The organism is Nissabacter sp. SGAir0207 (genome assembly GCF_005491205.1).
In the GTDB taxonomy this organism is placed as follows: Bacteria; Pseudomonadota; Gammaproteobacteria; order Enterobacterales; family Enterobacteriaceae; genus Chimaeribacter.
On record NZ_CP028035.1, the window covers coordinates 1,084,856 to 1,142,011 of the forward strand.

Genomic DNA, 57,156 nt, shown 5'->3' on the forward strand with positions numbered 1-57,156 from the left:
GACCGGGCGCTGGTGCGCTTTGGCTTCCCGGTTGGCCCGCTGATGCTGCTGGATGAGGTGGGGATCGACGTCGGCACCAAAATCGTGCCGGTGCTGGTACGCGAGCTGGGGCCGCGTTTTGCCGCGCCAGAGGCGTTCGACGCGCTACTGAAAGATGAGCGCAAGGGGCGCAAGAACCGCCGGGGCTTCTACCTCTACCCCACGCGCACGCTGCCGTTGGTAAAGCGCAGTAAACAGCCCGACCCGGCGGTCTACCGGCTGCTGGGCGTGACGCCGCAGTCGCGGCTGTCGGAGCAGCAGATCGCTGAGCGCTGCGTGCTGATGATGCTCAATGAGGCGGTACGCTGTCTGGATGAGCAGGTGATCCGTAGCGCACGTGACGGCGACATTGGGGCGGTGTTTGGCATCGGCTTCCCGCCGTTCCTCGGTGGGCCGTTCCGCTATCTCGACCAACGTGGGGCCGGGCCGGTGGTGGCCGACCTGCGGGCGCTGGCGGCGCGCTACGGCGATCGCTTCACGCCCTGTGAGCGGCTGGTGACGATGGCCGAGCAGGCGCAGCGTTTCTACCCAGAGGCGTAACATGCTATGCAACTCTGCGGCCAACCCGGTGATGATTAAAGCATTTAGTGACGGCGATCACTGCTTGCCCTCTTGCCCCCGGCACAGGCTGTACAGCCGGAGAGGGGAGGACTACCGTAAACAGAGAGGCCATCTGGCAAAGAACGTCGTTTTTACAAAACTTTGCGCGGCGCGCAGCCGTGAATAAAATGTTGAATTGGTGGTTAAATAACCAGTACTTGCCGACCCACCCGTGGGTTGCTCTAAAAAACAGCATTTTCTTTGTGTCAACTTTGAGGCAAAATGCCCGGCCGCCATAGAAGAGACGGCGCGTTATCGTTAAAGGGTTGCCCTCTGGAGAGAGGGGAAGACAGCGATACAGCACGCGACGCGTTTCCTGTATGGCGTTATTTTGTCAAACAAAAACGGTGCACTATGCAAGTTTTGATTATGCGTCACGGCGAGGCTGCCCTTGAGGCCGCCAGCGATGCGGTAAGACCGCTTACCCCCTGTGGCCGTGAAGAGTCCCAACAGATGGCGGCCTGGCTGAATGCCAAACCGCTGAACATTGACCGGGTGCTGGTCAGCCCCTATCTGCGTGCTGAACAGACGCTGGCCACCGTGCGCGGCACGCTGACGCTGCCGGAAGATGAGGATGTGCTCTCCGAACTGACCCCCGGCGGCGACGCCGGGCTGGTGGCCTGCTACCTCGAGGCGCTGGCGAAAGAGGGCGTCTCCACGGTGCTGGTGGTGTCGCACCTGCCGCTGGTGGGTTATCTGGTGGCCGAGCTCTGCCCCGGCGAGTGCCCGCCGATGTTCGCTACCTCCGCGATCGCCAGCGTCACCCTGGATGCCGACAGCGGCAAAGGGACGTATGACTGGCAGTTCAGCCCCGCGCAGGTGATGGCGCGCGTCTGATGCCCCCGGCCGGCGTCCGCCGGCCTCCCTCCCGCTACTGCGCCAGCTCCACCAACACCAGCAACGCCGCGTCGCCGCCAAACAGCTTGGGCGCCTGATGGAACGCCATCACATCCGGGTGTTGCGCCAGCCACAGCGGCGTCTGCTGCTTCAAAATATGTTTGCCGTGCCCATGCATCACGCAGGCGCAGTGCACATGCTCGCGGCGGCAGGCGGCGATCAACGCCCCCAGCTCCTGCTTCGCCTCATGCTGCGTCAGGCCGTGCAGGTCGAGGAACAGATCTGGCGTATAGTCGCCGCGCCGCAGCTTCTTCACCTCAAAATGATCGACGCCGGGCCGCACATAGCGCACCGGGCCTTCGCTCTCCAGCAGCGGCTGGAACTCATCCGAGAAGTAGTGGGTGGCATCCACCTGCTCCTGCAACAGCCGTTTCGGCGTCGCGACCTTCACCTTCTGGCGGCTCGGCGGGTGCATGATGGTGTCATTGTGCAGCCGTTTGGTGCCGCTCAGGGCCTCACGGAACAGCTGCTGCTCTTCGCTGGTAAGCGGGTATCGGTTCTTCATGTGGGTCGTGGAAACCGTCGTTGACAGAGAAAGTAACCCGGAGTTTACCTGCTCCGGCGGCAAATGTCTGGCCGGGCGTGGCGGCGTGTTTGCCGCTGTGACTATAGCTGCTGATTTGTCGGCCGCTTCATGGCACACTAGTCGGCATTTTGTAAGGCGGCGGCCAGAACCGCCGCAGCGTGGGAGAACACTTTGGACAAGATTTTCGTCGACGAAGCCGTCAGTGAGCTGCATACCATTCAGGATATGCTGCGCTGGGCCGTCAGCCGCTTCAACGCGGCCAACCTTTACTATGGCCACGGCACCGACAACGCTTGGGACGAGGCGGTGCAGCTGGTGCTGCCAACCCTCTACCTGCCGATGGACATCCCGGAGGACATGCGCGGCGCGCGCCTGACTGCCAGCGAGCGCCACCGCATCGTTGAGCGGGTGATCCGCCGCGTCAATGAGCGGGTGCCGGTCGCCTACCTGACCAACAAGGCTTGGTTCTGCGGGCTGGAATTCTATGTTGACGAGCGCGTGCTGGTGCCGCGTTCGCCGATTGGCGAGCTGATCGACAACCGCTTCAGCGGCCTGCTGAGCGAGCCGCCGCAGTATGTGCTCGACATGTGCACCGGCAGCGGCTGCATCGCCATCGCCTGTAGCTACGCCTTCCCGGAAGCGGAAGTGGACGCGGTGGACATCTCCGAAGATGTACTGGCGGTCACGGAGCGCAATATCCAGGAGCATGGCGTTGAGCAGCAGGTCACGCCGATCCGCTCTGACCTGTTCCGCGCGCTGCCGCCGCTGCGCTACGACCTGATCGTCACCAACCCGCCCTATGTGGACGAGGAGGACATGTCCGACCTGCCTGAGGAGTTCCGCTTTGAGCCGGAGCTGGGGCTGGCGGCCGGTAGCGACGGCCTGAAGCTGGTGCGCCGCATCCTGGCCTGCGCGCCGGACTACCTCAGCGACGAGGGTGTGCTGGTGTGCGAAGTGGGCAACAGCATGGTGCACCTGATGGAGCAGTACCCGGACATCCCCTTCACCTGGCTGGAGTTTGAGAACGGCGGCGACGGCGTCTTCACCCTGACCCGCCAGCAGCTGGTGGATTGCCACGCGCACTTCGCGATGTACCGCTCGTAAGCGCCACGCCGCGCCTCCCCGGCGCGGCAGGGCCAGCGGGCCAACCACAGAACCAAAATCAAAAGTAAGGAGCCGTGATGGCAGGGAACAGTATTGGGCAGTTTTTCCGCGTCACCACTTTTGGGGAGTCCCACGGCGTGGCGCTCGGTTGCATCGTTGATGGCGTGCCGCCGGGCATCCCGCTGACCGAGGCAGATCTCCAGCATGACCTCGACCGCCGCCGTCCGGGCACCTCGCGCTACACCACCCAGCGCCGCGAGCCGGATCAGGTAAAAATCCTCTCCGGGGTATTTGAGGGCGTCACCACCGGCACCAGCATCGGCCTGCTGATTGAGAACACCGACCAGCGTTCGCAGGACTACAGCGCGATCAAGGATGTGTTCCGTCCCGGCCACGCCGACTACACCTATGAGCAGAAGTATGGCCTGCGCGACTACCGTGGTGGCGGCCGCTCCTCGGCACGTGAAACCGCGATGCGCGTCGCGGCCGGTGCCATCGCCAAGAAATATTTGCAGATGAAGCACGGCGTGCAGGTGCGCGGCTTCCTGGCGCAGATGGGCGACGTGCAGTGCGAGCTGAAAGATTGGGCGCAGGTGGAGCAGAACCCCTTCTTCTGCCCGGATCCGGCGAAGATTGAGGCGCTCGACGAGATGATGCGTGCGCTGAAGAAAGAGGGCGACTCCATCGGTGCGAAAGTGACGGTGGTGGCGGAGAATGTGCCGGCTGGCCTCGGCGAGCCGGTGTTTGACCGTCTGGACGCCGATCTGGCCCACGCGCTGATGAGCATCAACGCGGTGAAGGGCGTTGAGGTGGGCGACGGCTTTGCGGTGGTGAACAAGCGCGGCAGCGAAAACCGTGACGAGATCACCCCGGATGGCTTCCAGAGCAACCACGCTGGCGGCGTGCTGGGCGGCATCAGCAGCGGCCAGCCGGTGATCGCCCATCTGGCGTTGAAACCGACCTCCAGCATCATGGTGCCGGGGCGTACCCTCAACCGTCAGGGTGAGGCGGTGGAGATGGTGACGCGCGGCCGCCACGACCCGTGCGTCGGCATCCGTGCGGTGCCGATTGCGGAAGCGATGATGGCCATCGTGCTGATGGACCACCTGCTGCGCCAGCGCGCGCAGTGCGCGGACGTCACGCCCCCACTGCCACGCTGGTAACGCCGATGAGCAGATCACTTTGCGCCGGCCTGATGGCCGGCATGTTGCTGCTGGCAACGCTGCCAGCGCAGGCGCTGACCCCTTGGCAGACCATCGGCCACCCGGTGCCGGGCGCGCCACAGGCGATCGGCAGCTACGCCAATGGCTGCATCGTCGGTGCGCAACCCCTGCCATTGCAGGCCGCCGACTATCAGGTGATGCGCCCTGACCAGCGCCGCTACTTCGGCCACCCGACGCTGCTGGCATTTATCCAGCGCCTCAGCCGCCAGACCAGCCAGCAGTCGCTTGGCTCGGTGCTGGTCGGTGACATGGGCATGGCGGCCGGTGGGCGCTTTAGCAGCGGCCACGCCAGCCACCAGTCCGGGCTGGACGTGGACATCTGGCTGCAACTGCCCACCCGGCGCTGGACGTCCCAACAATTGCTGAAACCGCAGCCGATCGATTTGGTGTCGAAGGATGGCAAGCAGGTGGTGGATCGCCACTGGCAGCCGCAGATTGGGCAGCTGATCAAGCTGGCCGCTGAGGATAGCCAGGTGGCGCGCATCTTCGTCAACCCGGCGATCAAGAAGCGCCTGTGCGAGGATGCTGGCAGTGACCGTGCGTGGCTGAACAAGGTGCGGCCGTGGTTCGCCCACCGCGCCCACATGCACGTACGGCTGGTCTGCCCAGCGGGCAGCCCGGATTGTCAGGATCAGGCACCGCCGCCGCCGGGCGATGGCTGTGGCGCGGAGCTGGCGAGCTGGTTCCTGCCGCCGAAACCGGCCACCACGCCGCCGGGCAAAACTCTGCCACCGCCGTTGCCGCGCGCCTGTCAGGCGCTGCTGGATAACCACTTCGGGGAGTCCTTATGAGTGGCCTGGCGCTGGGGCCGGAGCTGCTCGGCATCCTGTTCGCCGTCGCGCTGGTGGCGGGGTTCATTGACTCCATCGCTGGCGGCGGCGGGCTGTTGACGGTACCGGCGCTGCTGGCGGTGGGTGTGCCACCGGCGCAGGCGCTGGCGACCAACAAGCTGCAATCGGTCGGCGGCTCCTTCTCCGCCAGCCTCTACTTTGTGCGCCGTGGCATGGTGAAACTCAGTGATCAGAAACTCACCATCCTGCTGACCTTTTTGGGCGCGATGAGCGGGGCGATTCTGGTGCAGCACGTGCGCGCCGACCTGCTGCGGCAGATTTTGCCGCTGTTGGTAGTGGGCATTGGCCTCTACTTCCTGCTGACGCCAAAGCTGGGCGAGGAGGAGCGGGCGCAGCGCCTCGGCGGGCTGGCGTTCGGCCTGCTGGCCGGGGGCGGCGTCGGCTTCTATGACGGCTTTTTCGGCCCCGGCGCTGGCTCGTTCTATGCGCTGGCCTTCGTGACGCTCTCTGGCTTCACGCTGGCGAAAGCCACCGCCCACGCCAAGGTGCTGAACTTCACCTCCAACCTTGGCGGCCTGCTGCTGTTTATCCTCGGCGGCAAGGTGGTCTGGGGCGTTGGGTTGGTGATGCTGGCCGGGCAGATTCTGGGCGCGCGCCTCGGTGCGCACATGGTGCTGACGCGCGGCCAGAAACTGATCCGGCCGATGATTGTGCTGGTCTCACTGGTGATGAGCCTCAAATTGCTCTATGACAACCACGGGGTAGAGATCCAGCACTGGCTGACGGCGCACCTGTAGCGGCGTCCACCCTTTTTCGGGCCGCGCGATGGCCGGCCCGTGACCCTGTAAACCGATGACATCATGCAAAACAACACAGAGACTACCCACCACTACCAACAATTGATCGACATCTTCAACGCCTGCTTCAGTGACGAGTTCAACACCCGACTGGTGCGCGGCGAGGGGGAACCCATCTATTTGCCGGCGGACGCAGAGACTCCCTACCACCGTATTGAGTTTGCCCACGGCTACTACGCCAGCGCGCTGCATGAGATCTCCCACTGGTGCATCGCCGGTGAGGCGCGGCGCAAGCTGGTGGATTTCGGCTACTGGTACTGCCCGGATGGCCGCGACGCCCAGACCCAGGCGGAGTTTGAGCAGGTTGAGGTGAAACCGCAGTCGCTGGAGTGGATGTTCTGCGTGGCGGCGAACTTTTCGTTCAATGTCAGTTGCGACAACCTGGAGGGCGACGTAGAGCCGGATCGCATCGCGTTCCAGCGCAAAGTGCGCGCGCAGGTGCTGCACCACCTGACGCAGGGCATCCCGGCGCGTCCGGCGCGCTTTATTAACGCGTTACATTCGTTTTACAATACGCCAACGCTGCGTGCAGAGGATTTCCCTTACCCGGACGATCTCTGAGGACGGCATCCGCCCCCCGACTGATGAATGAGGAAACGTAATGATCGCTGAATTTGAAGCGCGTATTCTGGCGCTGATTGATGACATGGTGGACCGCGCCAGTGACGATGAACTGTTTGCGGGCGGTTACCTGCGCGGTCATTTGACCCTGGCAGTGGCGGAAGCCGAAGAGAATGGCGAGCACACGCCGCAGGCGCTGAAACTGCGCGTCGAGCAGAGCCTCAACAAGGCGATCCACGCTGGCGAGCTGGCCCCGCGTGACCAGGTGCTGGTGCAGGCGATGTGGGACAACCTCTACCTTCAGGCGCAACAAGAAGCCTGACAAAAAAGGCCCCGTCCGGGGCCTTTTTCTTTGGCATTACGCTGGTTGGTCGTCAACCGGCCGCCCCTTTAGCAACTTCCTCACCCAGAAACGGTTCGGGTTCAGCGCCGCCAGCACCTCAGTCGGGCAGGGCAGCGGCTCGCCGTGGATCTGCGCCGCCAGCAACTCGGCCGCCAGCGGGCCAGAGCTGATGCCGCGAGCGCCGAGCGCACCAAACAGGTACAGGCCAGCGTAGGCGGGCGCGGTTAGCGGCGTCTCGCCCGCGGCCAGCTGGCGCGGCAGGTCGCCGTAGGCCGCCAGCGTTGCGTCGAAGTCCGGGGCCGCGCCCACCAGCGGCAGGTGGTCACGGGTGGCGCAGCGCACCCCGGCGCGCGCCTCACCAGCGGAGACATCCACCTCCTGCGGCCACGCCACGTCCGGCAGGCACGCCATCAGTCGGCGGCGGTTCTGCTGCTGCTCCTCCTCACGGTAGCCGGTATCGCTGTCGCCCCGCTGGTAGCTGGCGCCGATGCAGTGCATCCCCTGCGCATCAGCTGGCGTCAGGTAGCCGTCGGCGCACAGCACCTGGCGCAGCGCGCGCAGCGAAGGGGTGGTAGGGATGTGCGACACCTGGCCGCGCACCGGGTAAGCGGGCAGGGAAGCGGTCTGCGGGAAGCCGGTCAGTCGGTGGCCGTTCGCCAGCACCAGCGTGGCGTGGTGCGCGTGCTGGCCATCGGCAAAGCTGAGCTGCCAGCCACCCTCTTCGGCGGCCAGCTGCGTCACCTGATGTCCGGTGCGCAGGGCCACGCCGCGCGTCTCCAGCCACGCCAGCAGGGCGCGAGTGAACATCGCCGGGCAGAGCCAGCCGCCCAGCGGGTAGTTGACGCCGCCGAAGCCGGTGGGCAGGCCGAGCTGCTGGGCCAGTTGCGCCTCATCCTGTGCCTGCGCCAGCGCCTCCGGCCAACCGCTGGCCAGCAGCGCGCCAATCTTGCGCTGGCTGCGCGCGTCAAAGCCCACCTGGCTGACGCCGCACCATTCGCCGTCAAAATCGATGCCCAGCGCCGCCAGTTGCTGGTAGTGGCGGCGGGCGAAGGTAAAGGCCGCGGCGAAGAAGTGCTCGTGCGCGTTCTGCTGGCCGGTCAGCAGCGGATAGACCGCCCCCTGACGGTTGCCGGACGCGCCCTGTGCCGCCTCGTTCTCTGCGCAGTAGAGCGTCACGCGGCTGCCGCGCCGCCACAGCGCCAGCGCCAGCAAGGCCCCGGCGATGCCGCCGCCGACAATCGCCACCTCGTTCGGCTGTGGCGCGGCCGGGCGCGCATACCAAGGCGCGGCAGGGGCGGCGTGCGGCTGCTCGCCCATCTCGCCCACCAGCATCTCGCGCTTCTGGCCGAAACCCTTGACCCGCTGCACCGCAAAGCCCGCCTGTTGCAGGCCGCGGCGCACAAAGCCCGCGGCGGTAAAGGTGGCGAAGGTGCCGCCGGGGCGCGCCAGCCGCGCCATCGCATTGAACAGCGTCTCTGACCACATGTCCGGGTTCTTGGAGGGCGCAAAGCCGTCGAGGAACCAGGCGTCCACCTGTTGCGCCAGACTCTCATCCGCCTCGCCGAGGCACTGGTTGGCGTCGCCAAACCACAGGTCGAGGGTCACGCTGCCCTCCGCCAGCAGCAGGCGGTGGCAGCCAGCGAACGGCAGCGGCCACTGCGCCCGCAGCGCCTCGGCGTAGTGCGCCAGCTCCGGCCAGCGCGCATGGGCGGCGGCCAGATCGTCCACCGACAGCGGGAACTTCTCCACGCTGATAAAGTGCAACTGTTGCAGCGGGGCTTGCGGGTTCTCCTGACGGAAACGGTCAAAGGCCTGCCACAGCGTCAGGAAGTTGAGGCCGGTGCCAAAGCCGGTCTCCGCCACCACGCAGCGGCGGCGCGGGTGGCTGGCAAAGCGCGCCGGGAAGCCATTGCCCTGCAAAAAGACATAGCGGGTCTCTTCCAGCCCATCCTGGTTGGAGAAGTAGACGTCATCAAACTGTTGGGAAACAGGTGTACCCTGTTCGTTCCAGGTCAGGGTAGCGGGGCGGATCGGAGAGTGGTTCACGCGCAATACTCATGGCTCAAGGGTTGCGGGCGATTTTAACGGTGTCACGATCCCGGCGCAAATTTGCGTATAATAGACAAACTATTGCTGATCGGACTTGTTCGGCGTACAACTGTAAGCTAGAGTGCGTGGCAAAATCCCGACTTATAAAAGTGGAAGAGGTATTACATGAAACGTGCAGTGATTACTGGCCTGGGTATCGTCTCGAGCATCGGTAATAACAAGCAGGAAGTGCTGGCATCCTTGCAAGAAGGGCGTTCAGGGATCACTTTCTCGCAAGAACTGAAAGATGCTGGTATGCGTAGTCACGTATGGGGCGATGTCAAGCTGGATACCACTGGCCTGATCGATCGTAAAATCGTGCGTTTTATGAGCGATGCCTCTATCTATGCTTACCTCTCCATGCAGGAAGCGATCAAGGACTCCGGCCTGACCGATGAGATGGTCTCCAACGAGCGCACTGGCCTGATCGCCGGCTCCGGCGGCGGCTCCCCGCGCAACCAGGTGGCGGGTTCCGACGGTATGCGCGCCAAGGGCCTGCGCGGCGTTGGCCCCTACATGGTGACCAAGGCGATGGCCTCTGGCGTCTCCGCTTGCCTCGCGACCCCGTTCAAGATCCGCGGCGTGAACTACTCCATCAGCTCCGCTTGCGCCACCTCCGCGCACTGCATCGGCAACGCGGTCGAGATGATTCAGCTCGGCAAACAGGACGTGGTCTTTGCGGGCGGCGGCGAAGAGCTGTGCTGGGAGATGGCCTGTGAGTTCGACGCAATGGGCGCGCTCTCCACCAGCTACAACGACACCCCAGAAAAAGCCTCCCGTACTTATGACCAGAACCGCGACGGCTTCGTCATCGCAGGCGGCGGCGGCATGGTCGTGGTGGAAGAGCTGGAGCACGCGCTGGCGCGCGGCGCGCACATCTACGCAGAGATCGTCGGCTACGGCGCGACCTCTGACGGCGCTGACATGGTGGCCCCGTCTGGTGAAGGCGCGGTGCGCTGCATGAAGATGGCGATGAACGGCGTGGACACCCCGATCGACTACATCAACGTGCACGGCACCTCCACCCCGGTGGGCGACGTGAAAGAGCTGGGCGCCATCCGTGAAGTGTTCGGCGACACCACCCCGGCCCTCTCCGCCACCAAGGCGATGACCGGCCACTCCCTGGGCGCCGCGGGCGTACAGGAAGCGATCTACAGCCTGCTGATGTTGGAAAACAGCTTCATCGCGCCGAGCATCAACGTTGAGACGCTGGACGAGAAAGCCGAAGGCATGGATATCATCACCCAGCCGACCCAGCGCGCGCTGACCACCGTGATGTCCAACAGCTTTGGCTTCGGCGGCACCAACGCCACCCTGGTGATGCGCAAGTTCGACAAGTAATCACCCGGCAGAAAAAACCCGCTACGGCGGGTTTTTTTTCGCCCGTTGCCCGCCGCAGGCATGGCCGGCGAGAGATCTATCACGTTTTTGAATTCGTTACGTTGATGCGATTCAGCAATGTGATAGGTTGGCGACAGTAGGATTGTGACTGCGGCAGCAGGCAAGACCTGATCGAACGGCATCTGCCGGGCGGTCGGGTTTTTTTGTTTTCAGGGCACGGACATGCAAATCGCCAAAATACTCAATAACAATGTCGTGGTGGTGCTGGATGGCCACGGGCAGGAACAGGTGGTGATGGGCCGCGGCATCGGCTTCCAGAAGCAGGCGGGCGAAGCGGTCAATGCCGCGCTGGTGGAGAAGACCTTTGCGCTGAAGGGCAACGATCTCACCGCCCGACTGGGCGAACTGCTTAGCGAAATCCCGCTGGAGGTGATGGCCACCTGTGACTTGGTGATCACCCAGGCGCGCGCCCGGCTGGGCAACCTGCATGACAGCCTCTATATCTCGCTGGCGGATCACTGCCACCATGCGATTGAGCGGCAGAAGCAGGGCACCCCGCTGCGCAACGGCCTGCTGTGGGAGATTGGCCGGCTCTACCCCAAGGAGTATGCGCTGGGGCGTGACGCGGTGGCGTTGATTGCCCGCCGTTTGCAGGTGCAGTTGCCGGATGATGAGGCGGGCTTTATCGCGCTGCATCTGGTCAACGCCCAGCTCAATGGCCACATGCCGGAGGTGATGCATGTGACGCGGGTGATGCAGGAGATTTTGCAGATCGTCAAATACCACTTCGCGCTGGATTATGACGAAAGCTCCCTGAGCTACCACCGCTTCGTCACCCACCTGAAGTTTTTCGCCCAGCGAATGCACGCGCGCACCGGGGTAGAGAGCGACGATGAGTCACTGCATGATGCCGTGAAGGCCAACTACCCGTTGGCCTACCGCTGCGCGGGCAAGGTGGGGCGGCATATGCAGAGCCACTACCAGCAAGCGCTGACCAAAGAGGAGTTGATGTTCCTGACCATCCACATTGAGCGGGTGCGCAAAGAGGGACACCTGCCCGGCTAACCGGGCACCATAGTCGCGATGTCGCCCAGGCGGCACCGCATCAGGATTGTAACTGCCGCGAGGCGGGCAAAACCTGAATGTTTCCCACGGCCCGCTGGCCGCAGGGGGCATTCAGGTTTTTTTTTGCCCGGCCGGCGGCGTCACTCAGCGAAGAGAGGAAGCAATGGATAATCAGCAGGTGGCGAGCGAGATCCTGGCCGGGGTCGGCGGCCGGGAGAACATAGCGGGCGTGATGCACTGCGCCACCCGGTTGCGCTTCAAGCTGCGCGACCGGACGCGGGCCGATGCCGAAGGGCTGAAGCAACACCCCGGCGTGATCATGGTGGTGGAGAGCGGCGGCCAGTTCCAGGTGGTGATCGGCAACCACGTCAGCGACGTCTATCAGGCACTGGTGCGTCAGGCCGGGCTGGAGGAGGGCGGCGCGCCTGCGCCAACGGAGGGCGAGGCGAAGCCGGGGCTGCTCAGCCGCTTTATCGACATGGTTTCCGGCATCTTCACGCCGGTGGTCGGGCTGATGGCCGCCTCCGGCATCCTGAAAGGACTGCTGGCACTGGCGCTGGTGTTCGGCTGGCTGTCAGACCAGAGCGGCACCTATCAGGTGCTGTTCGTGGCGGGCGATGCGCTGTTCTACTTCCTGCCGCTGGTGCTCGGCTACACCGCTGGCAAAAAGTTCGGCGGCAGCCCCTTCGTCACCATGGCGATTGGCGGCGCGCTGATGCACCCGATGATGCTGGCCGCCTTTCAGGGGGAGATTGACGGCACCGGTGCCCCCTTCACCTTCTTCGGCCTGCCGGTGACGCTGATCAACTACAGCTCCTCGGTGATCCCGATTCTGTTCGCCGCCTGGATCAGCTGCTGGATTGAGCGGCAGGTGCACCCACGGCTGCACAGCAATATCCGTAACTTCTGCACGCCGCTGATCTGTCTGGCGGTGACGGTGCCGCTCACCTTCCTGGTGATTGGCCCGGCGGCCACCTGGCTTAGCCAGCAACTGGCCAGCGGTTTCCAGTCAATCTATGCCTTCGCCCCGTGGCTGGCGGGCGCGGTGCTGGCCGCGCTCTGGCAGGTGTGCGTGATCTTCGGGCTGCACTGGGGGCTGGTGCCGATGATGATCAACAACCTCAGCGTGCTGGGCCATGACACCATGATCCCGCTGTTGATCCCGGCGGTGCTGGGGCAGGCCGGGGCGGCGCTGGGCGTGCTGCTGCGCAGCCGTGACCAGAAGCGCCGTGGGCTGGCTGGATCGGCCTTCACCGCCGCGCTGTTTGGCATCACCGAACCGGCGGTATATGGCGTCACGCTGCCGACCAAGCGCCCCTTTATCTTCGGCTGCCTTGGCGCGGCGCTCGGCGGCGCGCTGATTGGCTTCTTCCAGACCAAGGTCTACTCCTTCGGACTGGTGAGCATCTTTACCCTGGCACAGATCATCCCACCAACTGGCCTTGACGCCACCGTCTGGGCGGGTGCCGCCGGTGCGGTGCTGGCGCTGGTCTTCGCGACACTGATGACGATGGCCTTTGGCGAACCGCGTGCCACCGCCGCACCTGCCGCCCCGGTGGCGGAGCCAGCGGCCCCGGCGGCCACACCGGCCGCGCCGCCGGTTGGGCAGGGCGAAACGCTGCTCAGCCCGATGAGCGGCACGCTGGTGGCGCTGGAGCAGGTGCCGGACAAAACCTTCGCCAGCGGCCTGCTCGGCAAGGGGATCGCCATCGTGCCGCAAGAGGGGCGCGTCACCTCGCCGGTGGATGGGGAGGTCGCCTCGCTGTTCGCCACCCGCCACGCCATCGGCATCGCCTCGCAGGGCGGCAGCGAGATCCTGATCCATGTCGGCATCGACACCGTTAAGCTGGATGGCCAGCACTTCACCGCCCACGTTAAGGCGGGCGACCGGGTGTCCGCTGGCGACCTGCTTTTGACTTTCGACCGTCAGGCGATTGCCGCGGCGGGTTACGACCTCACCACGCCGATGCTGGTGAGCAACAGCGATGAGTTTACGGATGTGCTCTGCGCCCGCAGTGGCGCGATCCAGCAGCAAACGCCGTTGCTGACGGTCATTCATTGATGAACAGTAAGGAGAGAACCATGAAAAATGCATTTCCGCAGGAGTTTCTATGGGGCGGGGCGATTGCCGCCAATCAGGTTGAAGGTGCCTACCTGACCGACGGCAAGGGCCTCTCCACCTCCGATCTGCAGCCGCACGGCATCTTCGGCGAGATTGTTGAGCGCCATGAGGGCGACCACGGCATCAAGGACGTGGCGATCGACTTCTACCACCGCTACCCAGAAGACATCGCGCTGTTCGCCGAAATGGGCTTCACCTGCCTGCGCGTCTCCATTGCCTGGACGCGCATCTTCCCGCAGGGCGATGAGGCGGAGCCAAACGAGGCCGGGCTGGCCTTCTATGATCGCCTGTTCGATGAGCTGGCGACGCACAACATCACCCCGCTGGTGACCCTCTCGCACTACGAGATGCCTTACGGGCTGGTGAAAAACTATGGCGGTTGGGGCAGCCGCAAAACCATCGGCTTCTTCACCCGCTATGCGCGCACGGTGTTTGAGCGCTACCGCCACAAGGTGAAGCTGTGGCTGACCTTCAATGAGATCAACATGGCGCTGCACGAGCCATTCACCGGCGTCGGCCTGCCGAAAGAGAGCAGCAAGGGCGAGATCTATCAGGCGATCCACCACCAGCTGGTGGCCAGCGCCGCCGCGGTGAAGGCGCTGCATGAGATCATCCCGGATGGCCGCATCGGCAACATGCTGCTTGGCGGGCTGCTCTACCCGCTCTCCTGCGCCCCGGCCGACGTCCTGGCGACCCAGCGCCAGAACCGTGACTGGCTCTTCTTCGGCGATGTGCAGGCGCGCGGCTACTACCCCTCCTACATGACCCGCTACCTGCGCGAACAGGGCGTGGCGCTGGAGATCACCGAGGAGGATCGCGAGACGCTGAAATCGACCGTCGATTTCATCTCCTTTAGCTACTACATGTCCGGCTGCGTCACCGCCGACGAGGCGCTGAACCAGCAGATGCGCGGCAACATCCTGAACATGGTGCCGAACCCGCATCTGGCCAGTTCGGAGTGGGGCTGGCAGATTGACCCGGAGGGGCTGCGCATCCTGCTCAACATGCTGTGGGATCGCTACCAGAAGCCGCTGTTCATCGTCGAAAACGGGCTGGGCGCGAAAGACAAACTGGAAGCGGATGGCAGCATCAATGATGACTACCGCATCCAGTACCTCAATGACCACTTGGTGCAGGTGGGCGAGGCGATGGAGGATGGCGTCGAGGTGCTGGGCTACACCAGCTGGGGGCCAATCGATCTGGTCAGCGCCTCCAAGGCGGAGCTGTCCAAGCGCTACGGCTTTATCTACGTGGATCGTGATGACAACGGCGAAGGCACGCTGACGCGGCGTCGCAAGAAGAGCTTCAATTGGTACCAAGAGGTGATTCGCAGCCGGGGTGCCAGCCTGACGCGCAAATAGTCCCTCTCGCCCCGCGATTTTTGCGGGGCGCTTTCCAGCCTTGTACGCCGCACTGGCATCTTTTCCCGGCCCGCGTTACCTTCTCACTCCCGATTCTGGAGCGAAACGTCATGGCCAACTCCCTGTTTAAACGCGTAATCCACGCCCTGTTCCACGACCGCCTGTTGCAGGCGCTGCTGCTGCTGGGCGCGGTGCTGACCGCCTTCCAGCCCGCCGCCGTACGGGCGTTCCCGCGCTACGTGGATTGGCCGACCATTGTCACCCTGCTGGGGCTGCTGCTGTTGACCAAGGGGGTGGAGGTCAGCGGCTGCTTTGACTGGCTCGGACGCGGGCTGATGCGCCGCTTACAGCGTGAACGCACGCTGGCGCTGTTTCTGGTGGCTGCCGCGGCGCTGCTCTCCACCTTCATGACCAACGACGTGGCGCTGTTTATCGTGGTGCCGCTCACCATCACGCTGAAAAAGCTGTCGGCACTGCCGGTGCGGCGGCTGATCATCTTTGAGGCGCTGGCGGTCAACGCTGGCTCACTGCTGACGCCCATCGGCAACCCGCAAAACATCCTGCTGTGGAGCCGCGCCGGTAACTCCTTCGCCGCCTTTACCTGGCAGATGCTGCCGCTGGCGGCCTGCGTGCTGCTGGCGCTGCTGCTGGTGACCTGGTTCAGCTTCCCGGCGCGGCGCATCAAGGATGTGCGCCTGCCGGAGGGGGTGGCCTGCCAGCGCGGGCTACTGGCGGGCTGCGTGCTGCTCTACGGGATGTTTTTGGTCTGCGTGGAGCAGGGCGTGGCGGCGTGGGGATTGCTGGCGGTGGCGGTGGGAATGCTGCTGCTGGCGCGCCAGGTGCTGGCGCAGGTGGACTGGGGGCTGATTCTGGTGTTCATCGCGATGTTCATCGACATCCGCCTGTTGGTGGAACTGGCCCCGCTGCACCCGCTGTTCGCGCAGATCGCCCACCTGCCGGAGGGTGGGCTGTACCTGCTCGGCATTGGCCTGTCACAGGTGATCAGCAATGTGCCGGCCACCATTCTGCTGATGAACTACGTGCCCTCCAGCGCGCTGGTGGCCTACGCCGTCAACGTCGGCGGCTTTGGCGTGGCGATTGGCTCACTGGCGAACCTGATCGCGCTACGGATGGCCAATGACCGCCGCATCTGGTGGCGCTTCCACCTCTACTCCCTGCCGTTCCTGCTGCTCAGCGCGCTGGCCGGCTGGGGGTTGCTGGCGCTACGCGGCTAGGCCACCAGCCAGAGCATCAGCAACAGCACCAGCAGGGCGACGAACAGCAGCGGCGCGCCCGCGGAGCCGCGCAGGCCGGGCGGCAGCAGGGCGATCAGCGGGTTGAGCGGCGGCGGGGCCAGCGGCTGCACCATCGCGTTGGAGGTGGCGCTGCGATCTACGCGCGGGCCAAACAGCTGGCCGAGCAGATCCTGCGCCTGTGCCTGCGTCAGCGGCGTCAGTGGCCCAGCCTGGAACTGCGCCTGCGCATACTCCGCCAGCTGGCGCTGCTCCGTCTCGCTGGCCGGTTGCTTGAGCGCGGCATGGAGGGTGTGCAGGGTGGGGGCAGCCTGCTGGCTGAGGGTCAGCCGCGCCTGCAAATAGTGGGTCGCCAGCTGGAAGTGGCGCGCGGGCATCGGGTCGGTGGTGGCGACGCTGGCCAAAGTAAACAGGTCGTGCCACAGCTTGGCCGGTTTCTCGCCGGTGACGGCGCTCAGGCGCGCCACCAGCTGTTGCAGGCTGTGCTGCTCCGCTGGCAGCATCGGGCGATCGGTGACTGGCGTCTGCTGCGGCGCGGGAATGGTCAGCTCGCCGGACTGGATCAGCGCCAGCACCTGTTGCAACTGGGCGTGGCTCAGCTGGCTCAACACCGTATGGCCGAAACTCTGGCGGATAAAGTCGCTCACCGCCTGACGGTTATTGCCAAGCGGCAATAGCTCGGTCAGCTGTTGCAGCAACTGGCGGCTGGCGTGGCTCTCCTGCGCGCTGCTCAGCCGCGCCTGCAAATTGTGCTCCGCCTGCGGGAACTGGCCAGCGCTGATCTCCTGCTCGTCCGGCACGCGCAGGTCATGGCGCAGGCTGGCCCACAGCTCCGCCGGTTTCATCGGCGTCAGGGCCATAATCTTCACCACCAGCTTCTCCAGGGTGGTGCGCTGTGCAGGGGTGAGCGGCAGGGCATCAGACGAGGGCTGCCCGGTTCTGGCCGTGGGCAAGGGCCGGTCGCTGGCCGGGGGAAGGCCGTGGCCGCTCAGTGGTTGCATAGCGTGGGGATCCTTGTTGCGAATGTAAGCCTGCGGCCGCGCGAGGGGGGAGAACCGGGGCGCGGCAGTGTCAGGGCGAATGATACCAACCTGTACCCATCACGGATAGTGATGAATGTCGATTAAATCATCAATGGCGGCCGATCGCTTACTCCCTCCCCAGTTTGCGCCTGCATCTGGCAAAGGCGCATCGCCTCCGCCAGCCGGATGATGCCCTCCTCAATGCGCTCCGGCGTGTTGGCGGCAAAATTGAGCCGCAGCGTGAAATCGGCTTGCGGGTGGTCACGGTAGAAGCAGTCGCCACGGGCGAAGGTCACCTGTTGGTGCCACGCCAGCGGCACCAGCCGTGAAACCGGGATCTCTGGCGGCAGTTGCAGCCAGATAAACAGCCCGCCTTCCGGCAGCTCAAAGTGGCAGCCCGCGGGCAAGTGACGCCGGAGCGCCGCCGCCATCACGTCCCGGTGCTGACGGTAGAGGCGGCAGGCGCGCTGCACCTGCCGCTGGACGCTGCCGACGGTGACAAACGCCTCCAACGAGCGTTGCAGCAGGCCAGCGCTGGCGAAGCTGTCGGCATGGCGGCGCTGGGCCAGCTGGCGGTAGCGCTCGCCCTCCGCCACCAGATAGCCGATGCGCAGGCCGGGCATCACAATCTTGGAGAAGGTGTTGATGTAGATCACCTCGCCCTCCGTGGCTAGCGAACGCAGCGAGGGGAGGGCCGCGCCCTGATAGCGCAGCTCGCCCACGAAGTCATCCTCCAGCAGCGGCACCCCGGCGGCTGCGGCCAGCGCCACCAGCCGACGGCGGCGTGGCTCGCTCAGGCAGCGGCCGGTGGGGTTGTGGAAGTTGGGGATGGTGTAGATCAGCGCCGGGCGGTGCGCCGCCAACAGCGCCGGTAGCGCCTCGACGCACATGCCATCCTGGTCACAGGGCACGGAGATAATCTCCACCCCCTGGAGCGCAAACAGCGTCAGCGCCTCGGCGTAGGTCGGCTCCTCCACCAACACCCGGTCGCCGGGGCGCAGCAGCGTCTGGCTCACCAGACTCAGCGCCTGCTGCGAGCCATTGGTGATCAGGATCTGCTCCGGCCGCGCCGGGATGCCCTGCAACGACAGGATGCGCGCCAGCGTGTCGCGCAGCGGAAAGTAGCCGCAGTAGTCACCGTAGTGGAAGGCTGCATCGGCATGGCGGCGCAGTACCGAGTGCATCACCCGGCGGAACGCCTCCTGGGGAAAAAGGCGCGGGTTGCCGGTGCCAGCGGCAAAGTTGATCACCTCTGGCGGCAGCGGGGCGTCGGGCTGGCCATCGAGGCGTGAGGTGCTGGTGGTGTAGGGGTCAACCGGCGTCTCCAGCGCGGGCTGGCCGGTGGCGGGCGTCCCGGCGGGGGCATAGGGGTGGCGCACGTAGGCCCCACTGCCGCGCCGCGCCTGTAAAAACCCCTTGGCCGCCAGCTCCCCATAGGCGTTCTCAACCGTCAGGCGGCTGACGGCCAGCTCGGCGGCCAGTGTCCGGGTGGAGGGGAGCTTGTCGCCCTCGGCAAGGGCACCATTCAGGATGGCGGCGCGCAGCGTCTCCTCTATCTGCAAATAGAGCGGGATGACGCTGTGGCGGTCGAGGGCGATGTGCATGGCAATCCTCTGCGGGGAAAAGTGGCCTGCCTAAGATTAGTGGTAAGTGGCTCTGGCGGGAATGGGGCGGGCGGGTAAAATTTCCTACACTGGTTTTCCCTTGCTGAATGAGTATGTTATGTCGACCCTCGCTGAACCGGCCGTGCCGGCTGCCGCAACGCAAAGTGGCCTGCTGTCGCCCGCGCGCCACGGTTTCTCCCTGGCAGCGCTGAGCGCCTTCCTGCTGGCCTTTACCGCCATCATTATCCGCATCCTGACAGAGCGCTACCACCTGCCCGCGCTGGTACTGGCCTTCTGGCGCGCGGCGCTGGTGGCGCTGGTGCTCTGCCCGGTGCTGCTCTGGCGACGCCCGGCATGGCTGCGGCCGGGCTGGCGGGAGCTGCGTTTCTATGCGCTGTTTGGGCTGGTGCTGGCGCTGTTCAACGCGCTCTGGACCTGCTCAATCATGCTCAACGGTGCCTCGGTCGCCACCATCCTTAGCTACTTCTCCGTGGGCTTTACGGTGTTTTTGGGCTGGGCCTGTTTTGGTGAGCGGTTGAGCGGCCGCCAGCTACTGATTATTGCAGTCAGCCTGCTCGGCTGTGCGCTGGTCAGTTTGGGTGGCACCGAATCGGCGGCGATGGGCGGGCTGTTTGGGCTGGCGATCGGCATCCTGACCGGCGTTGGCTCCACCCTCTATGCGCTGTGCGGTCGGCTGGCGAGCCAGCGTGGCTGCCCGGAGTGGGGCACGCTCTGCTACGTCTTCGCCTTCGCGGCACTCTACCAGTTGCTGTTCAATGGGCTGGCGGGGCAATTCCCGGCGCTGGCCGGGCCGCTCTCCGGGGACATTCTGTTCCTGTCGCGGGGCGAGGGGGGCGTGGCGTGGGGCGGCTGGGGGCTGCTGCTGCTGTTGGCCGCCGGGCCGACGCTGCTCGGCTTTGGCCTCTACAACCTCAGCCTGAAGCACCTGCCGCTGGCGGTGGCGAACCTGATCCTGTCGCTGGAGCTGGTCTTCACCGCCATCATCGCCTGGCTGCTGCTCGGCGAGACGCTGACGGCGTGGCAAACGCTGGGCAGTGGGATGATGCTGGCCGGCGTTGGGCTGATGCGCCGCAGCCGCCGACCGCCGGTCAGCGCGCCGGACGCAACAGCGGCGTGCGCAGGCGCTGGGCGAGGAACACCCCCAGCAGCGTGACGCCGCCGCCAATCAGGTGGTAGCTGTGCAACTGCTCATGCAGGAACAGCACGGCAATGACGGCGGTGAACAGCGGCACCAGATTCATAAAGATCGAGGCGGTATTGGCACCGAGCCGCATCACCCCCTGGATCCAGAGGAAGGGCGCAATCAGCGAGGCAGGGATGCCCGCGAACAGCACCAGCGGGATATTGCGCGCCGTCAGCGCCACGTCAGGCGCATGGAGGAAGTTGGGCGTCAGCAGCAGCACGCCGAACAGGATCTGCACATAGAGCGACTGCCAGTTCGGCAGCGGGATCGCCCAGCGCTTGGTCAGCACCCCATAGCAGGCGTAGGAGGCGGAGGCGGCCAGCATCATCAATTCGCCACTGCCAATGCCGTGGTGCAGCAGCTGCGCCGGTTCGCCGCCGCTCACCAGCCACACCAACCCGCCGAACGAGAGCAACCCACCCAGCGCCATGCCGCGCGTCGGTGCCACCCCCAGCACCGCAATGCTGAACAGCACCGTCAGCAGCGGGATCAGCGCATTCAAAATGCCCATGAACAGCGCGCTGACGCTGTGCGCCGCGTAGTAGGCCAGGCTCTGGTAGAGCACCATGCCGAGCAGGCCCAGCACCAGCAGCTTCCACAGGTGCGGGCGCACCGCCGCGCGGTTGCGCCACAGGCCGGGCAGCACAAAGGGCGTCAGCACCAGCAGCGCCAGCAGCCAGCGGTAGAAGGAGATGGCGGCTGGGTCGATGGCACCGGCGGCGACTTTGCTGACCACGGCGTTCAGCGACCAGATCATCACGGCCAGCAGGGGAAAGAGTGCATTCATGGGTCACTATCTTCAATCAACAGGCAAAAGGGCAGGTAGTGTACGGCCCGGCCGCTGGCAAATGAAAGCCCCGTGCGGTGCGTAATCGTCTGGGTTTCACCTTAAGTAATGGGATTCTGCGCCATTCAGTGGCAGAATATTTGCCCCTATTTATGCGCAAGCTGCCGGAGAGTGACGTGAAGATCCTGGTTGATGAAAATATGCCCTATGCCCAGACGCTGTTCAGCCGACTGGGGGACGTCCTGGCGGTGCCCGGCCGCCCCATCCCACGGGAGGCGCTGGCCGATGCCGACGCGCTGATGGTGCGATCCGTCACCAAGGTCAATGCCGATCTGCTGGCTGGTACGCCAGTCAACTTCGTCGGCACCGCCACCGCGGGCACCGACCACGTGGATGACGCGTGGCTCGCTGGTCAGGGCATCGGCTTCTCCGCCGCACCGGGCTGCAACGCCATCGCGGTGGTGGAGTATGTCTTCTCGGCGCTGCTGATTCTGGCGCAGCGGGACGGCTGGCAGTTGCGCGATAAAACCGTCGGCATCGTCGGCGTCGGCAACGTCGGCTCGCGCTTGCAGGCGCGGCTGGAGGCGCTGGGGGTGAAGACCCTGCTGTGCGATCCGCCCCGCGCCGAGCGCGGCGACACCGGGCCATTCTGGCCGCTGGAGAAGCTGGTTGCCGAGGCCGATATCCTCACCTTCCACACCCCGCTCTACAAGAGTGGGCCGCACCGCACCCAGCACATGGTGGACGCCGAGCTGCTGGCGGCGCTGCCAGCCGGCCGCGTGCTGGTCAACGCCTGCCGGGGCGAGGTGGTGGACAACGCCGCGCTGCTGGCGGCACTGACCGGCGGCAAGGCGCTCAGCACGGTGCTGGACGTCTGGGAGCCGGAGCCGGATCTCTCCCTGCCGCTGTTGCGCGCGGTGGACATCGGCACCGCCCACATCGCTGGCTACAGCCTGGAGGGCAAGGCGCGCGGCACCACCCAAGTGTTTGAGGCCTACAGCCGCTTCCTCGGCCGCCCGCAGGACGTGCCGTTGGCCAGCCTGCTGCCCGCGCCGGACTTTGGCGAACTGACGCTCAATGGCGATCTCAGCCGCACCCTCGATGAGGGCGTCCTGCTGCGCCTGATGCACCTGGTGTATGATGTGCGGCGTGATGACGCCCCGCTGCGCCGCGTGGCTGGCCAGCCGGGCGAGTTCGACAAATTGCGTAAATTTTATCAGGAGCGGCGCGAATGGTCGTCGCTCTGCATCCACTGTGACGACGAGGCCACGGCCACGCTGCTGACGCGGCTGGGCTTCACTGCCCGGCTGAAGTAGCGCGTCACCCCTCTGTGTACCGGGCGGCATGACCGCCCTTTGTTTTTGTTTTTTCTGGAGAAACCACGATGTCTGACGGCTGGAATATTGCCCTATTGGGGGCCACAGGCGCGGTAGGCGGCGCACTGCTGGAGTTACTGCAAGAGCGCCAGTTCCCGGTGGGCGACCTCTTTCCGCTGGCCAGCGACCGCAGCGCCGGCGAGACCCTCCGTTTTAACGGTAAATCGGTCATGGTGCAGGACGCCGCGCAGTTTGACTGGTCGCAGGCGCAACTGGCCTTCTTTGTGGCTGGCAGCGAGGCGAGCGCCCGCTATGTGGACGAGGCGGCCAACGCTGGCTGTCTGGTGATTGACAGCAGTGGCCTGTTCGCCATGGAGCCAGACGTGCCGCTGGTGGTGCCGGGCGTCAACCCGCACGTGCTGGCTGACTACCGCAACCGCAATGTGGTGGCGCTGGCCGACAGCCTCACCAGCCAACTGCTGACCGCCATCAAGCCGCTGACCGAGCAGGCTGGCCTGTCGCGTTTGCACGTCACCAGCCTGATCCCTGCCTCCTCGCACGGCAAGGCGGCGGTGGACGATCTTGCCAGCCAGAGCGCCCGCCTGCTGAACGGGATGCCGGTGGAGGAGAGCCTGTTCGCCAAGCAACTGGCCTTCAACATGCTGCCGCTGCTGGCCGATCAGGAGGGCAGCGTCCGTGAGGAGCGCCGTCTGGTTGATCAGGTGCGCAAGGTGTTGCAGGACGAGGGCCTGCCGGTGTCGGTGAACTGCATCCAGTCGCCGGTGTTCTACGGCGTGGCGCAGGCGGTGAATCTGGAAGCGCTGCGGCCGATGGCGGCCGACGAGGCGCTGGAGGCGTTCCGCCATGTGGAAGAGATCGCCCTGAGCGACGAGCAGGCGTTCCCGACTCAGGTGACCGATGCCTCCGGCAACGACGCCCTGAGCATCGGCTGCGTGCGCAATGACTACGGCATCCCAGAGATCCTGCAATTCTGGTCGGTGGCCGACAACATCCGCTTCGGCGGCGCGCTGATGGCGGTGCAGACCGCCGAGAAGCTGGTGCAGGAGTACATGTACTGATGTCAGAGGCCGTAACCCTGCCGCCGGAGGCGACGGCAGGCCAGTTCAAGCTGGCGCTGGGAATCGAGTATGACGGCAGCCGCTACTATGGCTGGCAGCGGCAGCAGGAGGTAGCCAGCGTACAGGGCTGTCTGGAGGCGGCGCTCAGCAAGGTGGCGGCGCACCCGGTCAGCGTCTTCTGCGCCGGGCGCACCGACGCCGGGGTGCACGCCACCGGCCAGGTGGTGCACTTCACCACCGACGCGGTGCGCAAGGACGCCGCCTGGACGATGGGCGTCAATACCCATCTACCGCGCGACATTGCGGTGCGCTGGGTCAAGGCGGTAGAGGAGGATTTCCACGCCCGCTTCAGCGCCACCGCCCGCCGCTACCGTTATGTGATCTACAACCACCGCTACCGGCCAGCAATCCTGCAACAGGGGGTGACCCACTACCACCAGCCGCTGGATGCCGAACGGATGCAGCGCGCGGCGCAGTGCCTGCTGGGCGAGAACGACTTTACCTCGTTCCGCGCCGTGCAGTGCCAGTCGCGCACCCCGTGGCGCAATGTAAAACATGTAAATGTTACGCGCTTGGGTAATTATATTGTGGTAGATATCAAGGCCAATGCGTTTGTACACCACATGGTTCGTAACATTGTCGGCAGCCTGATGGAGATCGGCTGCGGCAACCAGCCAGAGACGTGGATGGCCCACCTTCTGGCGGTGAAGGACCGCACCCAGGCGGCGGCGACCGCCCGGGCCGAGGGATTGTATCTGGTGGACGTGGACTACCCGGAGCGCTTTGCCTTGCCGCAACCGTCGCTGGGGCCGCTGTTCCTGCCGGATACGCTAATGCCGGTAATTTAACAGGCAGTACAGGGATCCGGTTCGCCGGGTAAACGTGAAAACCTGCGGGGTTGACCTGCATTGACAGAAGATTTCGCCCATGGACTTTATCCGCTTCGTTATTGATTTTATTCTGCACATTGATGTTCATCTGGCAGAACTGGTCGCGCAGTATGGCGTTTGGATTTATGGCATCCTGTTTTTGATTCTGTTTTGCGAGACAGGGCTGGTGGTCACCCCGTTCCTGCCCGGCGATTCGCTGCTGTTTGTGGCGGGCGCGCTGGCGGCACTGCCCTCCAACAGCCTGGACGTGCACCTGATGGCGGGGCTGATGATCTGTGCGGCGGTGCTGGGTGACGCGGTGAACTACACCATTGGCCGACTGTTCGGCAACCGGCTGTTTAGCAACCCCAACTCGAAAATCTTCCGCCGCAGCTATTTGGACAAGACCCACCGCTTCTATGAGAAGCATGGCGGCAAGACGATTATCCTGGCGCGTTTCGTGCCGATCGTGCGGACTTTTGCGCCGTTCGTCGCGGGCATGGGGCATATGTCCTACCGCCACTTTGCCGCCTACAACGTGATTGGCGCGCTGCTGTGGGTGCTGCTGTTCACCTATGCCGGTTACCTGTTCGGTGACCTGCCGGTGGTGCAGGAAAACCTGAAGCTCTTGATTGTCGCCATAATCCTTGTTTCAATTCTGCCGGGCGTGATTGAAGTGTGGCGCCATCGCCGCGCTGCCGCCCGCGCGCGGACGCAGAAACCCTGATACCGGGTCGCGCTGTCACACAATGATTAAGTTTTTACGACATTAACCTAACGGTTTGACCAGTTTTTTATCCACAGCGTCGAACCGTTATGGTTTAATGAGCGACATTTATGGTCTGTCCGTCGTGACACACCCAAGTCAGTGCCTCAGCAACGCGCCCGGCGCGGTTCTCAGGCATTTTTTTATGGGGTGGCCCCGGCGGGCAAGAACAGTGGACTGGCGTTTGCCGGGTTCAAACAGAAAGGTCATCAATGAGCTGGATTGAACGAATTCTAAATAAGAGCACTATCACCCAAACCCGGAAGGCCAACATTCCTGAGGGCGTCTGGACCAAATGCGACAGCTGTGGCCAGGTACTCTACCGGGCGGAGCTGGAGCGCAACCTGATGGTTTGCCCGAAGTGCGATCACCACATGCCGATTGCAGCGCGTATGCGCCTGCACACCTTCCTGGATGAGGGGAGCGATGTGGAGCTGGGCAGCGAGCTTGAGCCAAAGGATGTGCTGAAGTTTAAGGATTCCAAGAAGTATAAAGATCGCCTGAGCGCGGCCCAGAAAGAGACCGACGAGAAAGACGCGTTGATCGTCATGAAAGGGACGCTGCACGGTATGCCGGTGGTGGTGGCCTCCTTTGAGTTCGCCTTCATGGGCGGCTCGATGGCCTCCGTGGTCGGCGCGCGCTTTGTGCGTGCGGTCGAGCAGGCGCTGGAAGACAACTGCCCGCTGGTCTGCTTCTCCTCCAGCGGCGGTGCCCGTATGCAAGAGGCGCTGATGTCGCTGATGCAGATGGCGAAAACCAGTGCCGCGCTGGCGAAGATGCAGGATCGTGGCCTGCCGTACATCTCCGTGCTGACTGACCCGACCATGGGTGGCGTCTCCGCCAGTCTGGCGATGCTGGGTGACCTGAACGTCGCCGAGCCGAAAGCGCGTATCGGCTTCGCTGGCCGTCGCGTCATCGAGCAGACGGTGCGCGAGAAGCTGCCGGCTGACTTCCAGACCAGTGAGTTCCTGATCCAGAAGGGCGCGATCGACATGATCATTCGCCGCCCGGAGATGCGTGGCAAACTGGCCGGCATCCTCGCCAAGCTGACCAACCAGCCGGAGCCAAATGTGGTTGTCCATGTGGTGGACGGCGACGACGTGGTGAGCGAGAGCCAACAGGACGTCTGATCGGCCTGATGGCGGCCCGCGAGGGCTGCGGGGCGGCCTGTCCGCCCCGGTAACCGGCCCGGCTGCCGCCCGTCACGCCTGACATGGGGCACCATCTGCGCCGACGTCGTGGGTGGTGCGTTGTCCACATCCGCTGCACGACGCGCAGCGTAAGCCGAACGGGACCGATGCAAACTCTACCCACTCCCCAAGCCACGTCGCCCCTGGCCACGTGGCTTCATTATCTGGAACACCTTCATGCTCAGGCGATTGATCTTGGCCTGACGCGCGTCAGGCAGGTGGCCGAGCGCCTCTCCCTGCTGCAACCCGCCCCCTTTGTTTTCACCGTCGCCGGCACCAACGGCAAGGGCACTACCTGCCGCACTCTGGAGGCGATTCTGCTCGCCGCTGGCCTGCGCGTCGGTGTCTACAGTTCGCCGCATCTGGTGCGCTATACCGAGCGGGTGCGCATTCAGGGGCAGGAGCTGCCCGAGGCGGCGCACTGCGCCTCCTTCGCCGCGCTGGAGGCGGGCCGGGGCGACACCACGCTGACCTACTTTGAGTACGGCACCCTCTCGGCGCTCTACCTGTTCCAACAGGCGGCGCTGGATGTGGTGATCCTCGAGGTGGGATTGGGCGGCCGCCTCGACGCCACCAACATCGTTGACGCCAATGTGGGCGTGATCACCAGCATCGCGCTGGATCACACCGACTGGCTGGGGCCGGATCGCGAGAGCATTGGCCGTGAGAAGGCTGGCATCTTCCGTCCGGGCCGCCCGGCGGTGGTGGGCGAGCCGGACATGCCGCACACCATCGCTGAGGTGGCGGCGGAACTGGGCGCGCCGCTCTATGCGCGTGGCGAGGCGTGGCACTTCAGCGCCCAGCCAGAGAACTGGCGCTGGGCGTGCGGTGGCCGGGTGCTGGCTGACCTGCCGCTGCCGCAGGTGCCGCTGGACAACGCCGCCACCGCGCTGGCCGCGCTGCACTATGCCTCGCCTGCTTTGCAGGTGGGGGAGGAGGCGATCCGCCTTGGCCTGCAACAGGCGATGCTGCCGGGCCGCTTCCAGACCGTCAGCGAGTCGCCGCGCCTGATCCTCGACGTGGCGCACAATCCGCACGCCGCGGGCTATCTGGCGCAGCGGTTGGCGCAACTGCCGAAGGCGCCCGGTGCGACGGTGCGCGCGGTGGTGGGGATGCTGGCGGACAAGGACATTCCCGGCACGCTGGCCTGTCTGGCGCCGCAGGTGGACGTCTGGTACTGCGCGCCGCTGGAGGGGCCGCGCGGGGCCAGCGCCGAGCAACTGGCCGCGCACCTGACGGAACCGCGGCAGTTCGCCGATGTCAAATCAGCCTGGCAACAGGCAATGCAGGATGCTGATGATCATGACATTGTGATTGTCTGCGGGTCATTCCATACCGTGGCGCATGTCATGGAGGCACTAGAGGCGGGAAACAGCCGTGGCGAGTAAGTTCCAGAACCGTTTGGTCGGGACGGTGATATTGGTGGCGCTTGGCGTCATCGTACTGCCGGGCCTGCTGGATGGTAAAAAGAAGCACTATGAAGATGAGTTCGCGGCCATTCCGCTGGTGCCGAAGGCTGGCGACAGCCAGGAGAATGACGCGGTGCCGCCGGCGACCCAGTCACTGCCAGCCCAGCCACCGGAAGGGGCAGGGCCAGCGGTGGACGCCGCCACCCGGCCAAACGCCGAGCTAAACAGCGCCGCTGGCAGTGCGCCAACAAAAGCGCCGGTGACGGTGTCGCCGCCGCCGATGACCGAAAGCAAGCCGCAGGTAGTGGAGAAGCCAAAACCGGTGGAGCCGAAGCCCCAGCCAAAACCGGAGCCGAAACCGCAGCCGAAGCCGGAACCCAAGCCAGAGCCGAAGCCAGAGCCGAAGCCGCAGGCAACGGAGAGCGCACCGGCCGGGCAGGCTTACATCGTCCAGCTTGGCGCGTTGAAGAACGCCGCCAAGGTGAATGAGATTGTTGCCAGCCTGCGCCTGTCGGGCTATCGCGCCTACACCGTGCCCTCCACGCCGGTGCAGGGGCAGATCACCCGTATCTTTGTCGGGCCGGACGCCTCGAAGCAGAAGTTGCAGTCGGCGCTGCCGGAGCTGAACCAGATCAGCGGGCTGAGCGGCCAGATCCGCGCCTACAGCGCCGGACGCTGATTGGCACCAGCCACAACGGGGCGCCCTTTGGCGCCCCGTTTATCGTTTCAGGGGAGGGAATCGCTGACGGCCACGCTATGTTTCTGCCGGGATTGAGGTTTTTTTAAGCACAATTAATTATTTGCGACAGGGCCAGATTTCCCCTACGCAAACGTTTTCTTTTTCTGTTAGAATTCGCCGCGAATTGGATGCGGGGCGGATCATCATTGGAATTGTCATGGTCTGGATTGATTACGTCATCATTGCAATTATCGGGTTTTCGGCGCTTGTCAGCCTGATCCGGGGGTTTGTCCGTGAAGCGCTCTCACTGGTTAGCTGGGGATGTGCGTTCTTTGTGGCCAGTCACTACTACCCCTACCTTGCCATCTATTTCACCCGTTTTGAAGGCGAACTGGTTCGGAACGGAATCGCAATCGGCATCTTATTTATCGCGACGTTGCTCGTAGGTGCGGTTGTTAACTATGTGATCGGTACGCTGGTGGAGCGCACCGGGCTGTCAGGCACAGACCGGGTGCTGGGCGTGTGTTTCGGCGCGTTGCGCGGTGTCTTGATCGTCGCCGCCATCCTGTTCTTTCTGGACACCTTCACCGGCTTTTCACAGAGTGCTGACTGGAAACAGTCTCAGTTGATTCCGCAGTTCAGCATTATCATCAGGTGGTTTTTCAGCTACCTGCAGAGCACGTCGAGTTTCTTGCCGCAGCATCTCTAACTGCGGCAGCGCTGATGAGGAAAAGACAACATGTGCGGTATTGTCGGGATCGCCGGTTTCATGCCGGTCAACCAGTCGATTTATGACGCGTTAACGGTGCTCCAGCACCGTGGGCAGGATGCCGCAGGCATCATCACCATTGATGCCAACAACGGCTTCCGTCTGCGTAAGGCAAACGGTCTGGTGAAAGATGTGTTCGAAGCACGTCACATGCAACGCTTGCAGGGTAACATGGGCATCGGCCATGTACGCTACCCGACCGCCGGCAGTTCCAGTGCATCAGAAGCGCAGCCTTTTTATGTCAACTCGCCGTTCGGCATCACGCTGGCGCACAACGGTAACCTGACCAACGCCCATGAACTGCGCAGTAAGCTGTTCGAAGGGGCGCGCCGTCACGTGAACACCACCTCTGACTCCGAGATCCTGCTGAACATCTTCGCCAGCGAGCTGGACCGCTTCCAGCACTACCCGCTGGAGGCGGAGAACATCTTCGCGGCCATCACGGCGATGAACAAGCAGATCCGCGGGGCCTACGCCTGCGTGGCGATGATCATCGGCCACGGGCTGGTGGCGTTCCGTGACCCGAACGGCATCCGCCCGCTGGTGATTGGCAAGCGCACCCTGGAAGATGGCCGCATTGAGTATATGGTGGCCTCCGAGAGCGTGGCGCTGGATACGCTGGGCTTTGAGTTCCTGCGCGACGTCGCGCCGGGCGAGGCGGTCTACATCACCGAGCGCGGCCAGCTGTTTACCCGCCAGTGCGCGGAGAACCCGAAGTTCCACCCGTGCCTGTTCGAGTATGTCTACTTTGCGCGCCCGGACTCCTTCATCGACAAAATCTCCGTCTACAGCGCCCGCGTGCGCATGGGCGAGAAGCTGGGCCAGAAGATTGCCCGCGAGTGGGAAGATCTGGAGATTGACGTGGTGATCCCGATCCCGGAGACCTCCAACGACATCGCGCTGGAGATCGCCCGCATCCTGAACAAGCCGTACCGTCAGGGCTTCGTGAAGAACCGCTACGTCGGCCGCACCTTCATCATGCCGGGCCAGCAGGCACGCCGCAAATCCGTGCGCCGCAAGCTGAACGCCAACCGCGCCGAGTTCCGTGACAAGAACGTGCTGCTGGTGGATGACTCCATCGTGCGCGGCACCACCTCCGAGCAGATCGTGGAGATGGCACGCGAGGCGGGCGCCAAGCGGGTTTACCTCGCGTCGGCCGCGCCAGAGATTCGCTTCCCGAATGTCTACGGCATCGACATGCCGAGCGCCAACGAGCTGATCGCCCACGGCCGTGAGGTGAGTGAAATCACCCAGATTATCGGTGCCGATGCGCTGATCTTCCAGGACCTGGATGACCTGATCGACGCGGTGCGTGAAGACAACCCGGACATTGAGCAGTTTGAGTGCTCGGTGTTCAACGGCATCTACGTCACCAAGGATGTGGATCAGGGCTACCTGGAGCATCTGGAGTCGCTGCGCAACGATGACGCCAAGGCGATGCGCGGCCAGCAGGAAGTGGAAAATCTGGAAATGCATAACGAGGGCTGATTATTCTCGCCGCTTTCGTTACCATAACCTCTCCGGGGCCAGACTTGTCTGGCCCTGTCTTTTTCGGCGCATCCGGTTTGCGGGCGTCCAGTGCAGAGGATTACCTATGAAACGACTCATCATCGGCATCTCGGGCGCCAGTGGCGCCATCTACGGGGTGCGCCTGTTGCAGGTGCTGCGTGAAGTGGACGGCATCGAAACCCATCTGGTGATGAGTAATGCCGCCCGGCAGACGCTGGCGCTGGAGACTGACTACTCGCTGCGCGACGTGCAGGCGCTGGCCGACGTGGTGCATGATGCCCGCGACATCGCCGCCAGCATCTCCTCCGGCTCCTTCAAGACCGCTGGCATGGTGATCCTGCCGTGCTCCATCAAGACGCTCTCCGGCATCGTCAACAGCTTCACGGACAGTCTGGTGACGCGCGCGGCGGACGTGGTGCTGAAAGAGCGCCGCCCGCTGGTGCTGGCGGTGCGCGAGACGCCGCTGCATTTGGGCCATTTACGCCTGATGACGCAGGCCGCTGAACTGGGCGCAGTAATCATGCCGCCGGTGCCAGCCTTCTACCACCGACCCCAAACGGTGCAGGAGATCATTGACCAGACGGTAAACCGCGTGCTGGATCAATTTGATATTGAATTGCCTGACGATCTGTTCGAGCGCTGGCAGGGCGCACGCTAGGCACATTGCCCCACCAACGATCATTTTTTCTCATCTGCACCAGCATGGCGCACACGCCGCACCACGCTGGTGCATCTTTTCCCGGCAGTTATCTATACTCTCAACACGGCATACCGTTCCTCCTGTGGATTGGCGTTATGGCGTGATCTCTGGCCGCCTTTTTGCGGGCCGTGAAGGTTATTCATCACCCCCGCATAATCGGCATGAAACCTGCATGAAAAATCGGGTGAGTGCCGGGTCAGGCACCGACTATCATTTGAGGGTAATGTATGAAGAAATTGGTCAAAGTCCTTCCTCTGGTTCTGGCATTTGCGACCGCCGGCAGCTTCGCCGCGGTGCCGAAAGATCTGCGTATCGGCACGGACCCCACCTATGCACCCTTTGAGTCCAAAAATGCCAATGGCCAGTTGGTCGGCTTCGATATTGATTTAGCCAAGGAGCTGTGCAAGCGCATTGAGGCGAAGTGCACCTTCGTGGAGAGTGATTTCGACGCGCTGATCCCCTCGCTGAAAGCGAAGAAAATTGATGCCATCATCTCGTCGCTCTCCATCACTGAGAAGCGCCAGAAAGAGATCGCCTTCACGGAGAAACTCTACGCCGCCAACGCCCGCCTGATCGCCAAGAAAGGCTCGCCCATCCTGCCGACGCTGGAAGCCCTGCGCGGCAAGCGCGTGGGCGTGCTGCAAGGCTCGACCCAGGAGGCTTACGCCAACGCCATGTGGCAGCCGAAGGGCATCGACGTGGTGGCCTACCAGAATCAGGACTTGATCTACGCTGACCTGGACTCCGGCCGCATCGACGCCGCCTTCCAGGATGAAGTGGCGGGCAGCGAAGGCTTCCTGAAGCAGCCGGTGGGCAAGGATTACGCTTTTGCCGGCGAATCGGTGAAGGATGACACCTTCTTTGGCGTCGGCACCGGCATGGGGCTGCGCAAGGCGGATACCGAACTGAAGGCCGCGCTCGACAAGGCGTTCGCCGAGATGCGTCAGGACGGCACCTACGACAAGTTTGCCAAGCAGTACTTTGATTTCGACGTGTACGGCGGCTAATGGCCGCAGCCTTTCCGCAGGGGCGTCCGCCCCTGCCTAACTGAGATACCGCCATGTTTGACGGCTATTCCCAATTGATTCTCCAGGGTGCCTGGGTAACGCTGGAGCTGGCGCTCTCCTCGGTGCTGCTGTCGGTGGTGATCGGGCTGGTGGGCGCGGGCGGCAAGCTTTCCCAAAGCCGCGTGCTGCGCGCCCTGTTCAACGGCTACACCACCCTGATCCGTGGCGTGCCGGATCTGGTGCTGATGCTGCTGATCTTCTACGGCCTGCAAATTGCCCTCAACAGCCTGACCGAGCTGCTGGGCGTCGGCCAGATTGACATTGACCCGCTGGCGGCGGGCATCATTACCCTTGGCTTCATCTACGGGGCCTACTTCACCGAGACCTTCCGCGGCGCCTATATGGCGGTGCCGCGCGGCCAGATTGAGGCGGCGACCGCCTTTGGCTTCAGCGGCGCGCAGACTTTCCGCCGCATCCTGTTCCCGGCCATGATGCGTTTCGCGCTGCCGGGCATCGGCAACAACTGGCAGGTGATCCTGAAGGCCACCGCGCTGGTGTCACTGCTGGGGCTGAACGACGTGGTGAAGGCCACGCAACTGGCTGGCAAGGGCACCTACCAGCCCTTCTTCTTCGCGATGGTGGCGGGCGCGGTCTATCTGATTTTCACCACGCTCTCCAATGGCGTGCTGCTGTGGCTGACGCGGCGCTACTCGCTGGGCGTGAAGAGGGCTGAGCTATGATGGAGATCCTGCAACAGTATGGCATGGCCCTGCTGTGGAGTGACGGCTACCGCTTTACCGGGCTGGCGATCACGTTGTGGCTGCTGGTCTCCTCGGTGGTGATGGGGGGGCTGCTGGCGATCCCGATGGCGGTGGGGCGGGTTTCGCCGCTGCGCTGGGTGCGGCTGCCGATCTGGTTCTACACCTACGTGTTCCGTGGCACGCCGCTCTATGTGCAGCTGCTGGTGTTCTACTCCGGCATGTACAGTCTGGAGATTGTGCGCGGCAGTGACTTCCTTAACGCTTTTTTCCGCAGCGGCCTGAACTGCACCGTGCTGGCGCTGACGCTCAATACCTGCGCCTACACCACTGAAATCTTTGCCGGGGCGATCCGCGCGGTGCCGCATGGCGAGATTGAGGCGGCGAATGCCTACGGCTTTTCGCGCTTCAAGCTCTACCGCTGCATCATCTTGCCGTCGGCACTGCGCAGCGCGCTGCCCGCCTACAGCAACGAGGTGATCTTGATGCTGCACTCCACCGCGCTGGCCTTTACCGCCACGGTGCCAGATATCTTGAAGATCGCCCGCGACATCAACGCCGCCACCTACCAGCCGTTCTACGCGTTCGGCATTGCGGCGGTGATCTATTTGCTGATCTCCTTTGTATTGATTGGCCTGTTCCGGCGGGCGGAACGGCGCTGGCTGGCGCACGTCCGGCCGGGCGGCTCACACTGATTTGGAATGTAGACCATGCCTGAAAACAAGTTGGCGGTGACCGAACTGCACAAACGCTACGGCGACCACGAGGTGCTGAAGGGGGTGTCGCTGCACGCCGATGCTGGCGACGTGATCACCATCATTGGCTCCTCCGGCTCCGGCAAGAGCACCTTCCTGCGCTGCATCAACTTCCTCGAAAAGCCGAGTGAAGGCTCAATCAGCGTCAATAACCAGCCGATCCGCATGGTGCGCGACAAAGATGGCCAGCTCAAGGTATTCGACAAAAAGGAGTTGCAGCTGCTGCGCACCAAACTGACGATGGTATTCCAGCACTTCAACCTCTGGAGCCACATGACGGTGCTGGAGAACGTGATGGAAGCGCCGATCCAGGTGCTTGGGCTGGGCAAGGCGGAGGCGCGCGAGCGGGCGATCCGCTACCTCGACAAGGTGGGCATCGATGAGCGCGCCCGCGCCAAATATCCGATCAACCTCTCCGGCGGCCAGCAGCAGCGCGTCTCCATCGCCCGTGCGCTGGCGATGGAGCCGGACGTATTGCTGTTTGACGAGCCGACCTCAGCACTTGACCCGGAGCTGGTGGGCGAGGTGCTGCGCATCATGCAGAAGCTGGCGGAGGAGGGCAAAACCATGGTGGTGGTGACCCACGAGATGGAGTTTGCCCGCCACGTCTCCAGCCAGGTGATCTTCCTGCACCAAGGGCTGATTGAGGAGCAGGGGCCGCCGGAGGAGCTGTTCGGCAACCCCAAAAGCGCCCGGCTGCGCCAGTTCCTCTCCGGCGCGCTTAAATAGCCGCCGCCTGCCGGCAGATGGCCAGCGTCAGTTCATAGGACTTCACAAAAGCGCTGAGGGGCAGGAACTCAAAGCGTGAGTGGAAGTTGTGCGCGCCGGTGAAGTAGTTGGGGGTGAGCAGACCGCGCGCGGAGAGTGCTGCGCCGTCGGTGCCGCCGCGCATCGGGATCACCTTCGGCTCGACGCCGATCTCGGTCATGGCGCTGAAGATCAGGTCAATCGCCCGGCGATCGCCGTGGATGGCGTCAGCGATGTTGCGGTAGACGTCGGTGATCTTGAACTCCACCCTGGCGCGCGGGTAGCGGCGGGCGATGATCTCCGCCACCTCGCCGATGCGCTGCTTGCGTGCCAGGAAGCGCTGGCTGTCGAAGTCACGGATCGCCACCGTCAGGGTGGCGACGCTGGCGTTGGCGCTCATCTCCTGGAACCAGGTGTAGCCCTCGCGGCCTTCGGTGTGCTCCGGCGTCTCCTGGCGGTCAAAGTGGCTGATGTAGTCGTGGGCCATCAGCAGCGGGTTCACCAGCACGCCCTTGGCAGACATCGGGTGCGCCGGGATGCCGGTGAAGCGCAGCTCCACGCCCGCGGCGTTGAAGTTCTCATACACCACTTCGCCCTGCTCGCAGCAGTCGATGGTGTAGGCGAAATCGACCTCAAAGCGCGCCAGATCGAGCGCCTTGGCGCCGCGCAGGCCGATCTCCTCGTCGGGCACGAAGGCCACCACGATGTCGCCGTGCGGCGTCTCCGGCGTCAGGTTGGCCAGCAGCGTCATCACCACCGCCATCGCCGCCTTGTTGTCGGCGCCCAGCACGCTGGTGCCGTCGCTGAAAATAATCGGCTGGCCACGGTAGGCGTCAATCTCCGGGTGGTCATTGACCCGTAGCCAGATGTCCCGCTCGGCGTTCAGGCAGAGGTCATCGCCCTCAAAGGTGAGGATCTGCGGACGGATCACCGGCGACAAACCGACGTCTACTGTATCGAGGTGGGTAATGAACCCGATGCGCGGCGCGCCCGGCTGGTTGCCCGGCTTCACCGCCGTGACGGTGGCGTGCTCATCGACCATGACCTGTTGCAGGCCCAGCTGGCGCAACTCGTCCGCGACCAGTGCCGCCAGCTGCTGCTGGCCGGGGGTGCTCGGCAGGGTAGTGGCCGCGGCGTCACTCTGGCTGGGGATAGCCAGATAGCGGAAGAAACGGTCGGTAAGCTGGTCGGCAATCGCGTTGTGCATGGGGGTTCCCTGTGAAGTGTCGGTCAGTGGTGGGGCGGTGAACAGCGGCCGCCCTGCGAGAGTCTACACTGACCGCGCCCAACGGAGAAATTCCACCGGCGCGCAGGGAGAAGATCAGCGGCGCGCCAGCACGTTTTTCAGCGCGGGTTCCAGCTCGCCATAATGGAAGTGGAAACCGGCGGCCTCCAGCCGGCTGGGAATGGCGCGCTGGCCGGTCAGCACCAGCACCGCCGCCTCGCCCATCAGCAGCCGCACCATAAAGGCCGGCACGCGCAGGAAGGCCGGGCGGTGCAGCACATCCGCCAGCGTGGCGCTGAATTTGTCATTGTGCACCGGGTAGGGCGCGACCATGTTAAACGGCCCGCGCAACTCAGCGTGGTGGAGCAGGAACAGGATGGCGGAGACCATGTCATCGATATGGATCCACGGCAGGTACTGGCGGCCATTGCCAAAGGGGCCACCCAGCCCCAGCCGGAACGGCGGCAGCATCTTCTCCAGCGCGCCGCCGTGCGGGGCCAGCACCATGCCGGTACGTAGCAGGCAGACGCGGGTCTTGCCGCTGTCCACCGCCTGCGCCAGCTGCTCCCAGCGGGCGCAGAGCCGGTGGGTGAACTCGTCGTGCGGTGTCTCCTCCTCGGTGACCACCGCTTCGCCCTGATCGCCATAGTAACCGGTGGCGGAGCCGGAGATGAAAATGGCTGGCGGCGCGCTGCTGGCACGGATCAACGTGGCCAACCGCTCAGTAAGCTGCCAGCGGCTGTCACACAGGCGGCGCTTCTGCGCCTCGCTCCAGCGCCGGTCGGCGATCGGCTCGCCAGCCAGGTTGATTACGGCGTCGATGCCATCCAGCGTCGGCTGGCCGTCGAGCGACGCCCAGTAGGTGACGCCCTCGCCCAACAGGCTGCGGGCGCGCGCAACATTGCGCGTCACTACCGTCACCTGGTGGCGGGCCTGGAGTTGCGCGGTCAGGTGGCGGCCAATCAGGCCGGTTGCGCCGGTAATGAGCACTCGCATGGTGGGCTTCCTGTGGGATGTGGGCTTTTCTCAAGCATAGGCCATCCGACGCCGGGAGCGTAGGCAGGAGGCGGTGATTTTCACTGGAATCAAGGCGGTGGGGGGAGAGCGGCCCCCGCGCGGGGGCCGCGGGCGGTCACTTCTCCGCCAGCTTATAGGCCTTGATGGTGGCCGGTCGCAGGTTGATGCGCTCAAACCAGTTGCGCACCGCCGGGAACTGCGCCAGATCGATGCGCTGGCGCTCGTGGGAAACCACCCACGGGAAGGTGGCGATGTCCGCGATGCTGTAGTGGTCGCCAGCCAGCCACGGCTTCTTCTCCAACTGGGTATTCAGCACGCCATACAGGCGGCGGGTTTCGTTCTGGTAACGCTCAATCGCATAGGGCACCGGCTGCGGCGCGTAATGGGTGAAGTGGTGGTTCTGGCCGAGCATCGGCCCAAAACCGCCCACCTGCCAGAACAGCCACTGGAGCGTGGCGCTGCGCTCGCGCAGCTCCTGACTCAGCAGCTTGCCGCTCTTCTCCGCCAAATAGAGCAGGATGGCGCCGGACTCAAACACGCTGACCGGCAGGCCGCCGTCCACCGGCTGGTGGTCAACGATGGCCGGGATCTTGTTGTTCGGCGAGATGGCGAGAAAGGCAGGGTTAAATTGATCACCGGCACTGATGTCAATCGGATGGAGTCGGTAGGGCATCCCCGCTTCTTCCAGAAAGAGGGTGATTTTATGTCCGTTCGGGGTGGGTGCGTAATACAGGTCAATCATAGTGCCTCCTGCGTTGGGTGATCTGTAAGTCATTACACGGACGGGCATACGGCGCCGGCCCGCCATCCAAACTACCGGGCTAGGATAACAGCTAAGAATAGCAGGCAATGCGGGAATAATCCGGCTTTGCCAGCGCCCAGCGGACGACGCCGCGCTTGATGAAGGCAGGGCGTGGCGGATAAACTCCCTCGGCCAGGGCCACCGCCCGGCAGGCGAGGGATTTTGGCACCCGGTCACCCTAATGTACCGGTGCATTGTCCGCTTGCGTGGGAGAGAGCGGGTGGTCTATGGTCATAGTCACCCTTCTGCCATTTGTTTCAGAACGCCGCGCCAACGTGGTTGGCCGCTGTCAGTGCAAAACATAATAACCCTAACCGCGCGGATCTCGCGCCCAGAAAGAAGGTTTCAGAGGATGGATCAAGGTCAGACCGCAGACACTGAAGAGTGGGTGGACATCGTTAACGAGCAGAATGAAGTGATTGCTCAGTCCAGTCGTCAACAGATGCGCGCGCAACGGCTGCGCCATCGTGCCACCTATATCGTGGTGCATGATGGGATGGGCAAAATTCTGGTACAGCGCCGCACTGACAGCAAAGACTACTTCCCTGGCTGGCTGGATGCCACCGCCGGTGGGGTGGTGCAGCGCGGCGAGAATGTGCTCGACTCCGCCCGCCGTGAGGCGGAGGAGGAGCTGGGCATTGCCGGGGTGCCGTTCGCCGAGCATGGGATGTTCTATTTTGAGGATGAGCACTGCCGCGTCTGGGGCGGGCTGTTTAGCTGCGTCTCCCACGGGCCGTTCGCCTTGCAGGAGTCCGAGGTGGCAGAGGTGAACTGGATGCTGCCGGAGGAGATCACCGCGCGCTGTGACGAGTTCACGCCAGATTCACTGAAGGCGCTGTCACTCTGGCTGAGCCGTAACAACCAGCAGGAGTATGGGCGGCCACTGGTGCGCGAGGAGACACGGCGCACCAATGATGCCGCCGCCGCGGGCAGTGACGACGCCCCCGCCGCCTGACGCCACGCCCTACCTGAAAACGCCGGCCCCGAGCCGGCGTTTTTGTCAGCAGCTGTCGCGTCGGCAGAGGGTGGAGGGGAGCGGCTCCCCCGGTTGCCAGCGTTCGCCATTCAAGCGCGCCAGCAGCGCGCTGCCCGCCTGTATGCCAATCTCCCGGTGCGGCACCGTCATGGTGGTCAGCGGTGGCTGGCAGACCCGGCTGAACTCACTGTTGCCAAAGCCCACCACCGCCAGATGATCCGGCACGCGGATATGACGGCGCTGGCACTCGTAGAGCGCGCCGCAGGCCAGCTCATCAGAGGCGCACACCAGCGCATCCAGTTCCGGCCACGCCAGCAGGAACTCTGGCAGTTGCTGCGCGCCGGTGGTGAAGCTGGCTGGCTGGGCGGCGTTGATCACCCGGTGCGGCGACATATGGTTGCGCAGCAGCGCATTGTGCCAGCCCTGAAGATGTTGCTGGAAAATCCACTGCTCCTGATTGGCGCACAGCAAGCCAATGTGCTGATAACCATCAGTAATCAGCGTCTGCGTGAGTTGGTACATGGCGGCGACGTAATCGATGCCAATATTGATGTCGAGGGGATCGGCGCGCAGCGCGCCAATCTCCACCACCGGGATGGCGGCCGCCGCCAGCGCCTGCCGGGTGGCGGCGGTGTGCTCAACGCTAAGCAGCACCGCCGCCGCCAGATTGTAGGAGAGCAGCGTCTCCAGCAGTTGCTGCTCCCGCTCCAGCATATGTTGCGACTCGGCCAGCATGATCTGGTAACCCGCCGGTTGCAGCACCCGTTGCAGGCCAGCGAACATCTCCGCGCAGCCGGACTCCGACAGGCTCGGCACCACCATCGCCACCGTGTAGGAGGAGGCTGACGCCAGCGAACTGGCCGCCAGGTTGGGCAAGTAGCCCAATTCGCTCACCGCCGCCTCAATCTTCTCGCGCAGCTTGTCCGAAACCTGATCTGGCGTGCGTAGCGCCCGCGAAACCGTCATGGTGCCTACGCCCGCCAGCTGGGCCACATCGGCCAGCGTGACCCTTCCCGTGCTGCGTCGTTTCTTACCGATCGACATGTGTAATCCTGACTGACACGCGCGTCATGCGCGAAAACATCCCCTGCCGGGACGCCCGCCCCGGCACCTGCTCACTTCGCCCATTCTACCCGCCCCAACCGGCCACATCGATAAAAATAGGTCAGCCACGGGCATCAGGCTGGCCGCCTTTGATAGCGCTATCACAAAACCGTGTGTTGCTGTTTTGGTAGCGCTATCTTTGTGGGCGTTATCACAGTGGTGCGCGGAACCCTTGATTAAAGTTTACCCATTCCCGGCCGCGTTGGCCCTGACCGTACCGTTCAACAAGGAGGGCACATGTTAAACCAGTGGCTGACCGACGATCGTCTCCACTATTGCCGCGAGGTGGCAGACTGGCAGGAGGCCGTGCGCCTGAGTGCCCGGCCACTGCTGCAACAGGGAATCATTACCCCGGCCTATGTGGAGGCCATTTTTCGCCAGCACCAGACCCTTGGCCCCTATTTTGTGCTGGCACCCGGCCTGGCGATGCCCCATGCCCGGCCAGAGGAGGGTGCGACCGGGCTGGGGCTGTCGCTGCTCAAGCTGGGAAAGGGCGTCTGTTTCCACTCGGCCGACAACGACCCGGTGTCAGTGGTGGTGATGCTGGCCGCACCGGATGGCCATCGCCATCTGGAATTACTGTCGCAGCTGGCCGAACTGTTTTCCGATGACACCGCCATGCAGGAGTTATTTCATGCCCAGACCACCCAGCAGATAAGCACCGTTATTTCCCGTTTCTGATCTTCTTCGTAATGACAATCAAGCCCCGATCATCCGGGGCAGGGCTTCCCTACGCGTTAATTTGAACAAGGCGGACAAGATGAAAATTATGGCAATTTGCGGCTCCGGCCTCGGCAGCAGCTTCATGGTGGAGATGAACATCAAAAAAGTGCTGAAAAAATGGGAACTGGAGGCGGAGGTGGAACATGCCGATCTCTCCTCCGCCACGCCCGGCGCGGCAGACCTGTTCGTGATGGCGAAAGATATTGCCGACAGCGCCAGCGTACCGGCCGCGCAGGTGGTGGTGCTCAGCAACATCATTGATATCAATGAGCTGGAGAGCAAACTGCACGACTACTTCTCCAGCCGCTCCCTTCTCTAACCCTTGGCGAGGTGGATATGATTATCCAGGACACGCTTAAATTTATCGTCGATATCCTTAAGGTGCCGGCGGTGCTGGTGGGGCTGATTGCGATGATTGGCCTGCTGGCGCAGAAAAAAGCCTTCTCCGATGTGGTGAAGGGTACGGTGAAAACCATTCTGGGCTTTATTGTGCTCGGCGGCGGCGCGACGGTGCTGGTCAGTTCGCTCAACCCGCTCGGCGGCATGTTTGAATTCGCCTTCAATATTCAGGGCATCATTCCCAATAATGAGGCGATTGTCTCGATTGCGCTGGAGAAATATGGTGCCTCAACCGCGCTGATCATGGCGTTCGGCATGGTGGCGAACATTGTCGTCGCACGCTTTACCCGGCTGAAATATATCTTCCTGACCGGCCACCACACGTTTTATATGGCCTGCATGATCGGCATCATCCTGACGGTGGCCGGTTTCGAGGGCATCCCGCTGGTGTTCACCGGCGCGCTAACGCTGGGGCTGGTGATGGCGATCTTCCCGGCGCTGGCCCAACGCTATATGCAGCGCATCACCAATAATGACGGCATCGCCTTCGGCCACTTCGGCACCCTCGGCTATGTGCTGGCCGGCTGGATCGGCACGCGGGTCGGCAAGAACTCCCGCTCGACCGAGGAGATGAACCTGCCGAAAAACCTCAGCTTCCTGCGTGACAGCTCCATCTCCATCTCCCTCACCATGATGATCATCTACCTGATCATGGCGGTCTGCGCGGGCCGGGAGTATGTGGAGGCGCAGCTCAGCAGCGGCCAGAACTATCTGGTCTACGCCATTATCCAGGCCATCACCTTTGCCGCCGGGGTGTTTATCATCTTGCAGGGCGTGCGCCTGATCCTCGCCGAAATTGTGCCAGCCTTCACCGGCTTCTCCGAGAAGCTGGTACCCAATGCCCGCCCGGCGCTTGACTGCCCGGTGGTCTACCCCTACGCCCCCAATGCGGTGCTGATTGGCTTCCTGTTTAGCTTCCTTGGCGGGCTGGCCGGGCTGTTTTTGCTCGGGCAGATGAAGATGGTGCTGATCCTGCCCGGCGTGGTGCCGCACTTCTTTACCGGGGCGACGGCGGGGGTGTTCGGCAATGCCACCGGCGGCCGACGCGGCGCGATGCTCGGTGCCTTCGCCAATGGCCTGCTGATCACTTTCCTGCCCGTGCTGCTATTGCCGGTGCTCGGCGCGCTCGGTTTTGCTAACACCACCTTCTCCGACGCGGATTTCGGCGTGGTGGGCATCGTGCTGGGCAATATGGCGCGCTTCCTCTCCAAGGAGATGATCATGGGCGTGATTGTCGGCATCTTCGCGCTGCTGGTGGCGCATAACCTGATTGTTCAACGCAAGCGTGCGCCCTCGGCGGTCACGCCCCCGACAGAGAGGAGAGGAGAATGACGGTGACAGAGAAGCAGGCGCTGGCGCAGCTGGCGCGTGAGATCCGGGTGGAGACGCTGAAGGCGCTGACCACGCTGGGCTTCGGCCACTACGGCGGCTGTATGTCGGTGGTAGAGACGCTGGCGGTGCTCTATGGCGGCGTGATGCGCATCGACCCGAACCAGCCGCTGTGGCCGGAGCGCGACGCCTTTGTGCTGTCGAAAGGCCACGCCGGGCCAGCGCTCTACAGCACGCTGGCCATCAGGGGCTACTTCCCGCGCGCGCTGCTCGCCACGCTCAACCAGAACGGCACCCATCTGCCGAGCCACCCCGACCGGCTGCTGACCCGCGGCGTGGATGCCACCACCGGCTCGCTGGGGCAGGGGATCTCGATTGCCGCTGGCATGGCGCTCTCCCACAAGCTGGCGCGCCGCCGCAACCGGGTGTTCTGCATCGTCGGCGATGGCGAACTGAACGAGGGGCAGTGCTGGGAGGCGATCCAGTTTATCGCCCACCATGCGCTGCACAATTTGACGCTGTTTATCGACTACAACAAACAGCAACTGGATGGCCGACTGGAGGAGGTGATCAAGCCGTTCGACCTGCCCGGCAAGTTCCGCGCTTTTGGGTTTGAGGTGGTCACGGTGAAGGGGGATGACATTGCGGCGATCCATGAGGCGGTCGCCACGCCACGCGAACCGGGGCAGCCGCCGCTGGCGGTGATCCTCGACAGCATCAAGGGGCAGGGTGTGCCCTACCTCGAACAGATGGAGAACTCCCATCACCTGCGGCTGACGCCGGCGATGCGGGAAGAGATTGAGCAGGCAATCAACGTGCTGGAGGCAGCCTATGAGTAGCATCACAGGGCAACGGGAGGCGGATCAGGTGGAGATGCGCAAGGTCTACGCTGGCATGATCCGTCGGGAGATTGAGGCGGGGCAACCCATCATCGCGCTGGAGGCCGATTTGATGAGCTCAATGGCGATGGACAGCGTGCAGAAGGCGTACCCGGAGCATGTCATCAACTGCGGCATCATGGAGGCCAACGTGATGGGCGTGGCCGCTGGCCTCTCGCTGACCGGCCGTATCCCGTTCGTGCACACCTTTACTGCTTTCGCCAGCCGCCGCTGTTTTGATCAGCTATTTATGGCGCTGGATTACCAGCGCAACAACGTGAAGGTGATCGCCTCCGATGCCGGGGTGACGGCCTGCCACAACGGCGGCACCCATATGTCGTTTGAGGATATGGGCATTGTGCGCGGCCTGGCCCATGCGGTGGTGCTGGAGGTGACGGACGCCACCATGTTCGCGGCAATCCTGCAACAACTGCTGACCCGGGAGGGGTTCTACTGGGTGCGCACCATCCGTAAGCAGGCGACACGCATCTACCCGGAGGGGTATCGCTTCACCATCGGCAAGGGCAACGTGCTGCGCGACGGCGATGACATCACGCTGATCGCCAACGGCATCATGGTAGCGGAGGCGCTGACGGCAGCGGAAGAGCTGGCGGCGCGCGGGGTCAGTGCGGCAGTGATTGATATGTTTACCCTGAAGCCAATCGATCAGGCGCTGATTGCACGCTACGCCGCCAAAACTGGCCGGATCGTTACCTGCGAAAATCACAGCATCCATAACGGGCTGGGGTCGGCAGTGGCGGAGGTGCTGGTGGAGCACTGCCCGGTGCCGATGCGACGCGTGGGCGTCAGTGGCCGCTATGGGCAGGTGGGCACCCAAGCCTTTTTGCAGCAGGAGTATGGCCTGACCGCCAACCATATTGTGGCGGCCGCCGAGCAGTTGCTGGAGGCGCGTGTCAGCGGCTGATGGCGAGGCATAAAAAAACGCCGGCCCTGAGGCCGGCGTTTTTGTCAGCAACGCGGTTACGGCGTGACAGCCGCGGTTTGCTGCGCTTCCGCCTGCGCGGACTGGATGGCAGTCAGCGCCACGGTGTAGACGATGTCATCCACCAGTGCGCCACGGGAGAGGTCGTTCACCGGCTTGCGCATCCCCTGCAACATTGGGCCAATCGACACCAGATCCGCCGAGCGTTGCACCGCCTTGTAGGTAGTGTTGCCGGTGTTCAGATCTGGGAAGATAAAGACCGTCGCCTTGCCCGCCACCGGCGAGTTCGGGGCCTTGGAGAGGGCCACATCCGCCATGATGGCGGCGTCATATTGCAGCGGGCCATCGATCACCAGATCCGGGCGCTTCTCTTTCGCCAGACGCGTCGCTTCACGGACTTTCTCTACGTCGCTGCCCGCGCCAGAGGTGCCGGTGGAGTAGGAGATCATCGCCACGCGCGGCTCAATGCCGAAGGCCGCGGCGGAGTCGGCGGACTGGATGGCGATCTCAGAGAGCTGTTCGGCGGTCGGGTCTGGGTTGATGGCGCAGTCACCGTAGACCAGCACCTGATCCGGCAGCAGCATGAAGAACACCGACGAGACCAGCGAACTGCCCGGCGCGGTTTTGATCAGCTGCAACGGCGGACGGATGGTGTTGGCGGTGGTGTGTACCGCGCCGGAGACCAGCCCGTCCACTTCCCCCTGCTCCAGCATCAGCGTACCGAGCACCACGTTGTCTTCAAGCTGCTCGCGGGCGACCACTTCGGTCATGCCCTTGCTTTTACGCAGCTCCACCAGACGCGGCACATACTGTTCACGCACCTCTTCCGGGTTGATGATGTGCACGCCGTCACCAAGCGTCACGCCCTGTACTGCCGCGACGCGCTGGATCTCCTCGGGGTTGCCCAGCAGCACGCACTCGGCGATGCCGCGGTCGGCGCAGATGGCGGCGGCCTTGACGGTGCGCGGCTCATCGCCCTCCGGCAGCACGATGCGCTTGCCAGCCTTGCGCGCCAGTTCGGTCAGCTCATAACGGAAGGCTGGCGGTGACAGGCGACGCGGGCGCTCGGAGGCGGCGGTGAGGGACTCAATCCAGTCGCTGTTGATGTGGCTGGCCACATAGTTTTGCAGCTTCTCCACGCGCTGGTGGTCATCCGCTGGCAGCTCCAGGTTGAAGCTTTGCAGGCTGAGCGAGGTCTGCCAGGTGTTGGTATCCACCATGAACACCGGCAGGCCGGTCTGGAAGGCGCGTTCGCACAGGCCAGCGATGCGCGCGTCAATCTCATAGCCACCGGTCAGCAGCAGCGCGCCAATCTCGACGCCATTCATCGCCGCCAGACAGGCGGAGACCAGCACGTCCGGGCGATCGGCGGAGGTGACTAGCAGCGAGCCGGGGCGGAAGTGCTCCAGCATGTGCGGGATGCTGCGGGCGCAGAAGGTCACGGACTTCACGCGGCGGGTGTTGACGTCGCCCTCGTTGATGATGCGCGCGTTGAGGTGCTTTGCCATGTCGATGGCGCGGGTGGCGATCAGGTCAAAGCTCCACGGGATGCAGCCGAGTACCGGCAGCGGGCTGTTGGCGAACAGCAGTTTGGGATCGATGTGGCTGACCTGCGCCTTGGTGGAGTCATCAAAGATCTCGGAGAGATCCGGGCGGGTGCGCCCCTGCTCATCCACCGGGGCGTTGAGTTTGTTGATGATGACGCCGGTGATGTTTTTGTTGCGGCTGCCGCCGAAGCTGGAGCGCGCCAGCTCAATGCGCTCTTTCAGCTGCGCCGGGGAGTCATTGCCCAGCGCCAGCACGAAGACGATCTCGGCGTTCAGGGTCTTGGCGATCTCATAGTTGAGCGCGTTGGCGAACTGGTGCTTGCGGGTCGGCACCAGCCCTTCGACCAGCACCACCTCGGCATCCCGGGTGTTCTCATGGTAACGGGCGACAATCTCCTCCATCAACACGTCCTGCTGGTTGGAGCTGAGCAGCGACTCGACATGGCTCATGCGCAGCGGTTCGGCGGCGGTGATAGAGGAGTTGGCGCGAATAATGGTGGTGGTCTGATCCGGCGCATCGCCGCCAGCGCGCGGCTGGGCAATCGGCTTGAACACGCTCAGGCTGACGCCCTTCTGTTCCATGGCGCGAATCACGCCCAGGCTGACGCTGGTCAGGCCGACGCTGGTGCCGGTAGGAATGAGCATAATTGTACGGGACACGGCTTACCCTCTTTACAAGTGACTAAAACAACACCGTCAGCCGGAGCTGACGGTGGGCATTCTTTAGGCGGTGAGGCGGGCGGCGTCCTGCGCGATAACCAGCTCTTCGTTGGTTGGAATCACCAACGCCGGGCGGGTGCCATCCTTGTTGATGAAGCCAGCCTTGCCGAAACGGGCAGCCAGGTTGCGCTCGTGGTCAACTTCCAGACCCAGCAGGCCCAGTTTGTCCATCGCGAACTCACGCACCATCGCGGCGTTCTCACCGATGCCGCCGGTAAAGACCACGGCGTCCAGACGGCCTTCCATCAGCGCGGCGTAGGCGCCGATATATTTCGCCAGACGGTGGCAGAAGACATCCATTGCACGCTTGGCGTCCGCTTTCTCACCGTAGTTGTCTTCCACATAGCGGCAGTCGCTGGTCACTTCGGTCAGGCCGAGCAGGCCAGACTCTTTGGTCAGCAGCTTGTTGATCTCATCCACGCTCATGCCAAGGCTGTCATGCAGGTGGAAGACGATGGCCGGATCGATATCACCGCTGCGGGTGCCCATTACCAGACCCTCCAGCGGGGTCAGGCCCATGGAGGTGTCCACGCACTGGCCGTTGCGCACGGCAGTGACGGAGCCGCCGTTGCCGAGGTGGCAGGTGATGACGTTCAGCTCCTCCACCGGTTTGTTGAGCATCTTGGCCGCTTCCTGGGTCACATAGAAGTGGCTGGTGCCGTGCGCGCCGTAGCGGCGGATGCCATGCTCTTTATAGAGGTGGTAGGGCAGGGCATAGAGGTAGGACTCTTCCGGCATGGTTTGGTGGAACGCGGTATCAAACACGGCGACGTTCTTATCGGCCAGCTGTGGGAAGGCTTTGAGCGCCTCATTAATGCCGATCAGGTGGGCCGGGTTATGCAGGGGTGCAAATGAAGAGGCATCTTTGATACCCTGAAGCACGCTCTCGTCGATGATGGCGGAGGCAGTGAACTTCTCGCCGCCATGCACGATGCGGTGGCCGATGGCGACGAGCTGAGCGGATAGCTCTGGTTTCTGGGACAGGATGGTATTAACAATGAAGTGCAGGGCTTCGCTGTGGGCGGCGCCAGCGCCCAGCGCCGCGTCCTGTTTGCCGCCATCCATTTTCCACTTGATGCGGGCTTCCGGCAGATGGAAGCATTCGGCCAAACCAGAGATGTGTTCTTCACCGTTTGCCGCATCAATGATGGCAAATTTCAACGAAGAGCTACCACAATTAAGAACCAGTACCAGCTTACTCGACATGGAAGTACCTATTTATTGTTCGTGCCGTCCGCCACGGCGGAAGTGCAGCACGTGGTTAATAAATCATCGTCTGACATCAAGCGTAGCGCATAATGCCATTGACAATTATGATTAACATCATGGTGCCGGGGTTTCCGGTCATCATGAATAAAAATCGCTGATGTTGCTCGAAATGCGCGTAAAAACGTACAACAATTAATCAGTCCCGGTGCACTGCCACCGTGTTGCTTTGCCGGCCAGCAGAGAGCAAAATCTCCCTCTGAACGACGCCGCCAATAGGTCGAAGTAGGATAACGTTGGGGCTACGGAAAGACAAAATAAATTTGAATGCACTAAAGTAAAGTTTGTGCATTGCAAGTTATTTTTAACTTTTATCAAAGAAGTTGAGGTGCTGTATGACAACCAAACCCTCCGGTTCTGTCAGCTGGTTCCAGATTTTCCAGCGCGGGCAGCACTATATGAAAACCTGGCCGGCCGACAAACGTCTGGCGCCCATGTTCCCGGAGAACCGGGTGTCACGGGTTACCCGCTTCGCCATCACCTTTATGCCACCGCTGGCGGTCTTCACGCTGACCTGGCAGATCGCGCTGGGCGGCCAGCTTGGCCCGGCCATCGCCACCGCGCTGTTTGCCTGTAGCCTGCCGATGCAGGGGCTGTGGTGGCTCGGGCGCCGCGCCGTCACGCCGTTGCCGCCGACGCTGCTGCACTGGTTTCATGAGGTGCGCAACAAGCTGACCGATGCCGGTCAGGCGCTGGCACCGGTCGAAGGCACGCCCACGTATCAGGCGCTGGCGGATGTGCTGAAACGCGCCTTTAAACAACTGGATAAAACATTCCTGGACGACCTGTAATCTGCCGCAGGCGCGGGCCGGGGCAAAAACCCCGGTTGCGTCAAAGAATCGCCAGCTTGTCATACATCATCCCGGTCAATATGCGATGCTGCCGCCGTCGATATGCCTTAACCAGGAGCCTATGATGGAAATGACCCATGCCCAGCGTCTTATCCTTTCCAACCAATACCAGATCATGGCGATGCTAGATCCTGACCACGCACCGCGTTACCGCCGGTTGCAGACGATTATCGAGCACGGCTACGGCCTGCAGATGCGCGAGCTGGACCATGAGTTCGGTGCGCTGCCAGAGGCGCTGTGTCGCACTATTTTAGAGATCATGGAGATGCACCACGCCTTGCAAGTCTCCTTTGAGTTGCTCAACACGCCCGACGGCGTTGACCCACGGCGTCTGGTGTTCCGTGGCTTTGACGCGACGACCGAGGCGCGCTACCTCGGCTATGTCCGCTTCCTGACGGAGAGCGAGGGGCGCTATCCCCAATTCGAGGCCGGGGCGCACCACTTTGACGCCCAGACCGCCATGTGGGACAAATACCAGCGGATGCTGGCCGCCTGGCGCGCCTGCCCGCGCCAGTACCATCTCAGTGCGGTGGAAATCGCGCAAATCATCAATGCCTGACCTATAGGGAGAGAGTATGCCTTTGGAGTGCAAAGGGTTTCTGTTTGACCTGGACGGAACGTTAGTCGATTCACTGGCGGCCGTGGAACATGCCTGGACCGCGTGGGCCACGCGCCGCGGCGTCTCACCAGACGAGGTGCTGGACTTTATCCACGGCAAGCAGGCCATCACCTCGTTGCGCCACTTTATGCCGGGTGAGAGCGAAGAGGCGATCCAGCAGGAGTTTCTGGCTCTCGAGCAGGCGGAAGCCGCCGACACCGAGGGGGTGCGGGCGCTGCCCGGCGCGGTGCGCCTGCTCAACCAGCTGGATGAGCTGGGCATTCCTTGGGCGATTGTCACTTCCGGCACGGTGCCGGTGGCCCATGCCCGCCATGCGGCCGCTGGCCTGCCCACGCCAAAGGTCTTCATTACCGCCGAGCAGGTGAAACATGGCAAACCGGAACCCGATCCCTATCTGTTGGGGGCGGAGAAGCTGGGCCTGCCGCCGCAGGCCTGCGTGGTGGTAGAGGATGCCCCGGCCGGCATACTGTCGGGCCTCGCCGCAGGCTGCCACGTGGTGGCGGTCAATGCGCCCGCGGAGACGCCAAAGCTGGATCAGGTGGACATAGCGCTCACCACGCTGGAGGCGTTGCAGGTCGAGAAGCACGGCGAACGCATTACCGTCAAGGCCCTTCAGGCCTGAATCTGCACCAAACATGATTAAGCCCCGCACGAGCGGGGCTTTTTTATGCGATGCTGCCCGCCGGTTTAAATCAGGGGGGAAGAGCGTGTGAACGGCCAACTTATTTGGGTAACTTGCCTGCTGCTGGTTGCCATCTACCTGTTTGCCAGCAACCGGCTGCGCATGGATGTGGTGGCGCTGCTGGTGATTGTGGCCTTTGTGCTGAGCGGCACGCTGACAGCCAGTGAGGCGCTGGCGGGGTTCAGCGATCCCAATGTGATCCTGATTGCGGCACTGTTTGTGATTGGCGAGGGGCTGGTGCGTACCGGCGTTGCCTACCAGCTCGGCGACTGGCTGGTGAAAGTCGCAGGCAGCAGTGAACTGCGGCTGATGGTGCTGTTAATGGCCAGTGTCGCCGGGCTGGGGGCCTTTATGAGTTCCACCGGCGTGGTGGCGATTTTCATTCCGGTGGCGTTGAGCGTGGCGGCGCGGATGCGCATCGACCCGGCGCGCCTGATGATGCCGCTCAGCTTTGCCGGCCTGATCAGCGGCATGATGACGCTGGTGGCGACGGCACCGAATATGGTGGTGAACAGCGAACTGTTGCGCGAGGGCTACCGGGGCTTCGGTTTCTTTGCCGTCACGCCGGTTGGGGTGGTGGTGCTGGTGCTCGGTATCCTCTACATGCTGGTGGCGCGGCGCTGGCTGGGCGGCCGCCGGGGCGAGGCGCAGGAGGAGCGCTCACGCCGCACCTTCCGTGACCTGATTCGCGACTACCGGCTGGCGGGCCGCGCCCGGCGGCTGGCGGTGCGCCCCGGATCGCCGCTAGTGGGGCTGGCGCTGGATGACCTCAACCTGCGCGCCAACTACCGCGCCAACATTATCGCCATTGAACGCTGGCGGCGCTTCCGCCGTATCATGGTCAGCGTGGGCAGCGGCACCGAGCTGCGCGCTGGCGACGTGCTGCTGATTGACATGGCCGACCCGGAGATTGACGTCCGCAAATTTTGCAGCGAACAGCAACTGGAGCCACGGGTGCTGCGCGGTGACTACTTCTCTGAGCAGGCGCGCGCCGTGGGGATGGCAGAGATCGCCCTCAGCCCGGAGTCGGAACTGCTGGGCAAGAGCCTGCGAGAGATCGGCTTTCGCCGCCGTTACGGATTGAACGTGGTCGGCCTGCGGCGGCAGGGGGAGACGCTGCCGGGTACGCTGGTGGACGAGGCGCTGATGCCCGGCGACCTGCTGCTGGTGGTGGGCGACTGGAAGTTAATCCGCCAGCTCCAGCAACAGACGCGTGACGTGATTGTACTGACGCTGCCAGCGGAGGTGGATGAGGTGGCCCCAGCAGTCAATCAGGCTCCCCACGCGCTCTTCTGTCTGGCGTTGATGGTGGCGCTGATGGTGACGGATGAGGTGCCGAACGTGGTTGCCGCGCTGGTGGCCTGTTTGCTGATGGGCCGTTTCCGCTGCATTGATATGGAGAGCGCCTACCGCGCCATCCATTGGCCGAGCCTGATTTTGATCGTCGGCATGATGCCGTTCGCTCAGGCGTTGCAGAACAGCGGCGGCATTGCCCTGATTGTGCAGGGCCTGATGGATCTGACCGGCGGCGCTGGCCCGCGCATGATGCAGTTCAGTTTGTTTGTGCTGTGCGCGACCATCGGGTTGTTTATCTCCAACACCGCCACGGCGGTACTGATGGCGCCGATTGGCATCGCCGCCGCGCAGCAGATGGGCGTGTCGCCCTATCCCTTTACCCTGACCATCGCCATTGCCGCCTCTGCGGCCTTTATGACGCCGGTCTCCTCGCCAGTGAATACGCTGGTGATGGCACCGGGCAACTACCGGTTTGGGGATTTTGTGCGCCTCGGCGTGCCCTTCACGCTGCTGGTGATGGCCGTTACCCTCTGTCTGGTGCCGTGGCTGTTCCCGTTCTAGCGGTTACAGGGCGCTGTCGAGGCTGATTTCATCCAGCGACAGGCTGAAGCTGGGCACGAACACTTCCATGAAATAGCCCATCTCCGGGCTATGCCGCTGCGCCAGCGTCTTCTCCAGCCGCGCCTTGGCGAGGGTGAACTCATGGTTGCCAGCTGACAGCTCCTCCAGACACTTCAGGTAAGCGCAGAGGGCATCGGCCTGCTTGACCACTAACTTCTCCTCTTCGCTGTAGCAGTGCTCATCCAGCAGCGGGCGGAAGTCGTTCTGCAACTCCTCCGGCAGCATCTCCAGCAGCTTTTGCTGGGCGATCTTCTCAATCTTTTTGTACTCATGCGCAATCTGCGGGTTGTAGTACTTCACCGGCGTCGGCAGATCACCGGTGATCACCTCGCTGGCGTCATGGTACATCGCCAGCAGTGCCACGCGCTCGGCGTTAAGGTTGCCGTTGAATTTCCGGTTTTTGATCAGCGCCAGCGCGTGGGCGACAAATGCCACCTGCAAACTGTGTTCAGAGACATTTTCCGTGCGCACGTTGCGCATCAGCGGCCAGCGGTTGATCAATTTCAGGCGGGAGAGATAGGCAAAAAAGTGGCTTTGGCTCATGGACGGCTCTCAACATGGCGAAGGAGAGCCACATTGTGCGGATTCACCGCCCAAGATGCAAACGCCGGGCAGGGTGCCCGGCGTAAAGGGGAGTGCGATGGCGTTTACTGGTGGTAGTTTTCCAGGAAGCGGCCAAATTTGTTTACCGCCATCTCCAGCTCATCCACCCGTGGCAGGGTGACAATGCGCACGTGGTCAGGGTAGGGCCAGTTGAAGGCCGAGCCTTGCACCAGCAGCACCTTCTCCTGCAGCAGCAGATCCAGCACCAGTTTCTGGTCGTCATGGATGTTGAAGCGCTTGGCGTCGATTTTCGGGAACATATAGAGCGCACCGCGCGGTTTCACGCAGGAGACGCCCGGAATGTCATTGATCAGCTCCCAGGCGCGGTTGCGCTGCTCCACCAGACGGCCACCCGGCTGGATGAACTCGCTAATGCTCTGATAGCCGCCCAACGCAGTCTGGATGGCATGTTGCATCGGCACGTTGGCGCACAGGCGCATCGACGCCAGCATCTCCAGCCCCTCGATATAGCCCTTGGCATGGCTCTTCGGCCCATTCAGCACCATCCAGCCCTGACGGAAGCCCGCGACGCGGTAGGTCTTGGAGAGGCCGTTGAAGGTGACGGTCAGCAGATCCGGCGCCAGTGAGGCGATGGAGATGTGCTCCGCTTCGTCATACAGGATCTTGTCGTAGATCTCATCGGCAAAGATGATCAGGTTGTGCTGGCGGGCGATCTCCACGATCTCCATCAGCAGCTCTTTGCTGTAGACCGCACCGGTCGGGTTGTTCGGGTTGATGATCACGATACCGCGGGTGCGCGGGGTGATTTTGCTTCGGATGTCATCCAGATCCGGGAACCAGTCGGACTCCTCATCACACAGGTAGTGCACGGCCTTGCCGCTGGAGAGGGAGACGGCGGCCGTCCACAGTGGGTAGTCTGGGGCCGGCACCAGCATTTCGTCACCCAGGTTCAGCAGCGCCTGCATCGACTGCACAATCAGCTCGGAGACACCGTTGCCGATGTAGATATCTTCCACGGTGATATCGCGCATGTTGCGCGCCTGATAGTGCTGCATGATCGCCTTGCGGGCGGAGAACAGCCCTTTGGAGTCACAGTAGCCCTGCGCCGTCGGCAGGTTGCGGATGACGTCGACCAGAATTTCATCAGGGGCTTCAAAGCCAAAGGGAGCCGGGTTACCGATGTTCAGTTTGAGGACTTTGTTGCCCTCCTCTTCAAGGCGTTTTGCCTCTTTGAGGACTGGGCCGCGGATGTCATAACAGACGTTGTCCAGTTTGCTGGATTTTTCAATGGGGGACATAAACAAGTGAGCCTTTTTGCCGGAGTAGCGTGCCCCTACCGTGGAACACTGCAATCTGCACAATGTACTCCGACCGATCGGGCTTTTGAAGGGCACCGCTCCCTTTTGGTGCAAATGGTTGCACAGAGGGAGCGGCGTAAATGAAGCAAAGGCAAAGGGGCGGGAGTGCAGAGTAATTGTTTAGCATTTTGCTAAATTTTAGCATTAAGTACTGATGAATGGCCCCTGTCGTAAAGATAACTCTCCAGCTGCCTGCCGCCTGTCAAACAGGCGGCAGACAAGGGGATCACACCGGGCGCTCGTCCAGGTTGCGCCGGGCGCGTTGCTGGCTCAGGTAACCGATATCATTGTTGCCCCACAGCTTCTCATAGGGCATACCCGCCAGCAGTTCGACGGTGGCGCGTGCCTGCGGTGAAACCTGCTCCGGCACTGGGCGGCCCGCCTCCTTGATGCGTAGCGTCTCCTCACGCAGCGTCTGGTGGGTCTGTAGGTTGAGTTTGAAGCGCAGGGAGATCAGGAAACCGCAGGTCAGTACCAGCACGGTGCCGACGCTCAGGATCAGCAGGATGGTATTGCGCACCTCTGGCACCTGTTCGCTCTGGCCGGAGACAAATCCGCCAGCCTGCATCGCAATGCCCACCAGCATCACGGCACCCGCCTGCGACGCCTTGCGCGTCAGGGTCATGATGCCAGCGAAAATCCCCTCACGGCGCTGGCCGGTGATCACCTCATCCACGTCAGCAATGTAGGTATAGATGTTCCACGGCACATAGTTGATGCCGCCGCGGCCAAGGCCAGCCACCGCTGAGATGAACAGCAGCGCGGTCATGCTGTCATGCATGTTGCTGAAGTAGAGCAGGGCGTAGGAGAAGGCGCTCAGGCCAAACAGCGTCACCACCATGCGGTAGGAGGGGGCTGGCCCGAGGCGGATACAGAGCGGAATCATGCCAATCACCGCGATGAATTGCAGGATAGCCATGGTGCCCATCAGGTTGGAGGCGATGGTGGCGCTCTGCATCAACACAAACACCACATAGTAGGTGAACACCGCGTTAAAGACATCCTGTGCGATGTAACCCCCTAAATACATACCCAAATGCTGGCGGAAAATCCGGATACGGAAGGTTGAGGCAAGTTCGGTAATCAGCCGGCGCAAACTCTGGCCGAGCGTCAACTGCCGGTTGGCCTGCATCGCGGCAATCTGTTCGCTGGACATCTCCTCCCGCGGCCGCTCCCAGGTAAAGCAGTAGACCAGCGTCAGCACGATGGCGCAGATAACGGAGAACACCAGACTCGCATAGAAGAAGGAGATGGCGTTGTCCTTGCCAAAGATGCCGAGCAGGATGCCGGGGAGGAAGGCGGCCAGAATGGCGGAGAGCTGCGCCATGGCGATGCGAGCGCCAGAGAACTTGGTCTTCTGCTTGAAGTCATCGGTCATCTCCGGTACCAGCGTCTCATAGGGCACCAGGATCATGGTATAGACCACGTCGAAGAAGAGGTAAGTCAGCAGATAGTACCAGTAGCTCATATCGCCAACCCACATCAGGCTATAGCTGAATACCGCGGGAATACCGAGCAGAATAAAGAACTTACGCCGGCCAAATCGCTTGCCCAGCCAGGTATCGCCAAAATTATCGGTCAAAAAGCCCATCAGCGGACTGACCACCGCATCCAGCACGCGCGCCATGGCAAAAATAAATGTCGCTTCAATCGGCGTCAGGCCGCAGAATGTTGTGTAAAAATAGAGCAGCCAGGCAGCGGTCAGGGCCGTGGTGCCGGCACCGAGAAAATCACCTGACCCGTAGGAGAGATAATGGTGCAAACCTATTTTTCGTTTTGTATTCATTATATATACCTCGAACCGACTCGCTATGCCGGTGTGGGAGAGAACGACCAGTGGGCATTAGGCTAAGCGGGGCGGCAAGCGGAAACCTTTTTATCGTTGCCAATCACTTTTTCGCGATGGCAAATGTCCAAAGGGGGAGGGGGCGAGCTTCACAATTCTTACTTAATGCGCAGGCAAAATAATTAAGCCTGAACATTCTGCTTACCGGTTAAAACGATAAAAAACCAATAATGAATTGGGCCGGGGGAAAAGAATTGAAAATTATTGTGATAAATTTGAGTGAAGTTACGGGTGAAATCGTGAAATTTTCATTTTAGTGTGATGAAATTATCATAAATCCTGTTGCGATTAATCTGATGAGTAATAAAGTTATTAAGGCAGCAAATACTAAACCGGTTGTCAGTTACAGCCTGCCTGAATACTGTTATTATTTCTTAACAGTGCGGGTTGGTATAGCGCACTTTCATAATTTAACCTATTTCATCTTGTTGCATCGCCCTTAAAAACTTTCGTAACCTATCCGGAGAAATCAGAGTAACAGGTGACGGAAAGCAAGTCAGGATCCGGCCATCCTGTAGAAGGAGACGGACTCACGTCAGACGAGGGGAGTTTTTTTCATTCTAATAAAACCGTATTATTAGAGCGAAAGATTATTTTCGGTCTAATGAAGCGGAAAATTCTGGCGGATTAACACCATTTTTGCCCCGGAAATGAGTGGGGTACTGTCTTATCTGGTATTCTGCACTCTGTGAATACTACACACGCAATGCCAGGGTAGTTTGTTATTAGATTCTAAAAAGTGAAGAAAACACTATGACAAATGCAACTCGTCCGATACTTAATCTGGATCTTGATCTGCTCAGGACCTTTGTCGCTGTTGCTGATTTGAATACCTTTGCCGCCGCAGCCGCAGCGGTCTGTCGTACCCAGTCTGCTGTTAGCCAGCAGATGCAGCGCCTGGAGCAGCTGGTGGGGAAGGAGTTGTTTGCCCGCCACGGGCGTAACAAGCTGCTGACAGAGCATGGTATTCAATTGCTTGGCTATGCGAGGAAAATCCTGCGGTTCAACGATGAGGCCTGCACCTCGTTGATGTACAGCGATGTCCAGGGCGTAATGACCATTGGGGCCTCCGACGATACGGCGGATACCATCCTGCCTTTCCTGTTAAACCGGGTGACGTCCGTCTATCCCAAGCTGGCGATCGATGTACGTGTCAAGCGTAGCCCATTCATGATGGAGATGCTGGAAAAGAATGAGATCGATCTGGCCGTCACCACGGTTGTGGACAACGAGCACCCGCACGTCATCCTGCGGACCTCGCCCACCCTGTGGTACTGCGCCGCCGATTACAAATTCCCAACCGGCGATGCGGTGCCGCTGGTGCTGCTGGATGAGCCCAGCCCGTACCGTAGCATGGCCATCAACCTGCTCAATCAGGCTGGCATTCCTTGGCGCATTGCCTATGTCGCGTCGACACTCTCAGCGATACGCGCCGCCGTGCGCGCTGGCTTAGGGGTCACTGCCCGGCCGATTGAGATGATGAGCCCAGAGCTGCGTGTGCTAGGTGATGCGGAAGGACTACCTAAGCTGCCGGATACCCAGTATGGGCTGTACAAAAACGCGGAGTGCGAAAGCGAGCTGGCTATGGCCATCTTCAGCGCGGTGGAGAACGGCAACGAGCCTTATGTCGCCACCCACAGCGGCTCCAGTGAAGACAATGAATATTTACTCGATGACGAAAATTGAGTAAATGATTTTCACTAAAAGATAGCCTGTTATTAATCAGCAGGTTATCTTTTATTTTCTATTTTTTAGCAATCTTGACCCTCTGATGGCGTTACCGCGTCATTTTCCTCATCCTAATCTTCGCCACACCCGGCAAATTCCGCCTGCTTTTCTGTTAAAGACAAGAGTGGTTCTCATTCTCATCTTAGCCAGCTGGCGTGCACTTATCCCAAATCAAACCTTTATTTCATTTTTATGAAATCTCTATTTCCTTTGAGGTAATCGCTCATTTTTTTAGCAAAAAGAGCGGAAGTGTGTTCTAGATCAAAAAAATAACCCTAGTTATTACGTGGAAGCCCTGAAACTTTTTGACAGAGTGCTATA

53 protein-coding genes (1 of these 53 running past the window's edge) are annotated in these 57,156 nt (G+C 62.5%); 39 read left to right on the forward strand and 14 right to left on the reverse strand.

The features are described from left to right. Together fadJ and sixA are read left to right on the forward strand one after the other, a co-directional pair. Positions 1–579: the end of a fatty acid oxidation complex subunit alpha FadJ gene (gene fadJ / locus C1N62_RS04775; RefSeq protein WP_137762546.1), read on the forward strand. It extends 1,611 nt beyond the left edge of the window; the window shows 579 of its 2,190 coding nt (coding positions 1,612–2,190); its start codon lies off the left edge, out of view; it ends in the stop codon at positions 577–579. Between the two features lie 414 nt (positions 580–993). After that, positions 994–1,476: a phosphohistidine phosphatase SixA gene (sixA, locus tag C1N62_RS04780; protein WP_137762547.1), complete on the forward strand. Its 483-nt coding sequence runs from the start codon at positions 994–996 to the stop codon at positions 1,474–1,476. 34 nt (positions 1,477–1,510) lie between these two features. Here the strand turns inward: sixA and smrB are convergent, their stop codons facing one another. Next, positions 1,511–2,041: an endonuclease SmrB gene (gene smrB / locus C1N62_RS04785; RefSeq protein ID WP_137762548.1), complete on the reverse strand. Its 531-nt coding sequence runs from the start codon at positions 2,039–2,041 to the stop codon at positions 1,511–1,513. A gap of 192 nt (positions 2,042–2,233) precedes the next feature. Here smrB and prmB point away from each other — a divergent pair, with 192 nt between their 5' ends. The 6 genes from prmB to C1N62_RS04815 all read left to right on the forward strand — a co-directional run bounded on the left by prmB (position 2,234) and on the right by C1N62_RS04815 (position 6,920). Beyond that, positions 2,234–3,166, forward strand: a complete 933-nt coding sequence (prmB, locus tag C1N62_RS04790) for a 50S ribosomal protein L3 N(5)-glutamine methyltransferase (protein WP_137762549.1) — start codon at positions 2,234–2,236, stop codon at positions 3,164–3,166. Positions 3,167–3,243: 77 nt separating this feature from the next. Continuing rightward, positions 3,244–4,329, forward strand: coding sequence for a chorismate synthase (gene aroC, locus C1N62_RS04795; RefSeq protein ID WP_137762550.1), 1,086 nt, complete (start codon positions 3,244–3,246; stop codon positions 4,327–4,329). Positions 4,330–4,361: 32 nt separating this feature from the next. Beyond that, on the forward strand, positions 4,362–5,180 hold the full coding sequence (mepA, locus tag C1N62_RS04800; protein WP_137764905.1) for a penicillin-insensitive murein endopeptidase: 819 nt from the start codon (positions 4,362–4,364) through the stop codon (positions 5,178–5,180). After that, entirely contained in the window at positions 5,177–5,977 is an 801-nt protein-coding gene (locus C1N62_RS04805; RefSeq protein ID WP_137762551.1) for a sulfite exporter TauE/SafE family protein, read from the forward strand. The genes mepA and C1N62_RS04805 overlap by 4 nt, the downstream gene beginning before the upstream one ends. A 63-nt stretch (positions 5,978–6,040) precedes the next feature. After that, positions 6,041–6,598: an elongation factor P hydroxylase gene (locus tag C1N62_RS04810; protein WP_137762552.1), complete on the forward strand. Its 558-nt coding sequence runs from the start codon at positions 6,041–6,043 to the stop codon at positions 6,596–6,598. 40 nt (positions 6,599–6,638) lie between these two features. Continuing rightward, positions 6,639–6,920 (forward strand): YfcL family protein, encoded by a 282-nt coding sequence (locus C1N62_RS04815; RefSeq protein WP_137762553.1) that lies wholly within the window; start codon positions 6,639–6,641, stop codon positions 6,918–6,920. 36 nt (positions 6,921–6,956) lie between these two features. Here the strand turns inward: C1N62_RS04815 and mnmC are convergent, their stop codons facing one another. Next, positions 6,957–8,987, reverse strand: coding sequence for a bifunctional tRNA (5-methylaminomethyl-2-thiouridine)(34)-methyltransferase MnmD/FAD-dependent 5-carboxymethylaminomethyl-2-thiouridine(34) oxidoreductase MnmC (mnmC, locus tag C1N62_RS04820; RefSeq protein ID WP_137762554.1), 2,031 nt, complete (start codon positions 8,985–8,987; stop codon positions 6,957–6,959). Between the two features lie 168 nt (positions 8,988–9,155). Here mnmC and fabB point away from each other — a divergent pair, with 168 nt between their 5' ends. From fabB to C1N62_RS04845, 5 genes are all read left to right on the forward strand, one after another. Beyond that, positions 9,156–10,370 (forward strand): beta-ketoacyl-ACP synthase I, encoded by a 1,215-nt coding sequence (fabB, locus tag C1N62_RS04825; RefSeq protein ID WP_137762555.1) that lies wholly within the window; start codon positions 9,156–9,158, stop codon positions 10,368–10,370. Positions 10,371–10,592: 222 nt separating this feature from the next. Then, on the forward strand, positions 10,593–11,435 hold the full coding sequence (licT, locus tag C1N62_RS04830) for a BglG family transcription antiterminator LicT (RefSeq protein ID WP_137762556.1): 843 nt from the start codon (positions 10,593–10,595) through the stop codon (positions 11,433–11,435). 163 nt (positions 11,436–11,598) lie between these two features. After that, positions 11,599–13,497, forward strand: coding sequence for a PTS beta-glucoside transporter subunit IIABC (gene bglF, locus C1N62_RS04835; RefSeq protein ID WP_137762557.1), 1,899 nt, complete (start codon positions 11,599–11,601; stop codon positions 13,495–13,497). Positions 13,498–13,517: 20 nt separating this feature from the next. Continuing rightward, positions 13,518–14,918, forward strand: coding sequence for a glycoside hydrolase family 1 protein (locus C1N62_RS04840; RefSeq protein ID WP_137762558.1), 1,401 nt, complete (start codon positions 13,518–13,520; stop codon positions 14,916–14,918). Between the two features lie 110 nt (positions 14,919–15,028). Beyond that, positions 15,029–16,153 carry an SLC13 family permease gene (locus C1N62_RS04845; RefSeq protein ID WP_137762559.1) on the forward strand — a complete coding sequence of 375 codons (1,125 nt, stop codon included), beginning with the start codon at positions 15,029–15,031 and terminating at the stop codon, positions 16,151–16,153. On the opposite strand, the gene flk is transcribed toward C1N62_RS04845, so the two are convergent. Together flk and C1N62_RS04855 are read right to left on the reverse strand one after the other, a co-directional pair. Beyond that, on the reverse strand, positions 16,150–17,172 hold the full coding sequence (flk, locus tag C1N62_RS04850) for a flagella biosynthesis regulator Flk (protein WP_137762560.1): 1,023 nt from the start codon (positions 17,170–17,172) through the stop codon (positions 16,150–16,152). The genes C1N62_RS04845 and flk overlap by 4 nt on opposite strands. A gap of 122 nt (positions 17,173–17,294) precedes the next feature. After that, complete coding sequence (locus tag C1N62_RS04855) at positions 17,295–18,797, reverse strand: PLP-dependent aminotransferase family protein (protein ID WP_137762561.1); 1,503 nt, start codon at positions 18,795–18,797, stop codon at positions 17,295–17,297. A 118-nt stretch (positions 18,798–18,915) separates the two neighbouring features. On the opposite strand from C1N62_RS04855, the gene C1N62_RS04860 reads away from it, so the two are divergent. Next, a complete protein-coding gene (locus C1N62_RS04860) occupies positions 18,916–19,971 on the forward strand; it encodes a DMT family transporter (protein ID WP_137762562.1) in 1,056 nt (351 codons plus the stop codon). Here C1N62_RS04860 and C1N62_RS04865 read toward each other — a convergent pair. Beyond that, entirely contained in the window at positions 19,907–20,788 is an 882-nt protein-coding gene (locus tag C1N62_RS04865; RefSeq protein WP_137762563.1) for a DMT family transporter, read from the reverse strand. The two genes, C1N62_RS04860 and C1N62_RS04865, sit on opposite strands and share 65 nt — an antisense overlap. Before the next feature lie 176 nt (positions 20,789–20,964). Between C1N62_RS04865 and pdxB the strand changes: the two genes are divergently transcribed. From pdxB to hisP, 14 genes are all read left to right on the forward strand, one after another. Beyond that, a complete protein-coding gene (gene pdxB / locus C1N62_RS04870) occupies positions 20,965–22,104 on the forward strand; it encodes a 4-phosphoerythronate dehydrogenase PdxB (protein WP_137762564.1) in 1,140 nt (379 codons plus the stop codon). 68 nt (positions 22,105–22,172) lie between these two features. Continuing rightward, positions 22,173–23,183, forward strand: coding sequence for an aspartate-semialdehyde dehydrogenase (locus C1N62_RS04875; protein WP_137762565.1), 1,011 nt, complete (start codon positions 22,173–22,175; stop codon positions 23,181–23,183). Continuing rightward, entirely contained in the window at positions 23,183–24,031 is an 849-nt protein-coding gene (gene truA / locus C1N62_RS04880) for a tRNA pseudouridine(38-40) synthase TruA (protein ID WP_137762566.1), read from the forward strand. The genes C1N62_RS04875 and truA overlap by 1 nt, the downstream gene beginning before the upstream one ends. Before the next feature lie 79 nt (positions 24,032–24,110). Beyond that, on the forward strand, positions 24,111–24,779 hold the full coding sequence (locus tag C1N62_RS04885) for a DedA family protein (RefSeq protein ID WP_137762567.1): 669 nt from the start codon (positions 24,111–24,113) through the stop codon (positions 24,777–24,779). Positions 24,780–25,030: 251 nt separating this feature from the next. Further along, positions 25,031–25,948, forward strand: a complete 918-nt coding sequence (gene accD, locus C1N62_RS04895; RefSeq protein WP_137762568.1) for an acetyl-CoA carboxylase, carboxyltransferase subunit beta — start codon at positions 25,031–25,033, stop codon at positions 25,946–25,948. A 167-nt stretch (positions 25,949–26,115) separates the two neighbouring features. Next, positions 26,116–27,396 carry a bifunctional tetrahydrofolate synthase/dihydrofolate synthase gene (gene folC, locus C1N62_RS04900; protein WP_137762569.1) on the forward strand — a complete coding sequence of 427 codons (1,281 nt, stop codon included), beginning with the start codon at positions 26,116–26,118 and terminating at the stop codon, positions 27,394–27,396. Further along, complete coding sequence (gene dedD, locus C1N62_RS04905) at positions 27,386–28,096, forward strand: cell division protein DedD (RefSeq protein WP_137762570.1); 711 nt, start codon at positions 27,386–27,388, stop codon at positions 28,094–28,096. The genes folC and dedD overlap by 11 nt, the downstream gene beginning before the upstream one ends. Before the next feature lie 217 nt (positions 28,097–28,313). Continuing rightward, on the forward strand, positions 28,314–28,805 hold the full coding sequence (cvpA, locus tag C1N62_RS04910) for a colicin V production protein (protein WP_137762571.1): 492 nt from the start codon (positions 28,314–28,316) through the stop codon (positions 28,803–28,805). A 30-nt stretch (positions 28,806–28,835) separates the two neighbouring features. After that, the gene (gene purF, locus C1N62_RS04915) at positions 28,836–30,353 is read left to right on the forward strand and encodes an amidophosphoribosyltransferase (RefSeq protein ID WP_137762572.1); all 1,518 of its coding nucleotides are present in this window, start codon (positions 28,836–28,838) and stop codon (positions 30,351–30,353) included. Positions 30,354–30,459: 106 nt separating this feature from the next. Next, the gene (locus C1N62_RS04920; RefSeq protein ID WP_137762573.1) at positions 30,460–31,032 is read left to right on the forward strand and encodes a UbiX family flavin prenyltransferase; all 573 of its coding nucleotides are present in this window, start codon (positions 30,460–30,462) and stop codon (positions 31,030–31,032) included. A 269-nt stretch (positions 31,033–31,301) separates the two neighbouring features. After that, a complete protein-coding gene (argT, locus tag C1N62_RS04925) occupies positions 31,302–32,081 on the forward strand; it encodes a lysine/arginine/ornithine ABC transporter substrate-binding protein ArgT (protein WP_137762574.1) in 780 nt (259 codons plus the stop codon). A gap of 53 nt (positions 32,082–32,134) precedes the next feature. Then, positions 32,135–32,821: a histidine ABC transporter permease HisQ gene (locus C1N62_RS04930; protein WP_137762575.1), complete on the forward strand. Its 687-nt coding sequence runs from the start codon at positions 32,135–32,137 to the stop codon at positions 32,819–32,821. Next, positions 32,818–33,534, forward strand: coding sequence for an ABC transporter permease (locus C1N62_RS04935; RefSeq protein WP_137762576.1), 717 nt, complete (start codon positions 32,818–32,820; stop codon positions 33,532–33,534). Before C1N62_RS04930 ends, C1N62_RS04935 begins: the two co-directional genes overlap by 4 nt. 15 nt (positions 33,535–33,549) lie before the next feature. Continuing rightward, positions 33,550–34,323, forward strand: coding sequence for a histidine ABC transporter ATP-binding protein HisP (gene hisP / locus C1N62_RS04940; RefSeq protein WP_137762577.1), 774 nt, complete (start codon positions 33,550–33,552; stop codon positions 34,321–34,323). Here hisP and pepT read toward each other — a convergent pair. From pepT to yfcG, 3 genes are all read right to left on the reverse strand, one after another. Continuing rightward, a complete protein-coding gene (pepT, locus tag C1N62_RS04945) occupies positions 34,316–35,548 on the reverse strand; it encodes a peptidase T (protein ID WP_137762578.1) in 1,233 nt (410 codons plus the stop codon). The two genes, hisP and pepT, sit on opposite strands and share 8 nt — an antisense overlap. Before the next feature lie 114 nt (positions 35,549–35,662). Continuing rightward, positions 35,663–36,562 (reverse strand): TIGR01777 family oxidoreductase, encoded by a 900-nt coding sequence (locus C1N62_RS04950; protein WP_137762579.1) that lies wholly within the window; start codon positions 36,560–36,562, stop codon positions 35,663–35,665. A 136-nt stretch (positions 36,563–36,698) separates the two neighbouring features. Next, the gene (gene yfcG / locus C1N62_RS04955) at positions 36,699–37,325 is read right to left on the reverse strand and encodes a GSH-dependent disulfide bond oxidoreductase (RefSeq protein ID WP_137762580.1); all 627 of its coding nucleotides are present in this window, start codon (positions 37,323–37,325) and stop codon (positions 36,699–36,701) included. Positions 37,326–37,737: 412 nt separating this feature from the next. Here yfcG and yfcD point away from each other — a divergent pair, with 412 nt between their 5' ends. Further along, a complete protein-coding gene (gene yfcD / locus C1N62_RS04960) occupies positions 37,738–38,340 on the forward strand; it encodes an NUDIX hydrolase YfcD (RefSeq protein WP_137762581.1) in 603 nt (200 codons plus the stop codon). 45 nt (positions 38,341–38,385) lie between these two features. Here yfcD and C1N62_RS04965 read toward each other — a convergent pair whose 3' ends face one another. Next, complete coding sequence (locus C1N62_RS04965; RefSeq protein ID WP_137762582.1) at positions 38,386–39,405, reverse strand: LacI family DNA-binding transcriptional regulator; 1,020 nt, start codon at positions 39,403–39,405, stop codon at positions 38,386–38,388. A 297-nt stretch (positions 39,406–39,702) separates the two neighbouring features. Here C1N62_RS04965 and C1N62_RS04970 point away from each other — a divergent pair, with 297 nt between their 5' ends. From C1N62_RS04970 to C1N62_RS04990, 5 genes are all read left to right on the forward strand, one after another. After that, the gene (locus C1N62_RS04970) at positions 39,703–40,146 is read left to right on the forward strand and encodes a PTS sugar transporter subunit IIA (RefSeq protein ID WP_137762583.1); all 444 of its coding nucleotides are present in this window, start codon (positions 39,703–39,705) and stop codon (positions 40,144–40,146) included. A 79-nt stretch (positions 40,147–40,225) separates the two neighbouring features. Then, entirely contained in the window at positions 40,226–40,507 is a 282-nt protein-coding gene (locus tag C1N62_RS04975; protein WP_137762584.1) for a PTS sugar transporter subunit IIB, read from the forward strand. Between the two features lie 17 nt (positions 40,508–40,524). Next, the gene (locus C1N62_RS04980) at positions 40,525–41,919 is read left to right on the forward strand and encodes a PTS ascorbate transporter subunit IIC (protein ID WP_137762585.1); all 1,395 of its coding nucleotides are present in this window, start codon (positions 40,525–40,527) and stop codon (positions 41,917–41,919) included. Beyond that, on the forward strand, positions 41,916–42,755 hold the full coding sequence (locus C1N62_RS04985) for a transketolase (RefSeq protein ID WP_137762586.1): 840 nt from the start codon (positions 41,916–41,918) through the stop codon (positions 42,753–42,755). The genes C1N62_RS04980 and C1N62_RS04985 overlap by 4 nt, the downstream gene beginning before the upstream one ends. Then, positions 42,748–43,719, forward strand: a complete 972-nt coding sequence (locus C1N62_RS04990; protein WP_137762587.1) for a transketolase family protein — start codon at positions 42,748–42,750, stop codon at positions 43,717–43,719. Before C1N62_RS04985 ends, C1N62_RS04990 begins: the two co-directional genes overlap by 8 nt. Before the next feature lie 56 nt (positions 43,720–43,775). On the opposite strand, the gene pta is transcribed toward C1N62_RS04990, so the two are convergent. Next, positions 43,776–45,929, reverse strand: coding sequence for a phosphate acetyltransferase (pta, locus tag C1N62_RS04995; RefSeq protein WP_206057776.1), 2,154 nt, complete (start codon positions 45,927–45,929; stop codon positions 43,776–43,778). Positions 45,930–46,007: 78 nt separating this feature from the next. Beyond that, positions 46,008–47,210, reverse strand: coding sequence for an acetate kinase (ackA, locus tag C1N62_RS05000; protein ID WP_137762589.1), 1,203 nt, complete (start codon positions 47,208–47,210; stop codon positions 46,008–46,010). A gap of 395 nt (positions 47,211–47,605) precedes the next feature. On the opposite strand from ackA, the gene yfbV reads away from it, so the two are divergent. From yfbV to C1N62_RS05020, 4 genes are all read left to right on the forward strand, one after another. Next, positions 47,606–48,061 (forward strand): terminus macrodomain insulation protein YfbV, encoded by a 456-nt coding sequence (gene yfbV, locus C1N62_RS05005; RefSeq protein ID WP_137762590.1) that lies wholly within the window; start codon positions 47,606–47,608, stop codon positions 48,059–48,061. Positions 48,062–48,185: 124 nt separating this feature from the next. Next, the gene (locus tag C1N62_RS05010) at positions 48,186–48,680 is read left to right on the forward strand and encodes a YfbU family protein (protein ID WP_137764907.1); all 495 of its coding nucleotides are present in this window, start codon (positions 48,186–48,188) and stop codon (positions 48,678–48,680) included. Between the two features lie 22 nt (positions 48,681–48,702). Next, positions 48,703–49,362: a sugar phosphatase gene (locus C1N62_RS05015; RefSeq protein ID WP_137764908.1), complete on the forward strand. Its 660-nt coding sequence runs from the start codon at positions 48,703–48,705 to the stop codon at positions 49,360–49,362. Between the two features lie 87 nt (positions 49,363–49,449). Continuing rightward, the gene (locus tag C1N62_RS05020) at positions 49,450–51,279 is read left to right on the forward strand and encodes an SLC13 family permease (RefSeq protein ID WP_137762591.1); all 1,830 of its coding nucleotides are present in this window, start codon (positions 49,450–49,452) and stop codon (positions 51,277–51,279) included. Positions 51,280–51,282: 3 nt separating this feature from the next. On the opposite strand, the gene yfbR is transcribed toward C1N62_RS05020, so the two are convergent. The 3 genes from yfbR to C1N62_RS05035 form a co-directional block, all read right to left on the reverse strand. Then, on the reverse strand, positions 51,283–51,882 hold the full coding sequence (gene yfbR, locus C1N62_RS05025; RefSeq protein WP_137762592.1) for a 5'-deoxynucleotidase: 600 nt from the start codon (positions 51,880–51,882) through the stop codon (positions 51,283–51,285). A 104-nt stretch (positions 51,883–51,986) separates the two neighbouring features. Next, complete coding sequence (locus C1N62_RS05030) at positions 51,987–53,201, reverse strand: pyridoxal phosphate-dependent aminotransferase (RefSeq protein ID WP_137762593.1); 1,215 nt, start codon at positions 53,199–53,201, stop codon at positions 51,987–51,989. Positions 53,202–53,487: 286 nt separating this feature from the next. Continuing rightward, a complete protein-coding gene (locus tag C1N62_RS05035; protein ID WP_137762594.1) occupies positions 53,488–55,047 on the reverse strand; it encodes an MFS transporter in 1,560 nt (519 codons plus the stop codon). Between the two features lie 813 nt (positions 55,048–55,860). On the opposite strand from C1N62_RS05035, the gene lrhA reads away from it, so the two are divergent. After that, positions 55,861–56,793, forward strand: a complete 933-nt coding sequence (gene lrhA, locus C1N62_RS05040) for a transcriptional regulator LrhA (RefSeq protein WP_137762595.1) — start codon at positions 55,861–55,863, stop codon at positions 56,791–56,793. Positions 56,794–57,156: the final 363 nt, after the last annotated feature.

Coding starts and splice junctions, on each gene's coding strand:
- C1N62_RS04845 (WP_137762559.1), top strand. CDS start 15,029: ATGGCCAACTCCCTGTTTAAACGCGTAATCCACGCCCTGTTCCACGAC.
- C1N62_RS04805 (WP_137762551.1), top strand. CDS start 5,177: ATGAGTGGCCTGGCGCTGGGGCCGGAGCTGCTCGGCATCCTGTTCGCC.
- C1N62_RS04965 (WP_137762582.1), bottom strand. CDS start 39,405: ATGTCGATCGGTAAGAAACGACGCAGCACGGGAAGGGTCACGCTGGCC.
- C1N62_RS04950 (WP_137762579.1), bottom strand. CDS start 36,562: ATGCGAGTGCTCATTACCGGCGCAACCGGCCTGATTGGCCGCCACCTG.
- folC (WP_137762569.1), top strand. CDS start 26,116: ATGCAAACTCTACCCACTCCCCAAGCCACGTCGCCCCTGGCCACGTGG.
- C1N62_RS04920 (WP_137762573.1), top strand. CDS start 30,460: ATGAAACGACTCATCATCGGCATCTCGGGCGCCAGTGGCGCCATCTAC.
- mepA (WP_137764905.1), top strand. CDS start 4,362: ATGGCCGGCATGTTGCTGCTGGCAACGCTGCCAGCGCAGGCGCTGACC.
- C1N62_RS04975 (WP_137762584.1), top strand. CDS start 40,226: ATGAAAATTATGGCAATTTGCGGCTCCGGCCTCGGCAGCAGCTTCATG.
- lrhA (WP_137762595.1), top strand. CDS start 55,861: ATGACAAATGCAACTCGTCCGATACTTAATCTGGATCTTGATCTGCTC.
- C1N62_RS05035 (WP_137762594.1), bottom strand. CDS start 55,047: ATGAATACAAAACGAAAAATAGGTTTGCACCATTATCTCTCCTACGGG.
- yfbR (WP_137762592.1), bottom strand. CDS start 51,882: ATGAGCCAAAGCCACTTTTTTGCCTATCTCTCCCGCCTGAAATTGATC.
- C1N62_RS04885 (WP_137762567.1), top strand. CDS start 24,111: ATGGACTTTATCCGCTTCGTTATTGATTTTATTCTGCACATTGATGTT.
- C1N62_RS04855 (WP_137762561.1), bottom strand. CDS start 18,797: ATGCACATCGCCCTCGACCGCCACAGCGTCATCCCGCTCTATTTGCAG.
- pta (WP_206057776.1), bottom strand. CDS start 45,929: ATGCTCATTCCTACCGGCACCAGCGTCGGCCTGACCAGCGTCAGCCTG.
- smrB (WP_137762548.1), bottom strand. CDS start 2,041: ATGAAGAACCGATACCCGCTTACCAGCGAAGAGCAGCAGCTGTTCCGT.
- sixA (WP_137762547.1), top strand. CDS start 994: ATGCAAGTTTTGATTATGCGTCACGGCGAGGCTGCCCTTGAGGCCGCC.
- C1N62_RS05010 (WP_137764907.1), top strand. CDS start 48,186: ATGGAAATGACCCATGCCCAGCGTCTTATCCTTTCCAACCAATACCAG.
- ackA (WP_137762589.1), bottom strand. CDS start 47,210: ATGTCGAGTAAGCTGGTACTGGTTCTTAATTGTGGTAGCTCTTCGTTG.
- fabB (WP_137762555.1), top strand. CDS start 9,156: ATGAAACGTGCAGTGATTACTGGCCTGGGTATCGTCTCGAGCATCGGT.
- flk (WP_137762560.1), bottom strand. CDS start 17,172: ATGCAACCACTGAGCGGCCACGGCCTTCCCCCGGCCAGCGACCGGCCC.
- C1N62_RS04815 (WP_137762553.1), top strand. CDS start 6,639: ATGATCGCTGAATTTGAAGCGCGTATTCTGGCGCTGATTGATGACATG.
- yfcD (WP_137762581.1), top strand. CDS start 37,738: ATGGATCAAGGTCAGACCGCAGACACTGAAGAGTGGGTGGACATCGTT.
- C1N62_RS04970 (WP_137762583.1), top strand. CDS start 39,703: ATGTTAAACCAGTGGCTGACCGACGATCGTCTCCACTATTGCCGCGAG.
- C1N62_RS04810 (WP_137762552.1), top strand. CDS start 6,041: ATGCAAAACAACACAGAGACTACCCACCACTACCAACAATTGATCGAC.
- C1N62_RS04990 (WP_137762587.1), top strand. CDS start 42,748: ATGAGTAGCATCACAGGGCAACGGGAGGCGGATCAGGTGGAGATGCGC.
- C1N62_RS04935 (WP_137762576.1), top strand. CDS start 32,818: ATGATGGAGATCCTGCAACAGTATGGCATGGCCCTGCTGTGGAGTGAC.
- C1N62_RS04985 (WP_137762586.1), top strand. CDS start 41,916: ATGACGGTGACAGAGAAGCAGGCGCTGGCGCAGCTGGCGCGTGAGATC.
- C1N62_RS04980 (WP_137762585.1), top strand. CDS start 40,525: ATGATTATCCAGGACACGCTTAAATTTATCGTCGATATCCTTAAGGTG.
- truA (WP_137762566.1), top strand. CDS start 23,183: ATGTCAGAGGCCGTAACCCTGCCGCCGGAGGCGACGGCAGGCCAGTTC.
- C1N62_RS04875 (WP_137762565.1), top strand. CDS start 22,173: ATGTCTGACGGCTGGAATATTGCCCTATTGGGGGCCACAGGCGCGGTA.
- accD (WP_137762568.1), top strand. CDS start 25,031: ATGAGCTGGATTGAACGAATTCTAAATAAGAGCACTATCACCCAAACC.
- C1N62_RS04865 (WP_137762563.1), bottom strand. CDS start 20,788: ATGAATGCACTCTTTCCCCTGCTGGCCGTGATGATCTGGTCGCTGAAC.
- argT (WP_137762574.1), top strand. CDS start 31,302: ATGAAGAAATTGGTCAAAGTCCTTCCTCTGGTTCTGGCATTTGCGACC.
- pepT (WP_137762578.1), bottom strand. CDS start 35,548: ATGCACAACGCGATTGCCGACCAGCTTACCGACCGTTTCTTCCGCTAT.
- C1N62_RS04840 (WP_137762558.1), top strand. CDS start 13,518: ATGAAAAATGCATTTCCGCAGGAGTTTCTATGGGGCGGGGCGATTGCC.
- C1N62_RS05030 (WP_137762593.1), bottom strand. CDS start 53,201: ATGTCCCCCATTGAAAAATCCAGCAAACTGGACAACGTCTGTTATGAC.
- bglF (WP_137762557.1), top strand. CDS start 11,599: ATGGATAATCAGCAGGTGGCGAGCGAGATCCTGGCCGGGGTCGGCGGC.
- C1N62_RS04930 (WP_137762575.1), top strand. CDS start 32,135: ATGTTTGACGGCTATTCCCAATTGATTCTCCAGGGTGCCTGGGTAACG.
- cvpA (WP_137762571.1), top strand. CDS start 28,314: ATGGTCTGGATTGATTACGTCATCATTGCAATTATCGGGTTTTCGGCG.
- yfbV (WP_137762590.1), top strand. CDS start 47,606: ATGACAACCAAACCCTCCGGTTCTGTCAGCTGGTTCCAGATTTTCCAG.
- licT (WP_137762556.1), top strand. CDS start 10,593: ATGCAAATCGCCAAAATACTCAATAACAATGTCGTGGTGGTGCTGGAT.
- C1N62_RS04860 (WP_137762562.1), top strand. CDS start 18,916: ATGTCGACCCTCGCTGAACCGGCCGTGCCGGCTGCCGCAACGCAAAGT.
- purF (WP_137762572.1), top strand. CDS start 28,836: ATGTGCGGTATTGTCGGGATCGCCGGTTTCATGCCGGTCAACCAGTCG.
- aroC (WP_137762550.1), top strand. CDS start 3,244: ATGGCAGGGAACAGTATTGGGCAGTTTTTCCGCGTCACCACTTTTGGG.
- hisP (WP_137762577.1), top strand. CDS start 33,550: ATGCCTGAAAACAAGTTGGCGGTGACCGAACTGCACAAACGCTACGGC.
- yfcG (WP_137762580.1), bottom strand. CDS start 37,325: ATGATTGACCTGTATTACGCACCCACCCCGAACGGACATAAAATCACC.